General features: G+C 62.4%; 43 protein-coding genes (2 of these 43 cut by a window edge). 22 read left to right on the forward strand and 21 right to left on the reverse strand.

Going from position 1 to position 57,671, the window contains the following annotated elements; genetic code table 11:
* The 8 genes from J3P84_RS02445 to betI all read right to left on the reverse strand — a co-directional run.
* A protein-coding gene (locus J3P84_RS02445) for an NAD(P)/FAD-dependent oxidoreductase (RefSeq protein WP_434627491.1) crosses the window boundary here: on the reverse strand, positions 1-836 show its 5' portion. It extends 343 nt beyond the left edge of the window; the window shows 836 of its 1,179 coding nt (coding positions 1-836); it begins with the start codon at positions 834-836; the stop codon falls past the left edge of the window.
* A 150-nt stretch (positions 837-986) separates the two neighbouring features.
* Positions 987-2,324, reverse strand: a complete 1,338-nt coding sequence (dbpA, locus tag J3P84_RS02450; RefSeq protein ID WP_305501161.1) for an ATP-dependent RNA helicase DbpA — start codon at positions 2,322-2,324, stop codon at positions 987-989.
* A gap of 302 nt (positions 2,325-2,626) precedes the next feature.
* Entirely contained in the window at positions 2,627-4,054 is a 1,428-nt protein-coding gene (mdtD, locus tag J3P84_RS02455; RefSeq protein WP_434627494.1) for a multidrug transporter subunit MdtD, read from the reverse strand.
* A gap of 191 nt (positions 4,055-4,245) precedes the next feature.
* Positions 4,246-5,583, reverse strand: a complete 1,338-nt coding sequence (locus J3P84_RS02460) for a TldD/PmbA family protein (RefSeq protein ID WP_434627497.1) — start codon at positions 5,581-5,583, stop codon at positions 4,246-4,248.
* On the reverse strand, positions 5,583-7,025 hold the full coding sequence (locus J3P84_RS02465) for a TldD/PmbA family protein (RefSeq protein ID WP_434627500.1): 1,443 nt from the start codon (positions 7,023-7,025) through the stop codon (positions 5,583-5,585). The genes J3P84_RS02460 and J3P84_RS02465 overlap by 1 nt, the downstream gene beginning before the upstream one ends.
* Before the next feature lie 390 nt (positions 7,026-7,415).
* On the reverse strand, positions 7,416-9,119 hold the full coding sequence (gene betA / locus J3P84_RS02470) for a choline dehydrogenase (RefSeq protein ID WP_434627503.1): 1,704 nt from the start codon (positions 9,117-9,119) through the stop codon (positions 7,416-7,418).
* A 141-nt stretch (positions 9,120-9,260) separates the two neighbouring features.
* Positions 9,261-10,733, reverse strand: coding sequence for a betaine-aldehyde dehydrogenase (betB, locus tag J3P84_RS02475; protein ID WP_434627506.1), 1,473 nt, complete (start codon positions 10,731-10,733; stop codon positions 9,261-9,263).
* Positions 10,734-10,812: 79 nt separating this feature from the next.
* Entirely contained in the window at positions 10,813-11,433 is a 621-nt protein-coding gene (gene betI / locus J3P84_RS02480; RefSeq protein WP_305498277.1) for a transcriptional regulator BetI, read from the reverse strand.
* 366 nt (positions 11,434-11,799) lie between these two features.
* Between betI and J3P84_RS02485 the strand changes: the two genes are divergently transcribed.
* Positions 11,800-13,335, forward strand: a complete 1,536-nt coding sequence (locus tag J3P84_RS02485; RefSeq protein ID WP_434631138.1) for a BCCT family transporter — start codon at positions 11,800-11,802, stop codon at positions 13,333-13,335.
* Between the two features lie 233 nt (positions 13,336-13,568).
* Here J3P84_RS02485 and choV read toward each other — a convergent pair whose 3' ends face one another.
* From choV to J3P84_RS02500, 3 genes are all read right to left on the reverse strand, one after another.
* Positions 13,569-14,747: a choline ABC transporter ATP-binding protein gene (gene choV / locus J3P84_RS02490; RefSeq protein WP_434602082.1), complete on the reverse strand. Its 1,179-nt coding sequence runs from the start codon at positions 14,745-14,747 to the stop codon at positions 13,569-13,571.
* Complete coding sequence (gene choW, locus J3P84_RS02495; protein WP_434627510.1) at positions 14,744-15,589, reverse strand: choline ABC transporter permease subunit; 846 nt, start codon at positions 15,587-15,589, stop codon at positions 14,744-14,746. The genes choV and choW overlap by 4 nt, the downstream gene beginning before the upstream one ends.
* Positions 15,590-15,654: 65 nt before the next feature.
* Entirely contained in the window at positions 15,655-16,602 is a 948-nt protein-coding gene (locus J3P84_RS02500; protein WP_434627513.1) for a choline ABC transporter substrate-binding protein, read from the reverse strand.
* A 434-nt stretch (positions 16,603-17,036) separates the two neighbouring features.
* Between J3P84_RS02500 and J3P84_RS02505 the strand changes: the two genes are divergently transcribed.
* Positions 17,037-18,413 (forward strand): L-serine ammonia-lyase, encoded by a 1,377-nt coding sequence (locus J3P84_RS02505; protein WP_434571282.1) that lies wholly within the window; start codon positions 17,037-17,039, stop codon positions 18,411-18,413.
* Between the two features lie 573 nt (positions 18,414-18,986).
* On the forward strand, positions 18,987-20,090 hold the full coding sequence (locus tag J3P84_RS02510; RefSeq protein ID WP_003177576.1) for a GlxA family transcriptional regulator: 1,104 nt from the start codon (positions 18,987-18,989) through the stop codon (positions 20,088-20,090).
* A 94-nt stretch (positions 20,091-20,184) separates the two neighbouring features.
* Here J3P84_RS02510 and J3P84_RS02515 read toward each other — a convergent pair whose 3' ends face one another.
* From J3P84_RS02515 to J3P84_RS02540, 6 genes are all read right to left on the reverse strand, one after another.
* Positions 20,185-20,448 carry a hypothetical protein gene (locus tag J3P84_RS02515; RefSeq protein WP_434627516.1) on the reverse strand — a complete coding sequence of 88 codons (264 nt, stop codon included), beginning with the start codon at positions 20,446-20,448 and terminating at the stop codon, positions 20,185-20,187.
* A gap of 381 nt (positions 20,449-20,829) precedes the next feature.
* Complete coding sequence (locus J3P84_RS02520; RefSeq protein ID WP_434627519.1) at positions 20,830-21,993, reverse strand: gamma-butyrobetaine dioxygenase; 1,164 nt, start codon at positions 21,991-21,993, stop codon at positions 20,830-20,832.
* 20 nt (positions 21,994-22,013) lie between these two features.
* Positions 22,014-22,490 carry a thioesterase family protein gene (locus J3P84_RS02525; RefSeq protein WP_434627522.1) on the reverse strand — a complete coding sequence of 159 codons (477 nt, stop codon included), beginning with the start codon at positions 22,488-22,490 and terminating at the stop codon, positions 22,014-22,016.
* Positions 22,491-22,636: 146 nt separating this feature from the next.
* The gene (locus J3P84_RS02530) at positions 22,637-23,602 is read right to left on the reverse strand and encodes an L-carnitine dehydrogenase (protein ID WP_434627525.1); all 966 of its coding nucleotides are present in this window, start codon (positions 23,600-23,602) and stop codon (positions 22,637-22,639) included.
* 143 nt (positions 23,603-23,745) lie between these two features.
* Positions 23,746-24,633: a 3-keto-5-aminohexanoate cleavage protein gene (locus J3P84_RS02535; RefSeq protein WP_434627528.1), complete on the reverse strand. Its 888-nt coding sequence runs from the start codon at positions 24,631-24,633 to the stop codon at positions 23,746-23,748.
* A 71-nt stretch (positions 24,634-24,704) separates the two neighbouring features.
* Positions 24,705-25,649, reverse strand: a complete 945-nt coding sequence (locus tag J3P84_RS02540; protein ID WP_434627531.1) for a choline ABC transporter substrate-binding protein — start codon at positions 25,647-25,649, stop codon at positions 24,705-24,707.
* 193 nt (positions 25,650-25,842) lie between these two features.
* Between J3P84_RS02540 and J3P84_RS02545 the strand changes: the two genes are divergently transcribed.
* On the forward strand, positions 25,843-26,802 hold the full coding sequence (locus J3P84_RS02545; RefSeq protein ID WP_434627534.1) for a GlxA family transcriptional regulator: 960 nt from the start codon (positions 25,843-25,845) through the stop codon (positions 26,800-26,802).
* A gap of 183 nt (positions 26,803-26,985) precedes the next feature.
* Here the strand turns inward: J3P84_RS02545 and J3P84_RS02550 are convergent, their stop codons facing one another.
* Together J3P84_RS02550 and J3P84_RS02555 are read right to left on the reverse strand one after the other, a co-directional pair.
* Entirely contained in the window at positions 26,986-27,402 is a 417-nt protein-coding gene (locus J3P84_RS02550) for a DUF3010 family protein (RefSeq protein WP_434627537.1), read from the reverse strand.
* A 57-nt stretch (positions 27,403-27,459) separates the two neighbouring features.
* Positions 27,460-27,861, reverse strand: coding sequence for a lysozyme inhibitor LprI family protein (locus J3P84_RS02555; protein WP_434627540.1), 402 nt, complete (start codon positions 27,859-27,861; stop codon positions 27,460-27,462).
* A 232-nt stretch (positions 27,862-28,093) separates the two neighbouring features.
* Here J3P84_RS02555 and J3P84_RS02560 point away from each other — a divergent pair, with 232 nt between their 5' ends.
* The 9 genes from J3P84_RS02560 to J3P84_RS02600 all read left to right on the forward strand — a co-directional run bounded on the left by J3P84_RS02560 (position 28,094) and on the right by J3P84_RS02600 (position 43,768).
* Positions 28,094-29,071, forward strand: a complete 978-nt coding sequence (locus J3P84_RS02560; RefSeq protein WP_030139307.1) for a dipeptidase — start codon at positions 28,094-28,096, stop codon at positions 29,069-29,071.
* Positions 29,072-29,150: 79 nt separating this feature from the next.
* Positions 29,151-29,681 (forward strand): DUF5943 domain-containing protein, encoded by a 531-nt coding sequence (locus tag J3P84_RS02565; RefSeq protein ID WP_018612374.1) that lies wholly within the window; start codon positions 29,151-29,153, stop codon positions 29,679-29,681.
* Positions 29,682-29,696: 15 nt separating this feature from the next.
* Positions 29,697-31,757, forward strand: a complete 2,061-nt coding sequence (dgcA, locus tag J3P84_RS02570) for a dimethylglycine demethylation protein DgcA (RefSeq protein WP_434627543.1) — start codon at positions 29,697-29,699, stop codon at positions 31,755-31,757.
* 170 nt (positions 31,758-31,927) lie between these two features.
* Positions 31,928-33,877, forward strand: coding sequence for a dimethylglycine demethylation protein DgcB (dgcB, locus tag J3P84_RS02575; protein ID WP_434627546.1), 1,950 nt, complete (start codon positions 31,928-31,930; stop codon positions 33,875-33,877).
* Entirely contained in the window at positions 33,877-35,097 is a 1,221-nt protein-coding gene (locus tag J3P84_RS02580; RefSeq protein WP_434627549.1) for an electron transfer flavoprotein subunit alpha/FixB family protein, read from the forward strand. Before dgcB ends, J3P84_RS02580 begins: the two co-directional genes overlap by 1 nt.
* Positions 35,098-35,112: 15 nt before the next feature.
* A complete protein-coding gene (locus tag J3P84_RS02585) occupies positions 35,113-35,883 on the forward strand; it encodes an electron transfer flavoprotein subunit beta (protein ID WP_434627552.1) in 771 nt (256 codons plus the stop codon).
* A 1,137-nt stretch (positions 35,884-37,020) separates the two neighbouring features.
* Positions 37,021-40,473, forward strand: coding sequence for a GMC oxidoreductase (locus J3P84_RS02590; protein ID WP_434627555.1), 3,453 nt, complete (start codon positions 37,021-37,023; stop codon positions 40,471-40,473).
* A 154-nt stretch (positions 40,474-40,627) separates the two neighbouring features.
* Positions 40,628-42,496 (forward strand): hypothetical protein, encoded by a 1,869-nt coding sequence (locus J3P84_RS02595; RefSeq protein ID WP_434627558.1) that lies wholly within the window; start codon positions 40,628-40,630, stop codon positions 42,494-42,496.
* A gap of 27 nt (positions 42,497-42,523) precedes the next feature.
* Positions 42,524-43,768, forward strand: a complete 1,245-nt coding sequence (locus J3P84_RS02600; RefSeq protein WP_434627562.1) for a metallophosphoesterase — start codon at positions 42,524-42,526, stop codon at positions 43,766-43,768.
* Between the two features lie 106 nt (positions 43,769-43,874).
* Here J3P84_RS02600 and gbcA read toward each other — a convergent pair whose 3' ends face one another.
* Positions 43,875-45,170, reverse strand: coding sequence for a glycine-betaine demethylase subunit GbcA (gene gbcA, locus J3P84_RS02605; protein ID WP_434627565.1), 1,296 nt, complete (start codon positions 45,168-45,170; stop codon positions 43,875-43,877).
* Between the two features lie 281 nt (positions 45,171-45,451).
* Here gbcA and gbcB point away from each other — a divergent pair, with 281 nt between their 5' ends.
* Entirely contained in the window at positions 45,452-46,552 is a 1,101-nt protein-coding gene (gene gbcB, locus J3P84_RS02610; protein ID WP_305498306.1) for a glycine-betaine demethylase subunit GbcB, read from the forward strand.
* A 180-nt stretch (positions 46,553-46,732) separates the two neighbouring features.
* On the opposite strand, the gene J3P84_RS02615 is transcribed toward gbcB, so the two are convergent.
* Entirely contained in the window at positions 46,733-47,773 is a 1,041-nt protein-coding gene (locus tag J3P84_RS02615) for a threonine aldolase family protein (RefSeq protein ID WP_434627569.1), read from the reverse strand.
* Between the two features lie 194 nt (positions 47,774-47,967).
* On the opposite strand from J3P84_RS02615, the gene J3P84_RS02620 reads away from it, so the two are divergent.
* The 8 genes from J3P84_RS02620 to fdhA all read left to right on the forward strand — a co-directional run.
* On the forward strand, positions 47,968-48,672 hold the full coding sequence (locus J3P84_RS02620) for a TraX family protein (protein ID WP_434627572.1): 705 nt from the start codon (positions 47,968-47,970) through the stop codon (positions 48,670-48,672).
* Positions 48,673-48,981: 309 nt separating this feature from the next.
* Positions 48,982-50,235 (forward strand): serine hydroxymethyltransferase, encoded by a 1,254-nt coding sequence (glyA, locus tag J3P84_RS02625; RefSeq protein ID WP_030139294.1) that lies wholly within the window; start codon positions 48,982-48,984, stop codon positions 50,233-50,235.
* 21 nt (positions 50,236-50,256) lie between these two features.
* The gene (locus J3P84_RS02630; protein ID WP_305498311.1) at positions 50,257-51,507 is read left to right on the forward strand and encodes a sarcosine oxidase subunit beta; all 1,251 of its coding nucleotides are present in this window, start codon (positions 50,257-50,259) and stop codon (positions 51,505-51,507) included.
* 14 nt (positions 51,508-51,521) lie between these two features.
* Complete coding sequence (locus tag J3P84_RS02635) at positions 51,522-51,851, forward strand: sarcosine oxidase subunit delta (protein WP_434561923.1); 330 nt, start codon at positions 51,522-51,524, stop codon at positions 51,849-51,851.
* Positions 51,848-54,865, forward strand: coding sequence for a sarcosine oxidase subunit alpha (locus tag J3P84_RS02640; RefSeq protein ID WP_434627576.1), 3,018 nt, complete (start codon positions 51,848-51,850; stop codon positions 54,863-54,865). The genes J3P84_RS02635 and J3P84_RS02640 overlap by 4 nt, the downstream gene beginning before the upstream one ends.
* 165 nt (positions 54,866-55,030) lie before the next feature.
* A complete protein-coding gene (locus tag J3P84_RS02645) occupies positions 55,031-55,663 on the forward strand; it encodes a sarcosine oxidase subunit gamma (RefSeq protein ID WP_434627579.1) in 633 nt (210 codons plus the stop codon).
* A 206-nt stretch (positions 55,664-55,869) separates the two neighbouring features.
* Entirely contained in the window at positions 55,870-56,727 is an 858-nt protein-coding gene (gene purU / locus J3P84_RS02650; protein ID WP_434571318.1) for a formyltetrahydrofolate deformylase, read from the forward strand.
* Between the two features lie 205 nt (positions 56,728-56,932).
* Positions 56,933-57,671, forward strand: the 5' portion of a protein-coding gene (gene fdhA, locus J3P84_RS02655) for a formaldehyde dehydrogenase, glutathione-independent (protein WP_003177608.1). Its footprint extends 461 nt past the window's final position; 739 of the gene's 1,200 nt are visible here — the first part of the coding sequence; it begins with the start codon at positions 56,933-56,935; its stop codon lies off the right edge, out of view.

The following is a 57,671-nucleotide window of genomic DNA, read 5'->3' on the forward strand; positions in this document are numbered from 1 at the left end:
TTGAGTTCGCTGTTCGGGCGTTCGGCCTGTTGCTGTTGCAGCCACTGCGGCACGTCGTGGTCGGGCAGCAGGTTGATCTGCACCGTGTCGCCCGGCTCCCAGAACGACGAGATCTGCAAGATCGCCGGGCCGCTCAAGCCGCGATGGGTGAACAGGATGTTCTCGCGAAAACTCTGCTCGTTGCAGCTCACCAGACAGTCCACTGACGTGCCCGACAGTTCGGTGCACAGGCTCTTCAACTGATCGGTGATGGTGAACGGCACCAGCCCTGCCCGGGTCGGCAGCAGCTGGTGGCCGAATTGCCTGGCCACCTGATAGCCGAAGCCAGTCGCGCCCAGGGTCGGGATCGACAGCCCGCCCGTGGCGATCACCAGGGATTGGCAAGCGAGGGGCCCGAGGGTGGTTTGCAGCTGGTAGCCGTCGGCGGTCTTCTCGATCTGCTCGATCGAGGTGTCCAGGTGCAGGTCGACGCCGGCCTGGTCACACTCGTCCAGCAGCAGGCCGAGGATGTCGCTGGATTTGTTATCGCAGAACAACTGGCCGAGTTTTTTCTCGTGATAGGGCACGCCGTGCTTGGCCACCAACGCGATGAAATCCCATTGGGTATAGCGGGCCAGGGCCGACTTGCAGAAGTGCGGGTTCTGCGAGAGGAAGTTGCCCGGTTCGGTGTACATGTTGGTGAAGTTGCAGCGTCCACCGCCCGACATGAGGATTTTCTTGCCGGCCTTGTTGGCGTGGTCCAGCAACATCACCTGCCGCCCGCGCCCGGCGGCGGTCAGCGCGCACATCAACCCCGCGGCGCCAGCGCCAATGATCACGACTTCGGTAGAGCGCAAAACGGTGTCCTCTCAGCTTTCCACATACTGGAATGTGGGAGCGAGCTTGCTCGCGATAACGGTAGTCCAGTCAACATCCATATGACAGAACTGGCGCCATCGCGAGCAAGCTCGCTCCCACAGTTTGATCTTTGTTGGGGCGACGACCGTTTACAGGATCCGCACCCGCAACGAGCGTCCCTTGATCTTGCCATCGTTCAGGCGCTGCAAGGCCTGTTTGGCGATCCCGCGCTCCACTGCCACATAGGCCTGGAAATCGAAAATCGCGATCTTGCCCACCTGCGCGCCAGGGATGCCGGCCTCGCCGGTCAGGGCGCCGAGGATGTCGCCGGGGCGCACCTTGTCCTTGCGTCCGGCACCGATGCATAGGGTGCTCATGGCCGGCAGCAGCGGACCGCCGCCCTGGGGCTTGAGGTTGTCCAACTGGTCCCAGCTCAACGGCGACTTCTGCAGTTGCTCGATGGCCTGGGCGCGATGGGCTTCGGACGGCGCCACCAGGCTGATAGCGATGCCTTTCTCCCCGGCGCGCCCGGTGCGGCCGACGCGGTGGATATGAATCTCCGAGTCCCGGGCCAGCTCGACGTTGATCACCATGTCCAGCGCATCGATATCCAGGCCACGGGCCGCCACGTCGGTGGCGACCAATACCGAGGTGCTGCGGTTGGCGAACATCGCCAGGACCTGGTCGCGGTCGCGCTGCTCCAGGTCACCGTGCAGGCCGACGGCGGAGATGCCCTTGGACGTCAGGTGATCGACGGTTTCCTGGACCTGCTGCTTGGTGAAGCAGAACGCCACGCAGGAGGCCGGGCGGAAATGCGCCAGCACCTTGACCACCGCGTCCATGCGCTCCTCGGGAGAGATCTCGTAGAAGCGCTGCTCGATCTGGGCGTCGGAGTGCAGCGCCTCGGCCTTGACCTGCTGCGGATTGCGCATGAACTTCGACGACAGTTGCTTGATGCCCACCGGGTAGGTGGCCGAAAACAGCAGCGTCTGGCGGCGTTCCGGGGTCTGCTGGATGATGTCTTCGATGGCGTCATAGAAGCCCATGTCGAGCATGCGGTCGGCTTCGTCGAGGATCAGCGTGTTGAGGCCGTCGAGCACCAGCGAACCCTTGCGCAGGTGCTGCTGGATGCGTCCCGGCGTGCCGACGATGATGTGGGCACCGTGTTCGAGGGAGGCGATCTGCGGGCCGAAGGACACGCCGCCGCACAGGGTCAGGACCTTGATGTTGTCTTCGGCGCGGGCCAGCCGGCGGATTTCCTTGGCGACCTGGTCGGCCAGCTCACGGGTCGGGCACATCACCAGGGCCTGACAGCCAAAGAAGCGCGGGTTGATCGGGTTCAGCAGGCCGATGCCGAAGGCCGCGGTCTTGCCGCTGCCGGTCTTGGCCTGGGCGATCAGGTCCATGCCCTTGAGGATCACCGGCAAGCTTTGCGCCTGGATCGGCGTCATCTGGGCATAACCGAGTGATTCGAGGTTAGCCAGCATGGCGGCGGACAGCGGCAAAGTATTAAAAGCGGTGGCAATGGTGGTCACGGGACTGGCCTGCAAAACAAAATGTCGCGCAGTGTAGCAGCCTCGTGCCACTTTCTTCGAAAGTTCTGGACGAGCTGTGGAGGCCAAACCGCAGAACCTGTGGCGAGGGGATTTATCCCCGCTGGGTTGCGAAGCAGCCCTTTGAATGATCACCTCGGTGGATCAGGCAGATTGCATTCAGCCTTTTTTGGGTTGCTGCGCAACCCAGCGGGGATAAATCCCCTCGCCACAAAAGCTACCGACTTCAGTTGGGTCTAATGCTCGATATGCTCATCCGGCCGCTTCACCCGCCGTCCGTCCTGCTTGGACAGCTGGGAGAAAATCGTCGCCGCCAGCATCGCCATGATGCCCACGGTCACGAAGGTCAACTGGAACGCGCCCAGCACCGTGTCCACGCCATCATTGCCGACCTGGGCGGTAAAGCCGCCGAGGAGGGCGCCGGCGCAGGCCACGCCGAGGCTCAGGGACAGTTGCGCGACCACCGACAGCAAGCTGTTGCCGCTGCTGGCGCTGGCGTCGTCCAGGTCGATCAGGGTCACGGTGTTCATCGCGGTGAATTGCAGCGAATTGATCGCCCCCAGCACCGCCAGATGCGCCAGCAGCAGCCAGTACGGCGTGTGTTCGGTGACCAGGCCCATGCTCGCCAGCATCACGCCCAGGGCCAGGGTATTGGCGGTAAGGACGATGCGATAGCCGAAGCGTTCGATCAACGGCCGGGCGACCGATTTGGCGACCATCGCCGCCGCCGCCAGGGGCAGCATGCTCATGCCCGCCTGGGAAGGCGAATAGCCCAGCGCCACTTGCAGCAGCAACGGCACCAGGAACGGCAACGCGCCGCTGCCCAGGCGCGCGAACAGGTTGCCGAGGATGCCCACGGCAAAGGTCCGGGTCTTGAACAGCGACGGCGGGAACAGCGCATTCTCGACGTGCCCGGCCCGCAACCAATAGGCCGCGAGGCAGGCCATGCCGCCGAACAGCAGCAACATCACGCGCAGGTGCGGAAGATGCAGTTCACCCAGGCCTTCCATGGCGATGGTGATCAACACCATCGCCGCGCCAAACAGCAGGAACCCCAGCCCATCGAACCGCGTGCGCTCGCTGCCGCGCAGGTCCGGAATGAATTTCCAGACGGCATAGCAGCCGATTACCCCCACCGGCAGGTTGATGATGAAAATCCAGTGCCACGTCAGGTACTCGACCATCCAGCCACCCATGGTCGGGCCGATCAGCGGGCCGAGCAGGCCGGGGATGGTGATGAAACCCATGATCCGCACCAGCTCCGAACGCGGGTACGCCCGTAGAACTACCAGCCTGCCCACCGGCAGCATCAGCGCGCCACCCAGGCCCTGGACGACCCGGGCGCCGATCAGCATGCTCAACGAATTGGACAACGCGCACAGCAACGAGCCGAAGCTGAACAGCAGGATCGCGCCGAAGAAAATCTTTTTGGTGCCAAAGCGGTCGGCGATCCAGCCCGAGGCCGGGATCAGCAGGGCCACCGTGAGCATGTAGGCGATGATCACGCCTTGCATGCGCAGCGGGTTCTCCGCCAGGTCGCTGGCCATGGCAGGCAGGGCAGTGTTGAGGATGGTCCCGTCCAGGGACTGCATGAAGAAAGCGATTGCCACGACCCACGGAAGCCAGCGGGCGGTGACGGCGTCGAGCGGGGCGCGGTTGGGCATGGGACCTCTTGTGTGAAAAGTGAACAATTTCCTGTGGCGAAAACGCTTTTGTGGCGAGGGAGCTTGCTCCCGCTGGGGTGCGGAGCACCCCCAAGCCGGTGAACACGGTGTGCCTGAAATATCGCGCCGCCTGGGTTGCGACTGCTTCGCAGCCGAGCGGGAGCAAGCTCCCTCGCCACGGGATCTGCGAGTTATAGCGTCAGCGTGAGCCTCTTCACCAACGCCCCCGGCAGCAGCATCGAAGCCGTGGCCCGCTGGCTGTAGGTACTGGCCGAAAGCAGAAGTTCCCGCTCCCGCGTCAGGCCTTCGAGTTGCGAGCCGAGCAGGCTGTAGACGCTGTCGTCGAAACGCATGGTGCTCACCGGTGCCTGGATCTGGCCATCCTCGACCCAGAACGTGGCGAAACGGGTCATGCCGGTCAGGCGCGCCGCCGGTTGGTCCGAGTAGTTCAGGTACCAGAGGTTGCTGATGTACAAGCCGGTGCCGAGTTCTTCGAGAACGTGCCTTAGCGCCAGATGACCCTCTTTCATTTCCAGCGCGGTAGGGTATTCATAGCTGCTGGCGCCGTTGGCGGTAAGACCGTATTCGGCGGCGCTGCGGGAGTTGACCAGCCGTGCGTTGGCCGTGCCCTTGGCAATCAGCCCGAGGTCATCGCGAGGATAACCTTCGTCGGAAAATGCCGGGCTCAGGGAGCCGCTGACCTGCTCCGTCAACCACACGTTGGGGCTGAAGTGGGCTTCGCCGGCGTAGAACTTCTGCAGCGGGCTTTGCTTGCTGGCGATTGCACGGGCCGAGAACCCGCCCCAACTGAGCATGCCCATGATTTCTTCCAGCGCGGCTGGCGCCAGGTAGGCGCGGTATTCCCCGGGCGGCAGCGTGCGCAGCGGTCGGCCGAGAAATTGCAGTTGTTCGCGTGCCTGCTCGAAACGTTGGGCGAACCCTTCGCTGCTCCAGGCGTGGCCTGCATAGCTGGCCTTAACGGCCTGGCCGTTCTCATGGAACAAGCTGAAGTCGAAATTGAAACTGTTGGCCTGATGCCAGCCGAAGGCACCCGAGGAACTGGCGAAGCCCCGGCTGATCGGCCCGGCTGCATAGAACCCCACCAGGTCCAGGCCTTCTGCGGCGCGGGTGATTTCGCCGACCGCCTGCTCCGTCTCGGGCAATGGGTGATCCTGCACATTGTTGCTCTGCCAGTGGTTGTGGTTGAGCAGCAGGTAGGGATCGGCGGGCAGCAACGGCAACGTCTCGCGCAACTGTTGCAACCCTTCGCTCAGGCGTTGCAGATCGGTCTGGGTGTCGCCGGACAAGGTGATCTGCAAGTCGGCATGGCGGCCGTCGTTGATCAGTTTGAGGTTGATATTGGCCTGTTGGACCTGCCCGGCCTGGCGAACCTTGCCGTGGTTGTAGCGCACGAAAGCCGAAGACTCGGCGGCATAGCCGAGGGTGAACTGTTCGGGCTCACGCAAGGCATCGCGCAGCCAATCGACCAACGCCTTGAACGCCCCGGCCTCATTAGTGACGGTGCTCATCAGGCATCTCCCCCAAATACGTCAACGTTGCTGAACACGCAGGCCGGCGAAGCATGGCCGACGCGGATGACCTGGTTCGGTTCACCCTTGCCACAGTTCGGCGTGCCGAGGACCTGGGAAGTGCTGGCGTCGCCCACGGCCCTCAAGCTTTTCCAGAACTGCGCGGAAATGCCCCGGTAGTTCGGATTTTTCACCACGCCCTTGAGCTCGCCGTCTTCGATCAACTGGCCCCATTCGCAGCCAAACTGGAATTTGTTACGGGCGTCATCGATGGACCAGGAGCGGTTGGTGCGCATCAGCACGCCGTGCTCGATGCCTTGGATCAGTTGCTCCAGGGGTTGGTCGCCGGGCTCGATGTTCAGGTTTGCCATGCGGTCGATGGGCGGACGATTCCAACTGCAGGCGCGGCTGTTGGCGACCCCGTCGAGGCCGGCGCGGAACTGCGACAGCGCACCGCCCAGGGGGCGCAACAGCAAGCCTTCGCGGATCAGGAACTGTTTGCTGGCAGCGCTGCCGTCGTCGTCATGGCTGTAGCTGGCCAGTTCTTCCGGGATGTCCGGGTCGAACGTCACGTTCAGCAGGTTGGAGCCGTATTGCAGGTGTCCGAAATCGCTGGTCTTGACGAAACTGGTGCCGGCGTAATTGCGCTCGTCGCCGAGGATGCGGTCCAGTTCCAGCGGGTGACCGATGGATTCGTGGATCTGCAGCATCATCTGGTCTGGCATCAGCAACAGGTCGCATGGGCCTTGCGGGGTGTTTGGCGCCATCAGCAATTGCAGGGCCTGGTCGGCGATCTTCGGCCCGGCACCGATCAGGCCGCAGCGGTTGATCACATCGAAGCCGCCCTGCTGACCGAAGTTCTCGCGGCCCAGGGTGCGCGTCTGGCTGTCGTGCCCGTCGAAGGCGGTGACGTCCAGGGCCGGGTAGATGAAGCGCTGGGCCTGGCGCAGTTCGGCACCGGCGCTGTTGAGGTAGATCTGCTCGACCTGGGTCAGGCCGATGCTGGCCTGCCAGTTCACCAGGCGCTCGTCCGTCGGCACCGCTGCCGATTCGTCGCCGAGCAGTTGGTAACAATCGCTCAGTGGAGGGAACGCCTGGTCGAAATGCGGTGAGAAATAATCGGCGCGGTCGCTGGAGACCGGCTGCTCGCGCAAGTCGAGCAAAGCGTGGGGCTTGAGCCGGCGGGCCTGTTGCTCGGCGCGTTCGAGCGCCGCTTGCAGGCCGGCCTGGGACAAATCGTTGGTGGCCGCATAGGCTTCGACGCCATTGACCCGCACGGTGAGCATCGCACCTTCGTCGCGGCTCAGGCTGGGCGGCTCGGCGACATTCTTGCGCACCGACAGGTGCTGACCGGACTCTCGGACGTAACGCAGGGAAAAGAATTCAGCGCCCGTGCGCAATGCAGCAAACCGCTGCTTGAGCTGGGGATGGAAATCGAACATGAAACCTCCTTGTCTGGAGTGACGATGCAGCGAGGTGCGGCGCGTTGACGCGGGCGGCTCTAGAGTAGGCCTGGGGTGGGGGAGGGATCAAGGCAGATGGATATTTGCGTTGGCAGGTCGGACGCCATCGTCGGATCGCCGCCCGGAGCAAGCTCGCTCCCACATTGGGATCTTCAGTGGGCATAAAACCTGCGTCAACCGCCGGGCTCCTGTGGGAGCGAGCTTGCTCGCGATGACGGTGTGTCAGCCAGCCAGATGCTGGATGTGCTGGCCTCTTCGCGAGCAGGCTCGCTCCCACAGTGGGATCGTTGTGGATACAAAACCTGTGTCCGCCTTGGAACCGGTGTGGGAGCGAGCCTGCTCGCGAAGGCCGCGCCGCGGTTATGAGTCTTACTGTGCAGCCGTCGCCACTTCACGCAATGATTTGCCGCGCACCGGCGCATCACCGGCCACGTAGTACGGCGCGGTACTGCGCGGCAGGGGCTTGCGACCGCGGATCCTGTCGGCGATTTTCTCGGCCATCATGATCGTCGGCGCGTTCAGGTTGCCGGTGGTGATGATCGGCATGATCGAGGCATCGACTACCCGCAGGCCTTGCATGCCATGCACACGGCCTTCGTCATCGACCACCGCCATGTCGTCGGTGCCCATCTTGCACGAGCAGGACGGGTGGAACGCGGTTTCGGCGTGCTCGCGGATGAACTGGTCCAGTTGCTCGTCGGTTTGCACTTCGATGCCCGGGCTGATCTCGCGGCCGCGGAACGGGTCGAGCGCCGGCTGTTGCATGATCTCGCGCGTCAGGCGGATGCCATCGCGAAATTCTTGCCAGTCCTGTTCGGTGGCCATGTAGTTGAAGAGGATGCTCGGGTGCTGGCGCGGGTCCTTGGACTTGGCCTGGATACGGCCACGGCTCGGCGAACGCATGGAGCCCATGTGCGCCTGGAAGCCGTGTTCCTTCACGCCATTGCTGCCGTTGTAATTGATCGCCACCGGCAGGAAGTGGTACTGGATGTTCGGCCACTCGAAGTCCGGGCGGGTGCGGATGAAACCGCCGGCCTCGAACTGGTTGCTGGCGCCGATGCCGGTGCCGTTGAACAACCACTCGGCACCAATGGCCGGCTGGTTGTACCAGAGCAGCGACGGGTACAGCGAAACCGGCTGGGTGCAAGCGTATTGCAGGTACAGCTCCAGGTGGTCCTGGAGGTTTTCACCAACGCCCGGCAGGTCGTGGACCACCGGGATGTCGAGGCTTTCGAGCAGTTTTGCCGGACCGACGCCGGAGCGTTGCAGGATCTGCGGCGAAGCGATGGCGCCGGAGCACAGCAGCACTTCCTTGCGGGCTCGGGCCTCGACGCGCTCTTCGGCGGCGCCCACCAGGTAACGCACGCCGACCGCACGCTTGCCTTCGAACAGGATCTTGTCGGTCAGGGCATGGGTGACGATGGTCAGGGTGGAGCGCTTCTTGGCGATGTCCAGGTAACCGCGCGCGGTACTGGCGCGACGGCCATTGGGCGTCACGGTGCGATCCATCGGACCGAAGCCTTCCTGCTGGTAGCCGTTGAGGTCTTCGGTACGTGGATAACCGGCTTGCACGCCGGCTTCGACCATGGCGTGGAACAGCGGGTTGTTGCCGGGCTTGGGCGTGGTCACGCTGACCGGACCGTCGCTGCCGTGGTAGTCGTTCGGGCCGATGTCGCGGGTTTCGGCTTTACGGAAATACGGCAGGCAGTCGAGGTAGGTCCAGTCTTCCAGGCCTGGCAGCTTGGCCCAGTTGTCATAGTCCAGAGCGTTGCCGCGGATGTAGCACATGCCGTTGATCAGCGAAGATCCGCCCAGGCCCTTGCCGCGACCGCACTCCATGCGGCGGCCGTTCATGTGCGGCTCCGGGTCGGTTTCGTAGGCCCAGTTGTAGCGCCGGCCTTGCAGCGGGAACGCCAGGGCGGCGGGCATTTGCGTGCGGAAGTCCAGGCGATAGTCCGGGCCGCCGGCTTCGAGCAGCAGCACGGTGACGCCTTCGTCTTCGGTCAGGCGGGTGGCCAGGGTGTTACCGGCCGAGCCGGCACCGATGATGATGTAATCGAATTCTTGGGACATGAAATGCACCCTCTTTTGAATTGGGTTCAGGCCTGGCGAGTGCTTCGCACTCGATCGCGAGCAAGCTCGCTCCCACATTGGAATGGGAACTCCTGTGGGAGCGAGCTTGCTCGCGATGGCGGCCGCAGAGGCGACGCAGGTTTAGAACACCGACGTGTAATCGCCCATTTCGACCTGTACCGATTTGATGCGCGTGTAGTTGGTCAGCGAGCTGATGCCGTTCTCGCGGCCCACGCCCGATTGCTTGTAGCCACCGACCGGCATTTCCGCCGCCGATTCGCCCCAGGCGTTGATCCAGCAGATGCCTGCTTCGAGCTGATGGATCACGCGGTGGGCGCGGTTCAGGTCGCGGGTCACGACGCCGGCGGCCAGGCCGAAGTCAGTATCGTTGGCGCGGCGGATCACTTCTTCTTCGGTGTCGTAGGTGAGGATGCTCATCACCGGGCCGAAGATTTCTTCACGCACGATGGTCATGTCATCGGTGCAATCGGTGAATACGGTCGGTGCGACGAATGCGCCCTTGGCCAGATCGCCCTCGGTCAGGCGACCGCCGCCACACAACAGGCGCGCGCCCTCGGCCTTGCCCTTCTCGATGTAGCCCAGCACGCTTTCCATGTGGGCGAAGCTCACCAGCGGGCCGAAGTTGGTGTTTTCGTCTTCCGGATTGCCGATGCGGATGCGCGCCACGCGTTCGGCGATCTTGGCTTCGAACGCTGCCTTCAGATGGCTCGGCACGAACACGCGGGTGCCGTTGGTGCAGACCTGGCCGGAGCTGTAGAAGTTGGCCATCATCGCGGTGTCGGCGGCGCGATCCAGGTCGGCGTCGTCGAAGATGATCAGCGGCGACTTACCGCCCAGCTCCATGGTCACGTCCTTGAGCGAAGAACTCGAAGCGCTGGCCATGACTTTCTTGCCGGTGTCGGTGCCGCCGGTGAAGGAGATTTTCTCGATGCGCGGGTGCTCGGTCAGCCAGGTGCCGACTTCCCGGCCACTGCCGGTCAGCACGTTGAACACGCCCGCTGGAACACCGGCCTCGGTGTAGATCTCGGCCAGTTTCAGGGTGGTCAGCGAGGTCACTTCGCTGGGCTTGAAGATCATCGCGTTGCCGGCTGCCAGGGCCGGGGCGGACTTCCACAAGGCAATCTGGATCGGGTAGTTCCACGCGCCGATACCAGCGACCACGCCCAGGGGCTCGCGACGGGTATAGATGAACGAAGTGCTGCGCAGCGGAACCTGCTCGCCTTCGATGGCGGGCACCAGGCCGGCGTAATATTCCAGCACGTCGGCACCAGTGACGATGTCGACGTATTTGGTTTCGGAGAAGGATTTGCCGGTGTCCAGGGTTTCCAAGGCGGCCAGTTCATCGTTGCGTTCGCGCAGGATGTCGACGGCGCGGCGCAGGATGCGCGAGCGCTGCATGGCGGTCATCGCGGCCCAGATTTTCTGGCCCTTTTCGGCGCTGACCACGGCGCGCTCGACGTCCTCGAACGTCGCGCGCTGCACCAGGGCGAGTACTTCACCGTTGGCCGGGTTGATGGCTTCGAAAGTGGCGTCGCCGCTGGCATCGCTGTACGCGCCATCGATGTAGAGTTTTTGCAGTTCGAAACGGGCCATAAAGTCCTCGCAAGTGCATGAGTGGTTGGCTGGCCACCGAGCGTGTCGTTTATAGCTGACTACGCGCTGCGGTGACGGTTCAGGAGTCGAGCGGTTCTGTGTGCTCTGGCGCTCCTGCCTTGGCCAGTTGGAAATCCATGTATTCGTAAGCGATCTGGTGTGCCTGGGCGGTATCGAACGCGTCTCCCGACAGCGCCCCGCGCAGCCACAAACCGTCAATCAGAGCGGCCAGGCCCCGTGCCGCGCTGCGTGCCTGGTCAACGGGCAAGACGCGGCGGAACTGGCAACACAGGTTGGAATACAGACGGTGATCGTTGATCCGCTGCAACCTGTGCAATGACGGGTGATGCATGCTGGTGGCCCAGAAGGCCAGCCAGGTTTTCATTGCCGGCCCGTTGACCTGGCTGGCGTCGAAATTGCCTTCGATGATCACCTTCAGGTGAGCTCGCGGGCTTGGATCCGTCAGCGCTTGACGCCGCGCGGTGACGTTCTCGCTCAAGACACTCATCAGGTACTGGGCCGTGGCCGCGATCAGGCCATTCTTGTCCTGAAAGTAGTGACTGATGATGCCGTTCGAAACGCCGGCCAAACGGGCGATCAGCGCAATGCTGGCGTCCCCCATTCCGACTTGGTCGACAGCCTGCAAAGTGGCTTCGATCAACTGCTGGCGGCGGATGGGTTGCATACCGACCTTGGGCATCTGCACATCTCCTTAGGCCATCGGGCGGACGAGTCTTCGCCTGCCTTCATGAGGGCCAGTCTATTTTGTTTTGATTGAACGTTCAATCAACAAAGAATAAGCTCTGCGACAAATCGTCGCGATTTACGAAATTTCCTACGCGTAAACGGCGTAAATAAACGGACATCAAGGGCCCTCACACCCGCGCATCGCGGGGGCAAGGGCTTCCAGGGTGTCTTTATAACACCCGCCGGTCGGCTGCCAACTCATCGATCGGGCGGGTATTGCGTTGCCTAGTCCTTCTCTCGCACTGCCTGGAGCATCCGTGCAATGAGTTCTGCCTTGCTAATAAAGACCCCGCCGCAGAAGGTGACGGTCAACGGTTGGGTGTTCTACACCTCCACCGCGCTGATTCTGTTGTTGACGGCCACCCTGATCATCGCCCCGCAGGAGGCCGGCCGGTTGCTCGGCATTGCCCAGGCGTGGCTATCGCGCAGCTTCGGCTGGTACTACATGGTGGTCATCGCCGCTTACCTGGTCTTTGTGGTCGGCCTGGCGTTTTCTTCCTATGGCAAGCTCAAGCTGGGCAGCAAGGACGACACGCCGGACTTCAGTTATGGCGCCTGGGCCGGGATGCTGTTTTCCTCGGGCATCGGCATTTCGCTGTTGTACTTTGGCGCATCCGAGCCACTGGACCATTTTTTCAACCCGCCCGAAGGCGTCGCCGGTAGCAACCAGGCTGCGCGCCAGGCGGTGCAGCTGACGTTTTTGCATTGGGGTCTGCACGGCTGGGCGATCTACGCCCTTGTGGGCCTGGCCGTGGCCTATTTCGCCTACCGGCACAACCAGCCGCTGGCGCTGCGTTCGGCCTTGTATCCGCTGATGGGCGAACGCTGGGTCAAGGGCGCGGCCGGTCATGCGGTGGATGGCTTCGGCATGTTCGTGACGTTGCTGGGGCTGGTGACCAACCTGGGGATCGGTTCGCTGCAAGTCGCCTCCGGGCTGGAAAACCTGTTCGGCATGGAGCACAGCAACACCAACCTGCTGATCGTGATCATCGTGATGAGCAGCGTGGCGACCATCGCCGCCGTGTCCGGCGTGGAGAACGGCATCCGCCGGCTATCCAACCTGAACATCGTGCTGTTCAGCGGTTTGCTGATCTTCGTCTTGCTGTGCGGGCCCACGCTGCACTTGCTCAACGGCTTCGTGCAGAACATTGGTGACTACCTCAATGGCGTTGTGCTCAAGACGTTCGACCTGTACGTGTATGCGGACGACAACGCCAAGTCGGGCCGCTGGATGGGCCTGTGGACGCTGTTCTACTGGGCCTGGTGGATTTCCTGGGCGCCATTTGTCGGCATGTTCATCGCGCGGATTTCCCGTGGCCGCACCGTGCGCGAGCTGGTGGCCGGTGTGCTGCTGATTCCCCTGGGCTTCACGCTGGCCTGGCTGTCGATCTTCGGTAACTCGGCGCTGGATCTGGTGATGAACCACGGTGCGGTGGAGCTGGGCAAGACCGCACTGACGCAGCCGTCGATGTCGATCTATCAGCTGTTGGAATATTACCCGGCGTCGAAAGTGGTGATCGGCGTGTCGATCTTTGTCGGTTTTGTGCTGTTCCTGACTCCGGCGGACTCCGGCGCGGTGATGATGGCCAATCTCTCGTGCACGGGCGGCAATGTCGATGAAGATGCCCCCCACTGGTTGCGGATCTTCTGGTCGGTGGTGATCACGCTGGTGACCATCGGCCTGCTGTTCGCCGGTAACTTCGAAGCCATGCAAACCATGGTCGTGCTGGCCGGGCTGCCGTTCTCGGTGGTGCTGGTATTCTTCATGTTCGGCCTGCACAAGGCCATGCGCGAGGATGTGCGGGTTGAGCAGGAGCGGGCGGAGTTGGCGGGGGTGGGGCGGGTCTATAACTGACCCCGTTCGATAGTTGTAAACACTGTTGTGGCGAGGGGATTTATCCCCGCTGGGCTGCGAAGCGGCCCCAATAGCAGCGACTCAATCTGATTTGACACTCCGAGTTGCCTGGCTCTGGGAGTGCTTCGCACTCCAGCGGGGATAAATCCCCTCACCACAAGAGCGTTTCAATTCTTGTTCCTGCACAAACAAAAACGCCGCGATCATCTCGCGGCGTTTTTGTGTGCCCGGACTCAGCCCAGGTTCTTGCCTAGCAGCGCGTGGTACAGCTCGCTGTCGCCGAGGATCCCGACGACCTTCTGGTTATCGTGGAGCACCAGCTTGTTGCCGGTCTGGTAGCGGATCTGCAAGGCGTCGCGCATGCCGATGCTGGAGTCCACCAGAGTCGGACGGCGGCCGAGGCCCTCGACGGCCTGGCCCGGTGCCCAGTTTTGCAAGTCCAGCGCGGCGCCGTTCTGGCGGGCGCCCTTGATGGTGTTGCCTTCGGCCAGGTCGAGCCAGGAATCGCCGCCCGGGTCCAGGCACACGGAACCGTTGATGCGCTTGCAGTTGTCCAGGGTGCGCATCAGGCTGCGGCCGCAGAGCACGTTGAGCGGGTTGGTATGGGCGACAAAGGTGCGCACATAGTCATCCGCCGGGTTCAGCACGATCTGTTCCGGCTTGCTGTACTGGATGATGCGGCCGTCTTTCATGATCGCGATGCGGCTGCCCAGTTTCAGGGCCTCGTCGAGGTCATGGCTGACGAATACGATGGTCTTGCTCAGCTTGCGCTGCAGCTCCAGCAGTTCGTCCTGCAGGCCTTGGCGGATCAGCGGGTCGAGGGCCGAGAAGGGTTCGTCCATGAGCAGGATATCGGCGTCCATCGCCAGGGCGCGGGCCAGGCCGACCCGTTGTTGCATGCCGCCGGACAGCTCGTCGGGCTTCTTGTTGCGCCACTGGGTCAGGCCCACCAGCTCCAGCTTTTCATCCACCAGCTTCTTGCGTTCCTTCTCCGGGCGGCCCTGCATTTCCAGGCCGAAGCTGATGTTCTCGCGCACTGTCAGCCAGGGCATCAGGGCAAATTTCTGGAAGACCATGGCGATGCGCTTGGTGCGCATCATCTTCAACTCGGCGGGGGTGCAGGAGGCGATGTCGATCTGGCGGCCTTCGTGTTCGACGAACAATTTGCCGCGACTCACTGTGTTCAAGCCGTTGATGCAGCGCAGCAGGCTCGACTTGCCGGAGCCGGAGAGGCCCATCAGTACGCAGATCTCGCCTTTTTCGACATCCAGGCTGGCCTTTTCCACGCCGACGATCTGCCCGGTCTGCTTCAGGATTTCGTTGCGGGTCATGCCCTTGTCGAGCAGCTTGAGGGCTTCGCGTGGATCTTTGGAGAAGATCACGTCGACCTCTTCGAAGCGGATTATGCTCATGCGTCACCCCCTACTTTGGCGTCGGGTTGTTTGCAGATTCGGTCGAGCATGATCGCCAGCAATACGATCGCCAGGCCGGCTTCGAAGCCCAGGGCGATATCGGCGGTGTTCAGTGCGTTGACCACGGGTTTGCCCAGGCCGTCGGCACCGACCAGCGCCGCGATGACCACCATCGACAGCGACAGCATGATGCATTGGGTGATACCGGCGGCGATGCTCGGCATGGCATGGGGCAATTCAATGCGTGAGAGGAGTTGGCGACGAGAGCAGCCGAAGGCTTTGCCGGCGTCCATCAGTTCGTCGGGAACGTCGCGGATGCCCAGGTAGGTGAGGCGGATGGGCGCGGCAATCGCGAACACCACCGTGGAGATCAGGCCCGGGACCACACCCAGACCGAAGAGGGTCAGGGTAGGAATGAGGTAGACGAAGGTCGGTACGGTCTGCATCAGATCGAGCACCGGACGCATCATGGTGTAGAACATCGGCTTGTGCGCGGCAACAATGCCCAGCGGCACGCCGATCAGCACGCAGACCAGGGTCGCGAACAGCACCTGGGCGAGGGTTTCCATGGTTTCCTGCCAGTAACCCAGGTTGAGGATCAGCAGGAACGAGGCGATGACAAAAACGGTCAGGCCCCATTTGCGCTGGATAAAATGCGCCAGCAGGGCAATGAGGCCGATCAGGGCCAGGGGATTGAACCAGGTCAGCGCAAACGTCACACCGTGAATCATCGTTTCCAGAAACATCGCGATGGCATCGAAAGTGTTGGCGCCGTTTTGCGTCAACCATTCGACAAAGCCCGCGGTGTACTGGCCCAAGGGTATTTTCTGATCAATAAGCATGGTAGTGAACTTCCGCATGCAAGGAATAAACAGCCCGGGCGAGTGAACTCGCCCGGCATAAGCTTTTACTGCGCGAGCTTGGCTTTCACGGCCTCCAGGCCAGGTTTACCGTCAATGGTGGTGACGCCGGCGAGCCAGGTGTCGAGCACCTGTGGGTTTTTCTTCAGCCAGGCCTTGGCGGCGGCTTCAGGCTTCATCTTGTCGTCCAGCACGTTGCCCATCAGCGTGCTTTCCATGTCGAGGGTGAAGACCAGGTTTTTCAGCAGTTGGCCGACGTTGCCGCATTCCTGGGCATAGCCCTTGCGCGTGTTGGTGTAGATGGTCGCCTGGCCGAAGTTCGGACCGAAGAATTCATCGCCACCGGTGAGGTATTTCATCTTGAAGCGGGTGTTCATCGGGTGCGGTTCCCAGCCCAGGAACACCACGGCGGTGTTACGGCGCTGGGCGCGATCGACCTGCGACAGCATGCCGGCTTCGCTGGATTCGACCACCTTGAAGCCAGCGTCCTTGAGACCGAAGGCGTTCTTGTCGATCATGCTCTGGATCAAGCGGTTGCCGTCGTTGCCCGGTTCGATGCCGTAGATCTTGCCGTCCAGTTCCTTCTTGAACTTGGCGATGTCGGCGAAATCCTTCAGACCCTTTTCATACAGCTCTTCGGGGACGGCCAGGGTGTACTTGGCGTTCTCGAGGTTGGCGCGCAGGGTTTCCACGGTGCCGGCTTCGCGGTAGGCCTTGATGTCGTTTTCCATGGTCGGCATCCAGTTGCCAAGGAAAACGTCCATGTTCTTGCCGTCGGCCAGGGATTTGTAGGTCACTGGTACGGAGATCATGGTGGTCTTGGTCTTGTAGCCGAGGGCGTCGAGCACGACGCTGGTGGTAGCGGTGGTAACGGTGATGTCGGTCCAGCCGACATCGGAGAAGTTGACGGTGCTGCACTGAGCGGGCTCTGCAGCGTTGGCCAGCATCGGAAGACTCAGCATGGCGGCCAACAACAACGGCTTGGAACCTTTCATGGGTGGACTCCTGGTGTTTTATCGGCAGTGTCCGGTCGGGGACAACCGCGCTTTTTTGCTTTTTTAATGTTGCGGTTGGTGGCGCGTGGGCACCCTGGGTGACACGCGGCCTTGCAAACGAGCCGTAACCGATCATGTACCAGTGCAAATCCGACGCCTACAGGGTGCGTCGTATCCAGTACAGGGAGGGTCGCATCCAGTGTTGGTGACGTCGTTTACAGATTTTTTCCGCCCCCGGCTGGCTTCTGACACGCAAAAAAACGTCGTAAAACCTGGGCGACAAGGGCGCGGCGCTGCTGGGCATGATTGCGTCGGTGTCAGACGTCGAAAACCGATTCAAAAGCCGGATGATGCGGCCATCCCGGCGTTGAGCGTAGCAGCTCCGCCACCGGGCGCTCCTGCGCCCGGATGTGACCGTTCTGGAGATCCAAGGCATGGCAATCAGCGTGTTCGACCTGTTCAAGATCGGTATCGGCCCGTCCAGTTCCCATACCGTGGGCCCCATGCGCGCCGCGGCGCTGTTCGTTGAAGCACTGCGGGCGAAGGCGTTGCTGCACGATGTGCGCCGGGTCGAGGTGCAGTTGTACGGTTCGCTGTCGGCGACCGGCATCGGCCATGGCAGCGACAACGCCACGATCATGGGCCTGATGGGCGAATGGCCTGACGCGATCGACCCGTCGCAGATCGGCACGCGCATCGAGCTGCTGCGCGAAACCGGGACCTTATTGCTGGATGGGCGTCTGCCGGTGCCTTTTGTCTGGTCGCGCGACATGCGCCTGATCGACGAGAACCTGCCGTTCCACCCTAACGCGATGACCTTGATTGCCGAAGGCGCGAGCGGCGAATTGCACCGCGACACGTACTATTCCATCGGCGGAGGTTTTGTCGTTGACCAGGCCCAGGCTTCCAGCGGCGTGGTGGACCTGGACAGTACCGAACTGCCGTACGATTTTTCCAGCGCCGAAGAACTCCTGGCCCTGTGCCGCACCCACAACCTGCGGGTGGCCGAGTTGATGATGGCGAATGAAAAGGTCTGGCGCTCCGAGGAAGAGATCCGCAGCGGCCTGATGAAACTCTGGCGGGCCATGCAGGATTGTGTTGAGCAAGGCCTCAAGCACGAAGGCATCCTGCCCGGCGGCCTGAACGTGCGGCGGCGGGCGGCCAAGTTGCATCGCAGCCTGCAGGAACTGAACAAACCGAACGTGATCGGCTCGACCTTGAGTGCCATGGAATGGGTCAACCTGTTCGCCCTGGCGGTCAACGAGGAAAATGCCGCCGGCGGGCGCATGGTCACGGCGCCGACCAATGGCGCGGCGGGGATCATTCCGGCGGTGCTGCACTACTTCATGAAATTCAGCGAAGCGGTGACCGACGCCAACGTGGTGGACTATTTCCTCAGCGCAGCGGCGGTGGGGATTTTGTGCAAAAAGAACGCTTCGATCTCCGGCGCCGAAGTCGGCTGCCAGGGCGAAGTCGGCTCGGCCTGCGCCATGGCGGCGGCGGGCCTGGCGGAAATCCTCGGGGCCACGCCGGAGCAATTGTGCAACGCCGCGGAAATCGGCCTGGAGCACAACCTTGGCCTGACGTGCGACCCGGTCGGCGGCCTGGTCCAGGTGCCCTGCATCGAGCGCAACGCGATTGCCGCGGTGAAAGCCATTAACGCCGCGCAAATGGCCCTGCGCGGCGACGGTCAACACTTCATCTCCCTCGACCGGGTGATCCGCACCATGCGCGACACCGGCGCCGACATGCATGACAAATATAAAGAGACATCGCGGGGCGGGTTGGCGGTGAGTGCGGTGGAGTGTTGAACCCAAGCCTGCGCAAACTCATGTGGCGAGGGGATTTATCCCCGTTGGGCTGCGAAGCGGCCCCTGAATCGAGCTCCTCGATGCATCAGAAAAAACGCAGGGGGGCGTTTCGCGACCCAACGGGGATAAATCCCCTCGCCACAAAAGATTGTACAAACCGCTCGTAAAATGAACACCGCTGCAAAAACACGCCACGTTTTGGCGCGTCGCAAACAGACAAGACCTGACTTATCGGTCACGCCATTGTCCGCCGCGCTACCGTCCGTCCCCGCGCTTGCGGTGACATCCGCCGTGCAAGCGGCGCAGCCCAGTTACCACAAGTGCTACCGATCTGCTCACAGCCCACGGTGGCAGGTGCCTGGGGCCGTTGATGGCACTTTCAAACCAGCCCTGACAGGCCCCTTGAATAGACAGGTCGGCATGTCGTTTTCAGGATTTATTGAACGCGCATTCAAATTTAGGCATGGCAATTGCTCTGTCCTAATAAAGCCCCGTCTCACGCAAGAGAATGATGGGCAATAACAAGAGCCTCCGCCTGAGGCCATCACCCGCTTTGTGTGAGGAGATACCGCGATGACGACGTCCAACTCTGGGGCTCAACCCCAGAACCGTGCGCCTCAATCCATCGGCTTTTTGCTGCTGGACAATTTCACGCTGATTTCCCTGGCGTCCGCGGTGGAACCGCTACGCATGGCCAACCAGCTGTCCGGTCGCGAGTTGTATCGCTGGACCACCCTGACCGTCGATGGCGGGCAGGTCTGGGCCAGTGACGGTCTGCAGATCACGCCTGACGCCTCCATGCACAAAGCGCCGGCCCTCGACACCGTCATCGTCTGCGGCGGCATCGGCATCCAGCGCACCGTTACTCGTGAGCATGTCTCCTGGCTGCAAAGCCAGGCCCGGCAGTCCCGTCGCCTCGGCGCGGTCTGCACCGGCAGTTGGGCCCTGGCCTGTGCCGGCCTGCTGGACGGTTTCGATTGCAGCGTGCACTGGGAATGCCTGGCGGCCATGCAGGAAGCCTTCCCGCGGGTGTCGATGAGCACGCGCCTGTTCACCCTCGACCGCAATCGCTTCACCAGTTCCGGCGGCACCGCGCCGCTGGACATGATGCTGCACTTGATCAGCCGCGATCACGGTCGCGAACTATCGGCTGCGATCTCGGAAATGTTTGTCTATGAGCGCATCCGCAACGAGCAGGATCACCAGCGCGTGCCGCTCAAGCACATGCTCGGCACCAACCAGCCGAAGCTGCAGGAAATCGTCGCACTGATGGAGGCCAACCTCGAGGAGCCGATCGACCTGGACGAACTGGCGGTGTATGTCGCCGTGTCCCGACGTCAGCTTGAGCGGCTGTTCCAGAAATACCTGCACTGTTCGCCGTCGCGCTACTACCTCAAGCTGCGGCTGATCCGCGCGCGGCAGCTGCTCAAGCAGACGCCGATGTCGATCATCGAAGTGGCCTCGGTGTGCGGCTTCGTCTCCACCCCGCACTTCTCCAAGTGCTACCGCGAATACTTCGGCATTCCGCCGCGTGACGAACGCGTCGGTTCCAACACTACGCAGCAGGTAGCGATGATGCCGTTGCCGCAGGCCCTGGTGCTGTCGCCATTGTCCGGCCCGCTGTCGGCCTTGAGCCAGGCGCGCAATGAGTCGACGTTTGCCAGTGTGAGGCTCTAAGACCTCAGCGCTTTCATCGCGAGCAAGCTCGCTCCCACAGGATTTGTGAACGACACAGAACCTGTGGGAGCGAGCTTGCTCGCGATTGGTTTTGTCAGCCGCTATGGTTCTGCTGGTATTTCGTCAGCGCTGGCAGCAGTTGCTTGTCGATCGCCTGGCGCACCGCCGGCAGGATGGTCGCGCTGCTGGTGTACATGTCCTTGACCATGCGCCGCAGTTCATTGGCGCGCGCCCGGTCCAGGCCGCGCACCGCGCATTCACAGGCCTGCTCGGCGGTCGCACCGCTGGGTATCTGCAGCCCCAGGGCCTTGAGGTGGCCCAGCAGGTCTTCCTGGTCGATCAAATCGGCGTACATCATGACGCTTTTCCTTGTTCAGGGATTGGGGTCGTGACTGGATTCTGGTAGCCGTCCGAAGCGGCGGCAAGGGCAAATCGTCGATCTGGCCTGAATGACTATGAACGGGTCGTTTTCGGCTAACTCGCCCGCCTCGGGAGTGGGCACACTGGCCCCAAGCTGAATCACGATGGTTTGGTCACCCTCGCGCAACGGCTCCTCCAGTAACGCTCCTGCCCCGATCCTGTCACGGCTTGATCGGGGATTTTTTTGTCTGTGTGAATCAGCGGGAAATGAGTTGTCTGATCGGGTGCTTTCGCGAGCAGGCTCGCTCCCACATTAGATTTTGTGATCGACACAGAACCCTGTGGGAGCGAGCCTGCTCGCGAAGAACGATGACGCGGTTTATCTCTGCAACACCAGAATCCGCGACAGCAACTCATCCCGATCGACATAACACCCCTGCAAGTGTCGCGCCCCGGAGGCTGGGTCGAACGCATTGCGCGCGTGGAGGGTGCGACGGTTGTCGAAGCACCAGAGCTGGCCGGGTTCAAGCCTTTGTACCAGGCGAAACCGAGGCTCGCGGGTCAGGGCAATGAAGCGGCGATAGGCTTGATAGAGCCTGGGCATCTGCTCCACCGACGTATCGAACGGTCCGCGCAAGAAATTCGCCATGCGGATTTCCGAGACCTGCCCCAGCGTATCCAGGGCGATGATCGGCGCCAGGCAGCGGTAGTCGCTGTGGCGATCCTTGTTGCGAAATTCCACCGGGATCTGGCACAGCGCGTCGAAGGCTTCGGCGTCATCCCGGCGCAGCGCCTGGGCGATGGCGAAACCGTCGACGAAGATGCTCTCGCCACCGTCGGCGTCGTTCACCAGGCAATGCAGGAACTGCAAACCCGGCTGCAGTTCCCGTGTTGGCAGGTCGCTGTGCAGCGGCAGATTGAAGGCGGTATAGGCGTTGCTGTCGGCATCGGCCTTGGACTGCACGTTGAACAGCACGCCGAAATTGCTTTCGCGGATAAAGGAAATGCGCTGGGCAATCAGTTTCAGCGAGCCGGGTTCGGTGGGGACGCCCCGTACCTGGGTCAGGCCGATGTCGCGTACTGCCAGTAGCCATTTCAGCAAGGTGTCGGCGTCCTCCATCAGGGCCTGGTATTCGAACACTGGCAGTGACAGATCGTGCTGCCATAGTTGGCGTTGTGGTCTGCCCGCCAGTCGCTCGGCCCTGGATTGATCGTCATAGGCATGGGCGCGCAACCAACCCGGGTCGAAAAGGCTCTGATGGCCGTCCTGCCAAACCACGTGTAGGCAGCCCGCGCCGTCGATGTCGATTGCGCCGGGCGTCAGGTCTTCCGGGACGTCGACGATCTCCAGGACCTGCTCGCGGGTGACGCTGTAGACACACTGCGCGCAGGGGCAGTTGTCCCGCAGCCATTGATGGTGAAACGGGCTGATCCGGCCGTCGGCCCACGTGACGTGGACCCGGTCGCCCAAGGGTGTTACAGCGCTCAATGCCTGGACAAGAGGGTAGCGTCGGAAGTCGGCAATAGCGGCGGCGATGTTCATGGCGGTCTCCTGTTCGAGACTTATCGGGCGGGCGGCAGGGCGATGACACGGCCTATGTAGTTCGGGGCCGGCAGGTCGGATTGGCTGTCGATCAGGGCTTTGAGTCGGCCCAGGGTCTGCTCGGTGAAAGGCGCTGAGCGCGGGCCGGCCAGGTCGACGTGCAGCAGCATCTGCTCATTGCCGGCCAGCTCTTTGTCTCCGCCCACCAGGTGCAGGCTGTGGTAGAGGTGCAGGCGTTTGGCGTCGTGGCCGATGAGTTGTGTGTGCACCTCTACCTCGGCCCCGAGCTTCACTTCGTGGAGGTAGTTCAGGTGCAGTTCGAGGGTGAACAGAGAATGGCCGCTGGCTTCGCGGTTCTGGCTGTCCAGGCCGAGCTGGTCCATCAGCGCGTCGGTCGCGTAGCTGAAGATCAGCAGGTAGAAGGCATCGCGCAAGTGACCGTTGTAGTCGACCCATTCCGGGAGGATGGGGGTTTGGTAGGTGGTGAGAGCGGGCATGAGGGTGGGTTCCGATTGTTGTGGCGATTGGGAGGACGCCATCGCGAGCAAGCTCGCTCCCACAGGTTTTGTAAACGACACAGAGCCAATGTGGGAGCGAGCTTGCTCGCGATGGGGCCAGACCTGCTGGCCCAAAAAACCAAGGGTTACTCGGCGAAGGCCATTCCATGCTTTTCCTTGGTGGCCTTCACCGCCTCCAGCACCGCCATCAGGCAATCATCACGATAGCGCTCCAGCGCCGAAATGCTGTGGCGCCCCAGTTGCTCACTCGTCCCTTCCACCACATCGTCGATCAGTTTCTCGGTCAGCTCCGGCGCCGGCAGGTAGGTCCACGGCAATTGCAGCGCCGGGCCGAACTGGGCCATGAAATGGCGCATCCCGGCATCGCCGCCGGCCAGGGTGTAGGTCAGGAAAGTGCCCATGAACGACCAGCGCAGGCCGGCGCCAAAACGAATGGCATCGTCGATTTCGCCGGTGGTCGCCACGCCGTCGTTGACCAGGTGCAGGGCCTCGCGCCACAGCGCTTCGAGCAGGCGATCGGCGATGAAACCGGGGACTTCCTTGCGCACGTGCAGCGGGCGCATGCCAAGGGATTCGTAGACCTGCATCGCCGCTTGCACGGCTTCAGGCGCGGTGTGCTTGCCACCGACCACTTCCACCAGGGGCAGCAGGTAGACCGGGTTGAATGGATGCCCGACCACGCAGCGCTCCGGATGAGTGGAGTTTGCATAAAACTCGCTCGGCAAAAGCCCCGAGGTGCTCGAGCCGATCAGCGCATCCGGCTTGGCGGCGGCGCTGATCTGGGCGTGCAGCTCAAGCTTGAGCTCCAGCCGCTCGGGTGCGCTTTCCTGAATGAAATCGGCATCGCGCACGCATTCCTCGACGGTCGCAACAAAGCGCAAGCGATCCTGCGATGCGCCGGGGGCCAGGCCGTGTTTTTCCAAGGCACCCCAGGCGTTGGCGACGCGTTTGCGCAAGGCCGCTTCGGCACCCGGCGCCGGGTCCCAGGCGACCACGTCCAGGCCGTGGGCCAGGGCGCGGCTGATCCAACCGCTGCCGATGACGCCGCTGCCCAGGGCGGCGAAGGTTTTGATGTTGGTGATGAAGCTCATGGTGGTTTCCTGAAAAGAGTGAGGGTCACCTGTGGGAGCGAGCTTGCTCGCGATGGCGGCGGTGCATCTGACGCATCTTTGACGGTCGGACTATCGCTATCGCGAGCAAGCTCGCTCCCACAGGGAAGACGGTGGAGATTTGGTTAGCCGCGCTGGGTCAGGCCCATTTTCTTGCGGCCCTCAGCCGGCGTAAGCACGCGCGCGCCGAGGCGGCTGAGGATTTCGCCGGCACGCTCCACCAGTTGTCCATTGGTGGCGAGTACGCCTTTGTCCAGCCAGAGGTTGTCTTCCAGCCCGACCCGCACGTTGCCGCCCAGCAAAACGGCCTGTGCCGCCATCGGCATTTGCATGCGGCCGATACCGAAGCCGGCCCACACCGCATCGGCGGGCAGGTTGTCGACCATGGCCTTCATGGTGGTGGTATCCGCCGGCGCGCCCCACGGGATACCCAGGCAGAGCTGGAACAATGGGTTGTCCAACAGGCCTTCCTTGATCATCTGCTTGGCGAACCACAGGTGCCCGGTGTCGAAAATCTCCAGCTCGGCCTTGACCCCCAGCTCGGTGATGCGCTTGGCGCCGGCCCGCAGTTGCGCCGGGGTGGAGACGTAAATGGTGTCGCCGTCGCCGAAGTTCAGGGTGCCGCAATCCAGCGTGCAGATTTCCGGCAGCAGCTCCTCGACATGGGCCAGGCGGGTCAGCGGACCCACCAGGTCGGTGTTGGGGCCAAATTCCATTGGATTTTCCCCCGCACCGATTTCCAGGTCGCCGCCCATGCCGGCGGTGAGATTGACGATGATGTCGACGTCGGCCTCGCGGATGCGCTCCATCACTTCGCGGTACAGCGCCACGTCGCGGCTGAATTTGCCGGTCTGTGGGTCGCGCACATGGCAGTGGACCACGGTGGCGCCGGCCTTGGCCGCTTCGACGGCCGCAGCGGCGATCTGTTTCGGGGTGACCGGCACGTGCGGGCTCCTGGCGGTCGTGTCGCCAGCACCGGTGAGTGCGCAGGTGATGATGACGTCGTGGTTCATGGTGCGGATTCCTTCAGGCGTGGTGAGTCACCGCGCAGCCCTTTGGAGCTGCGCAGAGGGATAACGGTTGATCAGTTGCTGGTCAGTTTCAGGTTGTCGATGGCCGGCTTGCCGTCGAAAGTGGTCACGCCTTCGAGCCAGCGCTGCTTGTCTTGCGGGTGGTCCTTCAGCCATTGCCGGGCGGACTCCAGTGGGTCCTTGTGGTCGAGCAGCGGCTGCATCATCCGGCTCTCGTCTTCGGCGCTGAAGGTCAGGTTGCTCAGCAGGCGGCTGACGTTCGGGCATTGCTCGGCGTAGTTCGGCGCGGTGACGGTCCAGACGCTGGCCATGCCTTCATTCGGGCCGAGGGCGTCTTCGCTGCCGGTGAGATAGGTCATATGCACGTTGACGTTCATCGGGTGCGGCGCCCAGCCGAAGAACACCACGGCTTCCTTGCGCCGCACGGCGCGGTCCACCGCCGCGAGCATGCCGGCCTCGCTGGACTCGACCAGCTGGAACTTGCCCAGGCCAAACTGGTTCTTGGCGATCATCGCTTTGATCTGGGTGTTGGCACCGGAACCGGGCTCGATGCCGTAGATCTTGCCGCCCAGCTCTTTTTCGAATTTGGCGATATCAGCGAAGGTCTTCAGGCCCTTGTCGGCCAGGTAAGTGGGTACGGCCAGGGTGGCGCGGGCGTCCTTCAGGCTCGGCTGCTCCAGCACCTTGACCTGCTTCGCCTCGACGAACGGGGTGATGGTCTGGGTCATCAGCGGGTTCCAGTAGCCCAGGAACAGGTCCAGGCGCTGGTCGCGGATGCCGGCGAAAATGATCTGCTGGGAGGCGCTGGTCTGCTTGGTCTTGTAACCGAGGCCATCGAGCATCACTTGGGTCAAGGCGCTGGTGGCAATGACGTCGGTCCAGTTGACCACGCCCAGGCGCACGTTCTGGCAGGCAGCGGGTTCGGCTGCGAGGGCTGTCTGGTTCAGGAGAGACGTGGCGCTGATTGCAAGAACGCAGTAGCTGATCAGGTGTTTCATTGTCAGGTTCCTCGGCAGCTTGTTGTTATGGGTTCCGGCATCTGCGCGCCGGTGATGCCAAAGTACGCAGCCGGGCCCCGCGCAAAACGCACAGCGGCGACCTGCTCTTGCACTGCAGCGACCTGTGCGCTTGAAGGACGCTTGCAAGTGGCGTATCAAGGTCCGCACGCTGCCCGTCAACCGAGTGCGCTCCATGTCCCAGGATTTTTATTTCTTGTTGATGCCGGGTTTCTCGGCCATCGGTTTCATCTCGGCCATCGAGCCCTTGCGGGTCGCCAACCGTTTTCGCGGCGAGCTGTACCGCTGGCATGTACTGAGCGCCGATGGCGGTGCGGTGCTGGCGAGCAACGGCATGTCGGTCAACGCCGACGCCGCGCTGGAGCCGCTGAAGAAGGGTGCGACGCTGTGGGTCGTGGCGGGTTTCGAACCGTTGAAATTTGCCAGCCCGGCGTTGGAGCGCTGGTTGCATCGACTGGACAATGAAGGTGTCATCCTTGGCGGTATCGACACCGGCAGCGTGGTCCTGGCCGAGGCGGGGCTACTGGATGGCCACCGGGTGACGCTGCACTGGGAGGCGATCGAGGCGTTCAAGGAATCTTATCCACAGCTCGGCGTGACCCAGGAACTGTTCGAGATTGACCGCCGTCGCATCACTTGCGCCGGCGGCACCGCCTCCATCGACCTGATGCTCGACCTGATCGGCCAGGCCCACGGCCCGGAGCTGGCGATCCAGGTCAGCGAGCAATTCGTGCTCGGTCGCATCCGTCCGCGCAAGGATCACCAGCGCATGGAAATCGCCACGCGCTACGGCATCCGCAACAAGAAGCTGGTGCAGGTCATCGGCGAGATGGAGACCCATAGCGAACCGCCCTTGAGCACCCTGGCCCTGGCCGAGTCGATCAACGTGACGCGGCGTCAGCTGGAGCGCTTGTTCCGGCTGCACCTGAACGACACCCCGAGCAACTTCTACCTGCGCCTGCGCCTGGAAAAGGCCCGGCAACTGCTGCGTCAGACCGACATGAGCGTGCTGGAGGTGAGCATCGCCTGCGGGTTCGAGTCGCCGTCGTACTTCACCCGCAGCTATCGGGCACGGTTTGCCCGGTGTCCACGGGAGGATCGGCGACGGCAGGGGGATGAGCGGGAGGTGGTTTGACAGGTTTTCATAGTCTGGAAATACACCGTGGCGAGGGGGCTTGCTCCCGCTGGGCTGCGGAGCAGCCCCAATGTCATCGACTCAATCAACCTGACACACCAGGGTGCCGGGTTTCGGGGCCGCTGCGCAGCCCAGCGGGAGCAAGCTCCCTCGCCACGGGGTGCTGTGTTCGGCTGGGAGGGTCTATTTCTTCATCAGTGCCGAGCAGGCTGCCTTGTACGCCTCATGCTGATACTTGTTCAGCGTCGCCGGCAGGACGAAGTCGTGTTTCTTGCTCTGCGCGTTGATGGTCTGCGGCGACAGCAGCGTCACCTCGCAACCTTCCAGCAGCTGAAAGATACCCTCGATCTTGAACGTGGTCGGCCCGCCGGCGAATTCACCTTTCTTGCTGCGCTTCTTGATGGCGATGCGTTCGATGCCGTTGTCCGTCACGAACGCCCGAACCTGCGCGGCAAAGGCCTTGACGTTGGCGGCTTCGTCATCGTCGTCAAGGGCGATTTTCTTGGTGCTGAGCGCGACGTGGCTCAACGCCTGCTGGTCCAGCGAGGCAACGGCGATGATCGCTTCGCTGCCTTTGATTTCGATGCCGCAAGTTTTCATGTGAATCCCTTTACCGAAGATGCACACAGCTTACCGTGCTGAACGGCTTCTTATGCATCACTCCTGCCCAATCGACTCCAAAAACTCCGACCGGTCATCGCTCACCTGGGCCATGCAGTCGTTTTCGGCGATTTTGTAGGCGTCGCTGCCAGGTTTGGCCGGGAAGGCGGCGATCGCGCAGTCGGCTTCGCGCTGCTTTTGCCACAGTTGCTGGGCGGCCTTGATCTTGGCGCTGATGTCGTTGAGCTGGGCCTTGTCGCTGGCGTAGCGGGTTTGCAGGCGTTCGTTGAGGCTTTGCAGGTTTTCGTTGAGCAGTTGTTCGGCGGCGGCTTTGCCGTAGGCCGAACAGGCCAGGGTCTGGACGTCGTTTTCAACTTCGTCGCAGGGGTTGGGTTCGGTGTCTTCGGTCGCGTGGGCGACGGTGCTGATCAGTGCCAGGGCGAAGAAAATCGATTTCATCGGTTGTCGCTCGAGTCCGGTTGAATCCAGTGGTGCAGCGGATTCTGGCGCAAGCGTCGGGTAAAGAACAGATGGGCAGGGTGGGCCTGTCGCAGCCCATTGTCGCGGATTGACGCTTTCGGCAATTCCCCTGTCGTTTTTGCACCCGGTCGCGACGGCCCTCAGGCATATGCTGGCCCCAAAGCGCCGGCACACGATTCGGCGCATGAATCGCCAACAAGGGGACTGCCTGATGAGCCCAGCCGAATTGCACGCCGACAGCATCGTTATCGACGGGCTGATCATTGCCAAGTGGAACCGTGACCTGTTCGAAGACATGCGCAAGGGCGGCCTGACCGCAGCCAACTGCACCGTGTCGGTGTGGGAAGGTTTCCAGGCCACCATCAACAACATCGTCGCCAGCCAGAAACTGATCCGCGAAAACAGCGACCTGGTGATCCCGGTGAAGACCACCGCCGACATCCGTCGCGCCAAGGAGCAGGGCAAGACCGGCATCATCTTCGGCTTCCAGAACGCCCATGCCTTCGAGGACCAGCTCGGCTATGTCGAGATCTTCAAGCAGCTGGGCGTCGGCGTGGTGCAGATGTGCTACAACACCCAGAACCTGGTGGGCACCGGCTGCTACGAGCGCGACGGCGGCCTGTCGGGCTTCGGTCGTGAAATCGTCGCCGAGATGAACCGCGTCGGCATCATGTGCGACCTGTCCCACGTTGGTTCCAAGACTTCCGAAGAAGTCATTCTCGAATCGAAGAAGCCGGTCTGCTACTCCCACTGCCTGCCGTCCGGTCTGAAAGAGCACCCACGCAACAAGTCTGACGAGGAACTGAAGTTCATCGCCGACCACGGCGGTTTCGTCGGCGTGACCATGTTCGCGCCGTTCCTGGCCAAGGGCATCGATTCGACCATTGATGACTACGCCGAAGCCATCGAATACACCATGAACATCGTCGGCGAAGACGCCATCGGCATCGGCACTGACTTCACCCAGGGCCATGGCCAGGATTTCTTCGAGATGCTGACCCACGACAAGGGCTATGCCCGTCGTCTGACCAGCTTTGGCAAGATCATCAACCCCCTGGGCATCCGCACCGTGGGCGAGTTCCCGAACCTCACCGAGACGCTGCTCAAGCGCGGTCACCCGGAGCGGGTGGTGCGCAAGATCATGGGCGAGAACTGGGTCAACGTTCTCAAGGACGTCTGGGGCGAATAAACCCCGCTGCGTCACCGAATCCTTTACCTGCGGCCACTCGCGCCGCAGGCACATCACGAATTTCCGGAGTCACGTTTTCATGGCCAAGATCGCCCCGCAACTGCCTATCGAAGTCGACAGCGAAACCGGTGTCTGGACCTCCGACGCCCTGCCGATGCTATACGTGCCGCGGCACTTCTTCGTCAACAACCACATGGGTATCGAGGAAGTGCTGGGCGCCGATGCCTACGCCGAAATCCTCTACAAGGCCGGCTACAAATCCGCCTGGCACTGGTGCGAAAAAGAAGCCGAATGTCACGGCCTGGAAGGCGTCGCGGTGTTCGAGCATTACATGAAGCGCTTGTCCCAGCGTGGCTGGGGCCTGTTCAAGATCCAGGACATCGACCTGGATAAAGGCACCGCCAGCGTCAAGCTCGAGCATTCAGCGTTCGTCTACGTGTACGGCAAGGTCGGGCGCAAGGTCGACTATATGTTCACCGGCTGGTTCGCCGGCGCCATGGATCAGATTCTCGCCGCTCGCGGCAGCCAGATCCGCACCGTGGCCGAGCAGGTCTACGGCGGTTCCGAAGAAGGCCACGACGACGGCCTGTTCATCGTCAAGCCGTTGTAAGTCGAGGATCGCGCCATGGCTTTTGAAGCAATGTTCCAGCCGATCCAGATCGGCAAGCTGACCATCCGCAATCGCGTGCTCAGCACCGCGCACGCCGAGGTCTACGCCACCGACGGCGGCATGACCACCGACCGCTATGTGAAATATTACGAAGAGAAGGCCAAGGGCGGCATCGGCCTGGCAATCTGCGGCGGCTCGTCCGTGGTTGCCATCGACAGCCCGCAGGAATGGTGGAGTTCGGTGAACCTGTCCACCGACCGCATCATCCCGCACTTCCAGAACCTGGCCGACGCCATGCACAAGCATGGCGCCAAGATCATGATCCAGATTACCCATATGGGTCGTCGCTCGCGCTGGGACGGTTTCAACTGGCCGACCCTGATGTCGCCGTCCGGCGTGCGTGAGCCGGTGCATCGTGCGACCTGCAAGACCATCGAGCCGGAAGAAATCTGGCGGGTGATCGGCAACTACGCCCAGGCCGCGCGCCGGGCCAAGGCCGGTGGCCTGGACGGCGTAGAGCTGTCCGCCGTGCACCAGCACATGATCGACCAGTTCTGGAGCCCGCGGGTCAACAAGCGGACCGACGAGTGGGGCGGCACTTTTGAGGGGCGCATGAAGTTCGGCCTGGAAGTGTTGAAGGCCGTGCGCGCCGAAGTGGGTGACGATTTCTGCGTGGGCATGCGCCTGTGCGGCGACGAATTCCACCCGGACGGCTTGTCCCACGAGGACATGAAGCAGATCGCCAAGTACTACGACGACACCGGCATGCTCGATTTCATCGGTGTGGTGGGCTCGGGTTGCGACACCCACAACACCTTGGCCAACGTCATCCCGAACATGAGTTATCCACCGGAGCCGTTCCTGCACCTGGCCGCCGGTATCAAGGAGGTGGTCAAGGTTCCGGTGCTGCATGCGCAGAACATCAAGGACCCGAACCAGGCCACGCGGATCCTCGAGGGCGGCTACGTCGATATGGTCGGCATGACCCGCGCCCACATCGCCGACCCGCACCTGATCGCCAAGATCAAGATGGGCCAGATCGACCAGATCAAGCAGTGCGTCGGCGCCAACTACTGCATCGACCGCCAGTACCAGGGCCTGGACGTGTTGTGCATTCAGAACGCCGCGACCTCCCGTGAATACATGGGCGTGCCGCACATCATCGAGAAATCCACCGGGCCGAAACGCAAAGTCGTGGTGGTCGGTGCCGGCCCGGCCGGGATGGAAGCGGCGCGCGTGGCCGCCGAGCGTGGGCACGACGTGACGCTGTTCGAGAAGAAGGAATTCATCGGCGGGCAGATCACCACCGCCTCGAAAGCCCCGCAACGGGACCAGATCGCCGGTATCACCCGCTGGTTCCAGCTGGAGCTGGCGCGGCTGAAAGTCGACCTGCGCCTGGGCGTGGCGGCGGATGCGCCAACCATCATGGACTTGCGTCCGGACGTGGTGGTGCTGGCCGTCGGCGGCCACCCGAACGTCGAGCAGAACGAACACTGGGGCGCCGCCGAAGGGCTGGTGGTCAGCAGTTGGGACGTGCTCGACGGCAAGGTTGCACCGGGCAAGAACGTGCTGGTCTACGACACCATCTGCGAGTTCACCGGCATGTCGGTGGCGGACTTCCTCGCCGACAAGGGCAGCCAGGTCGAGATCGTCACCGACGATATCAAGCCAGGCGTGGCCATTGGCGGGACGTCGTTCCCGACCTATTACCGCAGCATGTACCCCAAGGAAGTGATCATGACCGGGGACATGATGCTGGAGAAGGTCTACCGCGAAGGCGACAAACTGGTGGCGGTGCTGGAGAACGAATACACCGGCGCCAAGGAAGAACGCGTGGTGGACCAGGTGGTGGTGGAGAACGGCGTGCGGCCGGACGAAGAAATCTACTACGCGCTGAAGGAGGGTTCGCGCAACAAGGGCCAGATCGACGTCGAAGCCCTGTTCGCGATCAAGCCGCAGCCGTGCCTTGAGCAGAGTGGCGATGGCTACCTGCTGTTCCGCATCGGCGACTGCGTGGCCCAGCGTAATACCCACGCGGCCATCTACGACGCCCTGCGGCTGTGCAAGGATTTCTAACGGCTTGTGGATAACCCCGTGGGAGCGAGCCTGCTCGCGAATTCATTTTGTCAGTCACTGTTGGATTGACTGATCCAGCGCTTTCGCGAGCAGGCTCGCTCCCACAGGAATCGGGCAAGGCATCCACGCAGTTTGGCCTGCAAGACCCTGGGTCTTTGGGAGCAACACCTATGTTGAACACCCTTCTTCCAATCCTGCTGTTCGCAGCCCTCGGCCTCGCGGCCCTGGGTGCCTTGCGGCGGGTGAACATGTGGCGCCGGGGCCGACCGTCGAAAGTCGACCTGATCGGTGGCCTCTTCGCCATGCCCAAGCGCTACATGGTGGATTTGCACCACGTGGTGGCGCGGGACAAATACATCGCCAATACCCACGTCGCCACGGCGGGCGGGTTTGTCCTGGCGGCGGTGCTGGCGATCCTGGTACACGGTTTCGGCCTGCAGAACCGTATCCTCGGCTATGCCTTGCTGTTCGCCACGATGCTGATGTTCAGCGGCGCGATCTTCATCGCCCTGCGCCGTCGCAACCCGCCCTCGCGGCTATCCAAGGGCCCTTGGATGCGCCTGCCGAAAAGCCTGTTCGCGTTTTCCATCAGCTTCTTCCTGGTGACCTTGCCGGTGGCCGGGATTCTGCCGGCGGACTTCGGTGGCTGGTTGCTGGTGGCGCTGTTGGGGCTGGGCGTGCTCTGGGGCGTCTCGGAGATGTTCTTCGGCATGACCTGGGGCGGGCCGATGAAGCACGCCTTCGCCGGTGCCCTGCACCTGGCCTGGCACCGCCGTGCAGAACGTTTTGGTGGCGGCCGTTCCACCGGCCTCAAGCCGCTGGACCTGAACGACCCCGCCGCACCGCTGGGTGTGGAGAAACCCAAGGATTTCACCTGGAACCAGTTGCTCGGCTTCGACGCCTGCGTACAGTGCGGCAAGTGCGAAGCGGCCTGCCCGGCGTTCGCCGCCGGCCAGCCGCTGAACCCGAAAAAGCTCATCCAGGACATGGTCGTCGGCCTGGCCGGCGGCACCGATGCGAAGTTCGCCGGCAGTCCTTACCCAGGCAAACCCGTTGGCGAGCACGGCGGTAATCCACACCAGCCGATCGTCAACGGTCTGGTGGACGCCGAGACCCTGTGGTCCTGCACCACTTGCCGGGCGTGTGTCGAGGAGTGCCCGATGATGATCGAGCACGTCGACGCCATCGTCGACATGCGCCGGCACCTGACCCTGGAAAAAGGCGCCACGCCGAACAAGGGCGCCGAGGTACTGGAAAACCTCATCGCCACCGACAACCCTGGCGGCTTCGCCCCGGGCGGGCGGATGAACTGGGCGGCGGACTTGAACCTTAATCTGCTCAGCGAGAAGAAATCCACCGACGTGCTGTTCTGGGTCGGTGACGGTGCCTTCGACATGCGCAACCAGCGCACCTTGCGCGCCTTCGTCAAAGTCCTCAAGGCGGCGAAGATCGACTTCGCCGTGCTCGGCCTCGAAGAACGCGACAGCGGCGACGTGGCCCGGCGCCTCGGTGATGAAGCGACGTTCCAGCTGTTGGCCAAGCGCAACATCCAGACCCTGGCCAAATACCGCTTCAACCGCATCGTCACCTGCGACCCCCACAGCTTCCACGTGCTGAAAAACGAGTACGGCGCCTTCGATGGCAACTACCTGGTGCAGCACCACAGCACCTATCTGGCGGAAATCATCGACGCCGGCGCGCTGAACCTCGGCCAGCACAAGGGCGACAGCGTGACTTATCACGACCCCTGCTACCTGGGCCGCTACAACGGCGAATACGAGGCACCGCGCCAGGTGCTGCGTGCGCTGGGCATCGAGGTCAAGGAGATGCAGCGCTCCGGTTTCCGTTCCCGTTGCTGCGGCGGCGGTGGCGGTGCGCCGATCACCGACATTCCGGGCAAGCAGCGTATTCCTGACATGCGCATGGAAGACATCCGCGAAACCGGCGCCGAACTGGTGGCCGTGGGTTGTCCACAGTGCACCGCGATGCTGGAAGGCGTGGTCGAACCACGACCAATGATCAAGGACATTGCCGAACTGGTGGCCGATGCGCTGCTCGAGGATACGACCCCGAGCAAGCCCGTGGCTCCGGCCAAACGTGAACCTGCGGAGGTGCATTGATGAGCGACATCATCCGCCGCGACCCTCGCGCCGAGTGGATCGCCCGTAACCGGCTGCACCCGCTGCACGCGGCCATGCAACCGGTGCAGCACAGCTGGATGGGCCCTAACGGCGTCATTCGCAAGAACGTCCATGGGGTCGGCTTCATCGGCCCCAGCGGCATCAAGCGCATCGACCGCAGCGGCGCCCAGCAGGGCGGCGTGACCAAGCGCACTGCGACCACTGAAGTGCAACTGCCGCTGCATCAGGTGCCGCAACCGGCGTTTTACATCAGTGTGGTCCCGGACATGGTCGGTGGCCGTCTCAGCAGTCACGACCGCGACCTGTTGGGCCTCGCCCATCAATTGGCGGGCGCGGACGGCGCGGTCCTGGCGGTGGTGTTCGGCGAGCATAAAGAGAATGCCTTCGCCACGGCGGGCGTGGACCGCTTGCTGGTGCTTGAGGGCGAGGAATTCAGCGGTTATGCACCGGAACAACGGGTCCAAGGCCTGCGGGCTGTGGATAACCAGTTCAGCCCACGCCATTGGCTATTGCCTGACAGCCGCAGCGGCGGCGGTGAACTGGGTCGGCGCTTCGCCGCGGCCCTGGGCGAACGCCCGGCCACTCGTGTCTGGCAGGTCAAGGGTGAAGAGTGCATCGGCCGGGCCGGTGCTGGCCTGCAAGACCTGGCCCGACCATTGGCGCGACTGATCCTGGCAGCGGCCGAGTGCGCCGAGCCAGTTAGCGAGACCCGCCACGAGGCCTTGCCGGTGGAGTTATCCACAAGCGTGGCGCGCAGCTTGTCGCGGATCGAGGATCTTGGTGCGGTGGCGGTGGATCCGGGCGCGATCCCGATGGCCGAGGCCGAATTCATTTTCTCCGGCGGCAACGGCGTCAAGGATTGGGCGCTTTTCCACAGAACCGCGGCGGCCTTGGGCGCGACCGAAGGCGCCTCGCGGGTGGCGGTGGACGACGGTTTCATGGCCCGCGATCGCCAGGTTGGCGCCAGCGGCACCTGGGTCACCGCACGGGTCTACGTGGCCGTGGGGATTTCCGGGGCGATCCAGCACCTGCAAGGCATCGGTGCCTGCGACAAGGTGGTGGCGATCAACCTTGATCCGGGCTGCGACATGATCAAGCGCGCGGACTTGTCGGTGATCGGCGACAGCGCGGCGATTCTCCAGGCCCTGATCGCGGCGGTAGAGGCTTACCGCAACGAAGCCAGGCGTGATGCGGCTTAAGCTAAGGAAACGTTCATGAGTACCCAAGTGATCAGCCTCGTCTCCATCGGCGCCCACCCGACCTCTGGTCGGCCCCGGCGCGCCGAACAGGATGCCCGCGCCGTGGAGCTGGGCCTGCAACTGGCCGGCAATGAACTGCAAGTGCTGCATGCCGGCGACGTGGCCGAACCGGCACTGCGCGCCTACCTGGGCATGGGCCTGGATGAGCTTCACGTGTTGGATAATCCAGAGGGCGCCGATGCGTTGCCGGCGTTGACCGAATATCTGAGAGACGCTGGCGCCCAAGTGGTGCTCACCGGCAGCCAGGCGGAAACCGGTGAAGGCTCGGGCATGCTGCCGTTTCTGTTGGCGGAAAACCTCGGTTGGCCGTTGGTGGTGGGATTGGCCCAGGTCGAATCCATCGACAACGGCGTGGCCCTGGTGCTGCAAGCCTTGCCCCGCGGCCAGCGCCGTCGGCTCAAGGTGCGCCTGCCGTTTCTGGCCACTGTGGATAACGCCGCGCCCAAACCACGGCAGAGCGCCTATGGCCCGGCGCGGCGTGGAGCGTTGCAGGCGGAAGAAGTCGAAGTGGTCGACGACAGCCTGCTGGCGGTGGCAACCCTGCAACCGGCCAAGCCACGGCCCAAGCGCCTGAAGGTCATCAAGGCCAAGAGCGGCGCCGACCGCATGAAAGCCGCCACGGCCAAGGCCAGCGGCGGAGGTGGGCAGGTGCTCAAGGGTGTCACTCCGGAGGCGGGGGCCGAGGCGATTTTGAAGCTGCTGGTGGAGGAAGGGGTAGTTCGCTAGATCCAGAACCACCGAAACCCTGTGGGAGCGAGCCTGCTCGCGAATGCATTTCGTCAGTCACCGTTGCATGGCAGTTCCACCGCATTCGCGAGCAGGCTCGCTCCCACAGGGGATTGGTGGAGCCCCGCTATCTCCTGCCTAGCCCGGTGTTGTGGGAAGGTTACCCACAAACCCTGTGTGTCCGGCTGTGGATAACCTGTTCGCCCATCGCTGCACCCCACGAAAATCAGGCTCTGCGGGCTGGTGCTCAAAAAACAACCAGCGTAACTTGCGGTTTTTATTAGCTTTTGTCTGCGAGCAACGCAGCATTCCAAGCCAGACTTGCCCCCAGTCTCTGTTGGCGCTTCTGTGGATAAGATGTTCGCTCAACGCTGCAACCTATGCCGTACGGGGCTTCCAGCGAGTTGATCGATTAATGATCAATCATGGACTTCAAGTAGAAAAACCACCGCAATAACACCGGGTTGGTGGCTGCTCAGCCCGTTTTCCACAAAATCGTCAAATTACCCCCAAACGCTGTTGGCGCTTCTGTGGATAACATGTTCGCTCTGTCCTCCAGGCCACGCTGTGTGGGGCTTACGGCATATTGATCAAAAACTGGTCAATCAGCCATGAAACGACTGTTTGCGAATAAGTCACGGATTTTATTCACATTATCCCTTACAAAATTCAGATCACCTCGACACTTGTCCCCATAAGCTGTGGGTTGTCATGTGGATAACTTGTTCGTCGAACGCTACAGGTCACGGCGGACTTAGCGCGGAATGCGATAGATCAAATTTCATACAGTTCTAAGGAACCGCCTTGACGTATGGGTGTCGCCTGTCTTCACTCATGGCACAAGGACAGCGCGACTTTATCCATGCCGGTTCAGGGAGAACGCATGATGGATAGCAAGCCCCCCAATTTGTATCCCGCTTCAGCCCCGACCTGCATGCCCACCCCTATGACCTCGTTACCCCGGCGCAACGGTCGGCGTGCCGCCAATCAGCGTGCACGCCTATAGCGCCTGAGGTTCCCTCCCATCAACACCGTTGACTGCCGCTCCAACCCATACGGGATAGCGGCCAGGCGTTCGTGCGCCTTGAAACTACAGGCAACCGCAGAGTTGCCCCTTCTGCCTGAGAGGACTTGAACATGACACGGATATCGACCCCCATCAGTGAAATCAAGGAACACTACGACGTGATCGTCATCGGTTCCGGCTACGGCGGCGGCATTGCTGCGTCGCGCCTGTCCCGGGCCGGGCGCAAGGTCTGCCTGCTGGAACGTGGCCGGGAAATCCAGCCGGGCGAATACCCCAATACATTGCTCGCTGCCACCGAGGAGTTGCAGGTGCACGACCCCGACGGCCACATCGGTTCGCGCACCGGGCTGTTCGACCTGCACGTCAACGCCCAGCAGAACGTGGTGGTCGGGTGTGGCCTGGGCGGCACGTCACTGATCAACGCCAACGTCGCCCTGGAAGCCGAGCCCGGCGTGTTCGAGGATCCGCGCTGGCCGCTGGCGATGCGTGAGCACAGCGACACGCTGCTCCAGGACGGCTACGCGCGGGCTCGGGAAATGCTCAAGCCCAACCCGTATCCGGCGTCCTCGCCGAACCTGCCCAAGCTCGACGCTCATAAGAAATCCGCTGATTACCTCAAGCAGGGCGCGCATTTCTACAAGCCGCCGATCAACGTGACTTTCGACAAGTTGCCGAACAACCTCAACCACGTCGGCGTCGAGCAGTTGCCATGCAATGGCTGTGGCGACTGCGTCTCGGGCTGTAACAACAAGGCCAAGAACACCACGCTGATGAATTATCTGCCGGACGCCTGGAACCATGGCACGGAGATTTTCTGCCAGGCTGAGGTGCGGCACCTGGAGCGCGATGGCGACGGCTGGATCGTGCATTTCCAGTATCTGGACAGTGGTCGCGAAATGTTCTCGGCGCCAACGCTGTTCGTGCGCGCCGATATCGTGGTGGTGTCCGCCGGCACCCTGGGCTCCACCGAGATCATGTTGCGCTCGCGGGACAAGGGCCTGTCGATGTCTGCCCAGTTGGGCGAGAACATGAGCGGCAACGGTGACATCCTCGGCTTCGGCCACAACTGCGACCAGGTCATCAACGGCATCGGTTTTGGCGCTCATTCGGCCAAGGAGCTGGAGCCGGTGGGGCCGTGCATCACCTCGGTGATCGACATGCGCACCGAAGGCGACTGGCGCAGCCGCATGGTTATCGAAGAAGGCTCGATCCCCGGCGCCCTCGGCCGGGCCATGGTGCCGAGCATGGCGGCGTTCGCCGAGATGATCGGCGTGCCCACCGACACCGGCTTTGGTGCCGCCCTCAGGTACAAGGGGCGCGAAGCCGAAAGCTTCCTGCGCGGACCGTACTACGGCGCGCTGCATAACATGCAGACCTACCTGATCATGAGTCATGACAACGGCAAGGGCCGCATGGTCCTCGATAACAAGGACCAGCTGCGCATCGACTGGTCCGGTGTCGGCGAGCAGGAAAACGTCACCCTCGGCAACGAGCGTCTGCACCAGAGCACCAAGGCCTTGGGCGGGATCTGGGTCGAAAACCCGATCTGGACCAAGCTGCTCAAGCACAGCATTGTCTCGGTCCATCCCCTGGGCGGTTGCGTGATGGGCGAGGACGCCGCCCAGGGCGTGGTCAATCACAAGGGGCAGGTGTTCAGTGGCGCCAGCGGCACCGACGTCTACCCAGGCCTGTACGTGACGGACGGCTCGGTGATCCCGACGTCCCTGGCGGTCAATCCGCTGCTGACCATTTCAGCGGTGAGTGAACGCAACATGGGCCTGCTGGCCGCCGATCGCGGTTGGCTGATCGACTACACGCTGCCGTCGGCCCCGCGCAAACCGGTGGCGGCGCCGACCCTCGGCGTGCAGTTCACCGAAACCATGAAGGGCTATTTCTCCAGCGCCTTCACCCAACCCCAGGGCACCGACCTGCCGCTTTACGAGGAAGCTGCCAAGCGCGGCAAGGCTGACAACTCGCCCATCGAATTCACGCTGACCATCACTGCTGCCGACCTTGATCGTTTGATCAAGGAGCCGGAGCACGCTGCGACCCTGGTGGGTACCCTCGACGCCCCCCTGCTGTCGGCGAAGCCGTTGGTCGCCAGCAACGGCGTGTTCAACCTGTTCGAGCAGTATCAGGATCAGGTCGGCGTGCGGCACATGAACTACGACATGAAACTGACCGCCGAAGACGGCAGCGACTATTTCTTCAGTGCGTTCAAGACTGTGCCGGAGGACAACGGCGTGCTGAACATCTGGCACGACACCAGCACCCTCTACGTCACGCTCTATCGCGGGCCGGACAAGAGCGGCGCGGTGCTCGGCGCGGGGGTGATGCACATCCTGCCGGCGGATTTCGCCAAGCAGATGACCACCATGAAAGTGCTCAACGCTCGCAACGAGCGTGAGCGGGTGGAGGCGCTTGCGCGATTCGGCAAGTTTTTCGCCGGCATCCTGTGGGAGAGCTACGGCGGGGTGTTCGCCGGCGATGTCTACTTCAATCCGGACGCGCCGTCGCGCTTGAAACGGCCGCTGGATGCACCGGCCCCGGTGGTGCATTTCTTCCAGACCGAAGATCACGTCGAGCTGCGCCTGACGCGCTACCAGGCAGGCATCAAGGGCCCGGTGATGCTGGTCCATGGCCTGGGCGTGGGCTCGAATATCTTTTCCACCGACACCATCCATACCAACCTGTTGGAGTACCTGTGCAAGCACGAGTACGACGTCTGGCTGCTGGATTTGCGGGTGAGTATCCTGCTGCCGGCCAGCAAAAACGAATGGAACGGCGATCAGGTGGCCCAATACGACTTCAAGGCCGCTATCGGGCAGATCCAGCAGGCGACCTCGGCTCGTGACGTGCAATGCGTAGTGCATTGCTACGGCGCGACGACGTTCTTCATGTCGATGCTGGCGGGCTTGCAGGGCGTGCGCTCGGTGGTCTGCTCGCAGATCGCCGCCGACACGGTGGTCGCCACCGCCACCGGATTGAAGGCCGGTTTGCATTTGCCGGGGATGCTCGATGCCATCGGCATCAAGTCCATGACGGCCTATGCCGACACCAAGGAAAGCTGGTTCAACAAACTCTACGACAAGGCCCTCAACGGCTACGCCCGGATCGAGGCCCAGGGCTACTGCACCAATCCGGTCTGCCACCGCATCACGTTCATGTATGCGTCGCTGTACCGCCACGACACCCTCAATGAAACCCTGCACGACAATCTGCATGAATTGTTCGGCGAGTCGAACATCCAGACCTTCGAGCACCTGGCGCTGATCGTGCGCAAGGGGCACCTGGTGGACTTCAAGGGCAACGACGTCTACATGCCGCATTTCGATCGGTTGAAGTTGCCGATCTGCTTCATCAGCGGCGCCGACAACCAGTGCTACTTGCCGCAGAGCACCCTCAAGACCTACGAACGGTTATGCGAGATGCACGGTCCGCAGTTGTTCAGCCGTCATGAGGTCCCCGGCTACGGCCACATCGACTGCATGTTCGGCAAGGACGCGGTGGTGGATGTGTATCCGATCATCCTCGGGCACCTGGAGAAGACGGCGCTTGGTTGAAGTATGACTATTCCGTGGCGAGGGAGCTTGCTCCCGCTCGGCTGCGAAGCAGTCGTCGCTTTTGAAGTCTTGGGGGCCGCTACGCGGCCCAGCGGGAGCAAGCTCCCTCGCCACATGGGTTTTGTGGTGAGTCAGGAATAAGGAAAAGGATGCCATGAACACTTGTATCCGCTGGTTCCAACGCATCATCTGGATCGGAATCGTCATGAACATGGTCTTCGCGATCCCGGCGTTGTTCGCGTCGGCGTTGCTGACCTCCATACTTGGCCTGCCGCCGGTGCTGTCCGATCCCTGGCTGGAAAACGCCGGCATGTTGCTGGTGGGGATCAGCCTGTTCTACATGCCCTCGGGGTTCAACGCGCCGCGTTTCGTGGTGCATTCGTGGTTATGCGTGCTGTCGCGTCTGGTGGCGGTGGTGTTCTGGATCTACCTGATCAACACCAACAACCAGGGCCAACTGTTCGTGCCGATGTTGATGGGCGACCTGAGCATGTTCCTGATCCTGGGCGTGCTGTTGTATTTAGGCAGCCCGGCGGCCAATCGTCCGCTGGCCTTGCTCCGGGCCGGCTGGCGCGAATGGCTTCAAGGCTGGGCACATCGCTGGCAAAGCCATGGCTTCAAGGTTGGCGCGCTGATTGTGCTGCTGGTGCTTGGCTTCATCGGCTACCAGACCTGGTATCAGATGATCCGCGAGGTGCCGCAGCCGGACTTCGCCTCCGACGAAGATCATTACAAATACGCCGCCATCGGCCTGGGCATCGAAGCGCGGATTCCCTACTACCTGTTCGCCGTGCTGCCACAGATGTGCCCGGAAAAACTGCCCAAGCCAGGCGGTTATGAGGTGTTCGGCTTTCTCTATGAAAACGGCAACGATCTGCCCATCGGCATGGCCAAGCGGCAGCTCGGTTACCCCACGGTGGAGCCCAACTGCGCGCTGTGCCACACCGGTTCATACCGGGCCAATGCCACTGACGTAGCGGTGCCGGTCGCCGCCGCGCCGGCCAATACCCTGCAATTGCAAGCCTTCCAGTGGTTCGCCTACGAGTGTGCCAGCGATCCGAAATTCACCCCGGACGCGGTGATGGCGGCGATCAACGGCAAGTTCCAGCTGGGCTTCTTCGAAAAGCTCTATAACCGCTACCTGATCATTCCGATGGCCAAGAGTGCGCTGCTCAAGCAGAAACAGGCGTACGCCTGGCAGAAGCTGCGTCCGGCCCAGGGACCGGGGCGGACCGACACGTTCAACCCGACCAAGATGGTGGTCTTCGGCTTCCCGGATGACTCGACCATCGGCACCGTGGACTTGCCGCAGGTGTGGAACCAGAAACCCCGCGAGTCCATGTACCTGCACTGGGACGGCAATAACAACAAGATCCACGAACGCAACTACGCCGCCGCCATGGCCGTGGGCGCGACGCCGGAATCGGTGCTGCCGCCGAGCTTCAACCGGGTGACCAACTGGTTGCTGGGCCACAAGCCACCGGCCTGGCCGTTCGCCCTGGATCAGGCGAAAGTCGCCCAGGGCAAACCGATCTGGGAGCAGAACTGTGCCGGTTGCCACGACTTCGGCCGCAGCGACACCGGCCAGGTCACCACCAACATCGACCAGTTGGGCACCGATCCCCATCGGCTGAATTCCTTCACCACCGGGCTGGTGGCGGCGTTCCATGGTTTCAAGAAACCGCCGTTCGACTTTGGCGCCTACCGCAAGACCCAGAGCTACAGCAACACGCCCACCGACGGCATCTGGCTGCGCGCGCCGTACCTGCATAACGGTTCGGTGCCGACCTTGTGGGATCTGCTGCAAACACCCGAGCAGCGCCCGCAGGTGTTCTACACCGGCTCCGACATCTACGACCCGCAGAAGGTTGGTTTCATCACCAGCGGCGCGCAGATGAAGGCGTCGGCGGATTTCAAATACGACACGCGGCTCGAAGGCAACCACAACGGCGGCCACCTGTACGGCACGCAGCTGTCGGACGTCGACAAACGGGCTTTGATCGAATTCATGAAGACCCTGTAGTCCGGGGCAAAACGAAGGAGCGTTCACATGTCATTACTGCACCATTGGGAACATGAGTTCGACAAGGTCAAGGTCCGCTTGCACGGGTTGGTCACGCGGCTGGAAATGTCCTGGAAAAAACTCGTCAACGACCTGGAGCCTGAGGAGTTCCAGGCCATCGTCAAGCTGCTCGAGCGTGGCCACGCTCAAGCCCGGCATGTCATTGATCATGGTGATTTGCCCGACGATGAACCGGCCGTGCCGTGGGAACTGGCCCACGGCCTGTCGATTCTGAAAATCGGCAACGCCACGCCTTTGCCGCAAAAGGAAGAGGAACTGCCAACCCGAGTGCTCAAGGATGGCACCTTGCTCGGTTGCCGAAAATGGGAGCTGCTGGACCTGTTGTGGAGCGAGGCGCTGCTCAAGTGGATCGAGAACCTGCGTCACCACGCACCGTTCGCGACCACCCCGGCGCTGGTGAAAATGGATAATGACGTGGTGCTGGCCATTGCCGGCGACTGGGGCACCGGCCCGTTCGACAGTCACGCACCCGCCGTGGCCGTCGCCAACCAGATGCAACTGGCCCAGGCCGATTTCACCATTCACCTGGGGGATGTCTACTACGCCGGCACCCACTCCCAGGAAGACGTCGACATGGCCGGCTGGCCGCAGGGCAGGCACGGCTCGTTCACGCTCAATTCCAATCACGAGATGTACAGCGGCGCCCACGGTTATTTCAAGGAATTGGCCAAGCGCTTTCCGGTGCAGCAAGGCACCAGCTATTTCGCCCTGTACAACGATGACTGGCTGGTGGTTGGCCTGGACAGCGCCTACGCCTCGGACGCGATGAACCTGTACATGGACGGCACCCTCAACACCCAGCAGATCGAGTGGATGAAAAGCCTGCCCAAGGGAAAGAAGCTGATGGTGCTCAGTCATCACCAGGGTTTTGATATTTCCGGACACCACAAGACCGCGCTCTACCAACCGGTGTGCGACGCCTTGGGGCGTGAGCCGGATTACTGGTATTGGGGCCATCTGCACAACGGCATCTGCTACGCGCCGCAAGGCGGGCTGCAGGCGCGTTGCGTCGGGCATGGAGCGATTCCCTACGGCACCACCAGCGAGTTGAACGGGCATCCTCGGGTGTTGTGGTCGGAAACACAATTGGCGGGGGACGAGGCGTATCCGGAGCGGGTGTTGAACGGGTATGTGAAGGTGCGGCTGGCGGGGGAGGAGATTGTCGAGACGTTTTATGGGGAGGATGGGTCGGTGCGTTGGTCTTCAAGATAATCGGGTAAATATAGAGCCGCCTTCGCGAGCAGGCTCGCTCCCACATTTGACCTTCGGTGCGCCAAAGAACCTTGTGGGAGCGAGCCTGCTCGCGAAGATTTGGATTTTAGCCCTGGACCGGAACACCCTTGAGGTACGGCGCCGGCTCGGCCCCGAGGTTGTTCAGCATGCGCTCGCTGTACCAGTCGACGAAGTTCACCACGCCGAATTCGTAGGTTTTCGAGTACGGGCCCGGCTGGTAGGCGGTGGAGTTGATGCCGCGCTGGTTTTCTTCGGCCAGGCGACGGTCCTGGTCGTTGGTGGCGTCCCAGACCTGGCGCATGCGCTCTACGTCATAGTCCACGCCTTCGACCGCGTCCTTGTGCACCAGCCATTTGGTGGTGACCATGGTTTCCTGGGCGCTGATCGGCCACACCGTGAAGACGATGATGTGGTCGCCCATGCAGTGGTTCCATGAGTGCGGCAGATGAAGGATGCGCATCGAGCCCAGGTCAGGGTTCTTGATGCGGCCCATCAGTTTGGCGCAGCCCTGCTTGCCGTCCATCGTCATCGACACGGTGCCCTTGAGCAGCGGCATGCGCACGATGCGGTTGCGCAGGCCGAAGCTGGCGTGGGCGTAAGGGATCTTCTCGGCATCCCAGGCGGCGGCGGAAGCGGCCACGTGGTCCTTGAACGCCTGGTCGGCTCGCGGATCGGTGACGTCGTCCCATTCCAGCAGGGTCTTGAGCAGTTCGGGGTGCGAGGCGTTGCAGTGGTAGCACTCGCGGTTGTTTTCCAGCACCAGTTTCCAGTTGGCCTTTTCCATCAAGGTGGTTTGCACCGCCACCTTGGTGTTTTCCATGTCGTAGGGTTCCATGTAGTGGTTCAGGGTCGACAGGAAATCATCGATGGCCGGCGGGTTCTCGGCCAGGCTGATGAAGATGTAGCCGCCGGCGGTCTTCACGTTCACCGGCTTGAGGCCGTACTGCTTCATGTCGAAGTCGGCGCCCATCTCGGTGCCGGCGAACAGCAGGCGACCGTCCAGTTCGTAGGTCCATTGGTGGTAATGGCAGACCAGCTTGGCGACCTTGCCCTTGTCGCTGGTGCACAACCGCGAGCCACGGTGGCGGCAGACGTTATGGAACGCATGCACCACGCCTTCGGCGCCGCGAATCACGATGATCGGGTTCTTGCCGACCTGCATCGTCAGGTAGTTGCCCTTGGCCGGGATTTCGCAGGTCATGCCGGCGATCAACCATTCTTTCTGAAAGATTTCCTGCATGTCGATATCAAACAGGCGCTCATCGGAGTAGAACGGCTGCGGCAGCGAAAAGGTCCGCTCGCGCTCTTGCAGCATTTGCGCGGTGGCCTTGCGTGCGGGTTCCAGCGGATCGCCCAGGCTCAGGGTAGTGGTGACGTCCATCGTTTTATCCTCATGGCCATCTCTGTGGCCGGCGAAAGTGGCTAATCAAGGGTGCTACGCAAGGCAGAAATATTGTTTATCCGTTGGGGCGAGTGTGGGGCCGCGCAGGGGCGCAACCTTATCCATGGGCGACATGGCCCAATCTGTTCCCGACGCGCGAGCCCCGGTAGTTGGGGGCTGGTCGCGATAAGTATGTGAATGTCGCAGATAGGTAAATGGCGGTGCAGGCGCCTGCGCACAATCGCCATCATGAAGGCCGACAGTCGGCCGTGGAGATCAGCATGTCCAACAATTTCCTGAACCCGGTCACCACCCAGACCTGGGCCAATGGCCGACATATCGTTCGTTGCGTCAAAGTCATCCAGGAAACCTGGGATGTGCGCACCTTTTGCTTCATGGCCGACCAGCCGATCATGTTCTTTTTCAAGCCCGGGCAGTTCGTCACCCTGGAGTTGGAAATCGAAGGCCAGCCGATCATGCGCTCCTACACGATCTCCAGTTCGCCGTCGGTGCCCTACAGCTTCTCGGTGACCATCAAGCGCGTGCCGGGGGGCAAGGTTTCCAACTGGCTGCACGACACGCTGCACGAAGGCCAGGAACTGGCGGTGCACGGGCCGGTGGGGTTGTTCAATGCCATGGATTTCCCGAGCCCGAAGGTCCTGTACCTCAGCGGTGGCGTCGGAATCACGCCATGCATGTCCATGGCCCGCTGGTTCTACGACACCAACGCCAACGTCGACATGACCTTCGTCCACAGCGCCCGCTCGCCCAAGGACATCATCTACCACCGCGAGCTGGAGCACATGGCGTCGCGGATCGATAACTTCAGCTTGCACCTGATTTGCGAAAAGCATGGTTTGGGCGAGCCGTGGGCCGGGTATCGTGGCTACCTGAATCACAAGATGCTGGAACTGATGGTGCCGGATTTCCTTGAGCGCGAAGTGTTCTGCTGCGGCCCGACGCCGTACATGAGCGCGGTCAAGCGTCTGCTGGAAGCGGCCGGCTACGACATGAAGCGCTACCACGAGGAATCCTTCGGCGCCACGCCACCGGAAGCTCGCGCCGATGCGGTGGAGCAGGCCGAACAGGCGGCGGATGCGCCTGAAGTCGACCAGGCGGACCTGCATCAGGTGGAATTCGTCGCGTCGGGCAAGAGCATCGGCGTAGCACCGGGCGAAACCGTCCACGCGGCAGCAGCCAAGCTCGGCCTGATGATTCCCAAGGCCTGCGGCATGGGCATCTGCGGCACTTGCAAAGTCATGAAGCTGGGCGGCGAAGTGGAGATGGAACACAACGGCGGCATCACCGAGGACGACGAGGCCGAGGGTTACATCCTGTCGTGCTGCAGCGTGCCGAAGGGGGATGTGCGGATCGAGTTTTAACCCGTTCTCTCAGGCGCGCGATGAGCTCTTGTGGCGAGGGGATTTATCCCCGTTGGGCTGCGAAGCAGCCCTAAGGCAATCAACTCGATCAATCTGATACATCGCGTCCGCAGATTTCAGGGCCGCTTCGCGGCCCAGCGGGGATAAATCCCCTCGCCACAGGTGAACCTGCAATATTTCCTAGCCCGCCATCACTTCCCGAATATCCGCCGCCAACTCCCGCACTCGCGCTTCTTCGGTATCCCACGAGCACATGAACCGTGCGCCGCCTTTGCCGATGAAGGTGTAGAAGCGCCAGCCCCGGGCGGTCAGCGCGGCGATGGCCGGTTCCGAGAGTTGCAGGAACACGCCGTTGGCCTGGACCGGGAACATCAGCTCGACGCCGGGAATGTCACTGACCAGTTGCGCCAGCAATTGCGCGCAACGGTTGGCGTGGCGGGCATGCTTGAGCCAGGCGTCGTTCTGCAGCAGGCCGACCCAGGGGGCGGAGAGGAAGCGCATCTTCGAGGCCAACTGGCCGGCCTGTTTGCAGCGATAGTCGAAATCTTCCGCCAGGTCGTGGTTGAAGAAGAGGATCGCTTCGCCCACCGCCATGCCGTTTTTCGTGCCGCCGAAGCACAGCACGTCGACGCCGGCCTTCCAGGTCAGGTCGGCCGGGGTGCAGCCGAGGAAGGCGCAGGCGTTGGAGAAGCGCGCGCCGTCCATGTGCAGGTTCAAACCAAGTTCCTTGCAGGTAACGCTGATGGCGCGGATCTCTTGCGGTGTATAGACGCTGCCGACTTCCGTGGCCTGGGTCAGGGTCACCACGCGCGGCTTGGGATAATGGATGTCCTGGCGCTTGAGGGCGATCTCGCGGATCGACTCGGGGGTCAGCTTGCCGTTTTCGGTGCGCGCCACCAAGAGCTTGGAGCCGTTGGAGAAGAACTCCGGCGCGCCGCATTCGTCGGTTTCGACGTGGGCGGTTTCCGAGCAGATCACGCTGTGGTAACTCTGGCACAGCGACGACAGGGCCAGGGAGTTGGCCGCAGTGCCGTTGAACGCGAAGAACACTTCGCAGTCGGTTTCGAACAGGGCACGGAAATCATCCGCCGCGCGGTGGGTCCATTCATCGTCGCCATAGGCGCGCTGGTGGCCCTGGTTGGCTTCTTCCATGGCCGCCCAGGCTTCGGGGCAAATGCCGGAATAGTTGTCGCTGGCGAATTGTTGGCTCTTGTCGGTCATGGCCTTGCTCCTTGAATAGAGAGTCCTGGGTAAGAGATCCCTGGTGGAACTCCCGGGTGAGGGGTTCCATGGTTCGGCGTGTTTGGGTCCACAGCGCCGTGGTCGATAGTGGTGCGCACTTTACCCAAGATTAGCGAGGGAGCACACGGGATGTTTAGGTCAGAAAATCACAAAATCAGCGGGCCGCAGTACGCATGAGTCAGCGCGACGCTGCGCTGGACCTGCTCAAGTGGCTGGCACTGTTGTCGATGGTCCTCGATCATCTGCGATATGTCGGTTTTTCCGCCGATTGGCTTTATGTGCCGGGGCGCTTGGCGTTTCCCTGGTTCTGCCTGGCGATGGCGGCCAACCTCTCACGCAACGGCGCCAGCTCGCTTCCGTGGCGTTACCTGGGCTGGCTGTTGCTGTTCAGCGCCATCAGTGAAATCCCCTACCGCTTGTTCGTTCCCAACCCCACGACATTGAACGTGATGCCGACGCTGGTGCTGGGATTGTTGCTGGCGCGCTGTTGGCAAACCCCCACCTTGCAGGCGCGATGCCTGGCGGTGGCGGCGCTGCTGCTGGCGGCGCTGTGTTCGTCACAGTTGATGTTCGGGTTCTACGGCGTGCTGCTGCCGTTGGCGATGTTGCTGGTGCATCGCCGGCCTTGGTATTTCGCGTTGCTACCTGGAATGGTCTGCGTGGCGGCCAATCAATGGCGGGTGTTGTATGGCGCGGCATGGCTGGGCGACACGGTGGCGCTCTGGGGGCTGGTGGCTTGTCTGATCGCGCCATGGCTTGGGCTGATGCTGTTGCGCCACGCGGGCTCTTTCCGTCCACCGGCAATGCGGCGCTGGGCATACACGCTGTACCCCGCGCATTTTTTAGCGCTGCTCGCGGTTCGCCAGATCGCCGCATAGCAGTTGTGGCGAGGGAGCTTGCTCCCGCTGGGCTACGAAGTGGCCCCAAGACCAGGCGCCTCGGTGCGTCAGGTAAATCCAGGGTGGTCCTTTTGGGAGGGCTTCGCCCTCCAGCGGGAGCAAGCTCCCTCGCCACAGGGGCCACTGTTCGACTCCATTCGATCCTATGTCGTAAACGCACCTTTGCGTGGCGTCCATAGGCATTTGACCTGCCTGCGCCGGCCATACCATCGCATCCAAAGGGCACGACCGAAACGGTCCGTGCCTCACCGAGACGAAAGGCGCACCGCCGCCGCTGGGAGAGACGCGATGTTCAGCAAGCAAGACCAGATCCAGGGTTACGACGATGCACTGCTGGCGGCGATGAATGCCGAGGAGCAACGCCAGGAAGATCACATCGAACTGATCGCGTCGGAGAACTATACCAGCAAGCGCGTGATGCAGGCCCAGGGCAGCGGCCTGACCAACAAGTACGCCGAAGGTTACCCGGGCAAGCGCTACTACGGTGGCTGCGAGCACGTCGACAAGGTCGAAGCCCTGGCCATCGAGCGCGCCAAACAACTGTTCGGCGCCGATTACGCCAACGTCCAGCCGCATTCCGGTTCGTCGGCCAACAGCGCCGTGTACCTGGCCTTGCTGCAAGCCGGCGACACCATCCTGGGCATGAGCCTGGCCCACGGCGGTCACCTGACCCACGGCGCCAAGGTGTCGTCCTCGGGCAAGCTGTACAACGCGGTGCAATACGGCATCGACACCACCACAGGCCTGATCGACTACGACGAAGTCGAGCGCCTGGCGGTCGAGTGCAAGCCGAAGATGATCGTGGCCGGTTTTTCTGCCTATTCCAAGACCCTGGATTTCCCCCGCTTCCGCCAGATCGCCGACAAGGTCGGTGCGCTGCTGTTCGTCGACATGGCCCACGTCGCCGGCCTGGTTGCCGCCGGCCTGTACCCGAACCCGCTGCCGTACGCCGACGTGGTCACCACCACTACCCACAAGACCCTGCGCGGCCCACGCGGCGGCCTGATCCTGGCCAAGGCCAACGAAGAGATCGAGAAAAAGCTCAACGCCGCCGTATTCCCCGGCGCCCAGGGCGGCCCGCTGATGCACGTCATCGCTGGCAAGGCGGTGTGCTTCAAGGAAGCGGCGGAGCCGGGCTTCAAGGCTTACCAGCAGCAAGTGATCGACAACGCCCAGGCCATGGCGGGCGTGTTCATCAAGCGCGGCTACGATGTAGTGTCCGGCGGCACCGACAACCACCTGTTCCTGGTCAGCCTGATCCGCCAGGGCCTGACCGGCAAGGATGCGGACGCCGCCCTGGGCCGCGCCCACATCACCGTGAACAAGAACGCCGTGCCGAACGACCCGCAATCGCCGTTCGTGACCTCGGGCCTGCGCATCGGTACGCCGGCAGTAACCACCCGCGGCTTCAAGGTGACCCAGTGCGTCACGCTGGCCGGCTGGATCTGCGACATTCTCGACAACCTCGGCGACGCCGATGTCGAGGCCAATGTCGCGCAGCAAGTGGCGGCCTTGTGCGCGGACTTCCCGGTTTATCGCTGAGTCGGTTCTGGAGTAATGACTATGCAACGCTATTCGGGCTTCGGCCTCTTCAAACACTCACTCAGCCATCATGAAAACTGGCAGCGGATGTGGCGCACGCCGACCCCGAAAAAGGTCTACGACGTGGTCATAGTCGGCGGCGGCGGGCATGGTCTGGCGACCGCCTACTACCTGGCCAAGGAGCACGGCATCACCAACGTGGCCGTGGTCGAAAAGGGCTGGCTGGGCGGCGGTAACACCGCGCGCAATACCACCATCGTGCGCTCCAACTACCTGTGGGACGAATCGGCCCACCTGTACGAACACGCGATGAAACTCTGGGAAGGTCTGTCCCAGGACCTGAACTACAACGTGATGTTCTCCCAGCGTGGCGTCTACAACCTGTGCCACACCTTGCAGGACATCCGTGATTCCGAGCGCCGCGTCAGCGCCAACCGCCTCAACGGCGTGGACGGCGAGCTGCTCGATGCCAAGCAAGTGGCTGACGAGATTCCGTACCTGGATTGCTCGAAGAACACCCGTTATCCGGTGATGGGCGCCACCGTCCAGCGTCGCGGCGGCGTGGCCCGTCACGATGCCGTGGCCTGGGGCTTTGCCCGGGCGGCGGACGCCTTGGGCGTGGACCTGATCCAGCAGACCGAAGTGATCGGTTTCCGCAAGGAAAACGGCGTGTGCATCGGCGTGGAGACCAACAAAGGCTTCATCGGCGCCAAGCGCGTCGGCGTGGTGACCGCAGGTAATTCCGGGCACATGGCCAAGCTTGCCGGTTTCCGCCTGCCGGTCGAATCCCATCCGCTGCAAGCGCTGGTGTCCGAGCCGATCAAGCCGATTATCGACAGCGTGATCATGTCCAACGCCGTGCACGGCTACATCAGCCAGTCCGACAAGGGCGACCTGGTGATCGGCGCCGGTATCGACGGCTACAACGGCTACGGCCAGCGTGGCTCGTACCCGGTGATCGAGCACACCATCCAGGCCATCGTCGAGATGTTCCCGGTGCTCTCGCGGGTGCGCATGAACCGCCAGTGGGGCGGCATCGTCGACACCACGCCGGACGCCTGCCCGATCATCTCCAAGACGCCAGTGCCGAACATGTTCTTCAACTGCGGTTGGGGCACCGGCGGCTTCAAGGCGACACCTGGCTCGGGCAACGTGTTTGCCGCGAGCCTGGCCAAGGGTGAAATGCACCCATTGGCCGCCCCTTTCTCCATCGACCGTTTCCACAACGGTGCGTTGATCGATGAACACGGCGCTGCTGCGGTTGCCCACTAACAGGAGAAATCCCCATGTTGCATATCTTCTGTCCTCACTGCGGCGAACTGCGCTCCGAAGAGGAATTCCATGCATCCGGCCAGGCGCACATCCCGCGTCCGCTGGATCCGAACGCCTGCACCGACGAGGAGTGGGGCGACTACATGTTCTTTCGCGACAACCCTCGCGGCCTGCACCACGAGTTGTGGATCCATGCCGCCGGTTGCCGCCAGTACTTCAACGCGACCCGTGACACCGTGACCTACGAGATCCTCGAAACCTACAAGATCGGTCAAAAGCCGCAATTCACCGACAAGGCTGACAGTCCGAAAGCGGCCGCGCAGGCTCTGGGAGAGAAGGTATGAGCCAGATCAATCGCCTGTCCAACGGCGGACGGATCGACCGCAACAAAGTGCTGACATTCACCTTCAACGGCCAGAGCTACAAAGGCTTCGAAGGCGATTCCCTGGCCGCTGCGCTGCTGGCCAACGGTGTCGACATCATCGGCCGCAGCTTCAAGTATTCTCGTCCGCGCGGAATCTTCGCCGCCGGTGCGGAAGAGCCGAACGCGGTGCTGCAGATCGGCGCCACCGAAGCCACGCAGATCCCGAACGTGCGCGCCACGCAACAGGCGCTGTACCAGGGACTGGTCGCCACCAGCACCAACGGCTGGCCGAACGTCAACAACGACATGATGGGGATTCTCGGCAAGGTCGGCGGCAAGCTGATGCCGCCGGGCTTCTACTACAAAACCTTCATGTACCCGCAATCGTTCTGGATGACTTACGAGAAGTACATCCGCAAGGCCGCAGGGTTGGGTCGCTCGCCGACCGAGAACGATCCGGACACCTACGACTACATGAATCGTCACTGCGACGTGCTGATCGTCGGCGCTGGCGCTGCTGGCCTGGCCGCAGCACTGGCCGCGGCCCGCAGCGGTGCGCGAGTGATCCTGGCCGATGAGCAGGAAGAATTCGGCGGCAGCCTGCTCGACTCCCGCGAAAGCCTGGACGGCAAGCCGGCGACCGAGTGGGTCGCGGCGGCGGTGGCTGAACTGCGCTCGATGCCCGAGGTGGTGTTGCTGCCTCGCGCCACGGTGAACGGTTACCACGACCACAACTTCCTGACCATCCACGAGCGCCTCACCGATCACCTCGGTGACCGCGCACCGATCGGCCAGGTGCGCCAGCGCATCAACCGGGTACGCGCCAAGCGCGTGGTGCTGGCGACTGGTGCTTGCGAACGCCCGCTGGTCTACGGCAACAACGACGTGCCGGGCAACATGCTGGCGGGTGCGGTTTCTACCTACATCCGCCGCTACGGCGTGGCACCGGGCAAGAAACTGCTGCTGAGCACCAACAACGACCACGCCTATCGCGTCGCCCTGGACTGGTTCGACGCCGGCCTGCAAGTGGTGGCCGTCGCCGATGCGCGCAGCAATCCACGTGGCGCGCTGGTGGAAGAAGCCCGCGCCAAGGGCATCCGCATCCTCACCGGAAGCGCCGTGATCGAGGCCCGTGGCAGCAAGCGCGTCACCGGGGCTCGTGTTGCCGCGATCGACGTCCGCGCCCACAAGGTCACCAGCCCTGGCGAATGGCTGGACTGCGACCTGGTGGCCAGTTCCGGCGGCTACAGCCCGGTGGTCCACCTGGCTTCGCACCTGGGCGGCAAGCCGATCTGGCGTGAAGACATCCTCGGTTTTGTGCCGGGCGAAGCGCCGCAGAAACGCGTGTGCGTCGGCGGTGTGAATGGCGTCTACGGTCTCGGCGATTCCTTGGCCGACGGTTTTGAAGGCGGCGTGCGCGCGGCCAGCGAAGCCGGTTTCAAGGCTGTGGAGGGCGTGTTGCCCAAGGCCCTGAGCCGTCATGAAGAACCGACCCTGGCGTTGTTCCAGGTGCCGCATGAAAAAACCACCGCACGTGCGCCGAAGCAATTCGTCGACCTGCAGAACGACGTCACCGCCGCCGCCATCGAACTCGCCACCCGCGAAGGCTTCGAGTCGGTGGAACACGTCAAGCGCTACACCGCACTGGGCTTCGGCACCGACCAGGGCAAGCTGGGCAACGTCAACGGCCTGGCCATCGCGGCCCGCTCGCTGAACGTGAGCATCCCGCAGATGGGCACCACCATGTTCCGTCCGAACTACACGCCGGTGACCTTCGGCGCGGTGGCCGGTCGGCACTGCGGGCATATCTTCGAACCGGTGCGCTTCACCGCGCTGCATGCCTGGCATGTGAAAAACGGCGCCGAGTTCGAAGACGTCGGCCAGTGGAAACGGCCTTGGTACTTCCCGAAGAACGGCGAAGACCTGCATGCCGCGGTCAAGCGCGAGTGCAAGGCCGTGCGCGACAGCGTCGGTCTGCTTGACGCCTCGACCCTCGGCAAGATCGACATCCAGGGCACGGATGCCCGTGAGTTCCTCAATCGCATCTACACCAATGCCTGGACCAAGCTCGACGTGGGCAAGGCCCGCTACGGCCTGATGTGCAAGGAAGACGGCATGGTCTTCGACGACGGCGTGACTGCCTGTCTGGCCGACAACCACTTCCTGATGACCACCACCACTGGCGGTGCGGCCCGTGTACTGCAATGGCTGGAGATCTACCAGCAGACCGAATGGCCGGACCTGAAGGTGTATTTCACCTCGGTTACCGACCACTGGGCGACCATGACCCTGTCGGGGCCCAACAGCCGCAAGCTGCTGAGCGAAGTCACCGACATCGACCTGGACAAGGACGGCTTCCCGTTCATGACCTGGAAGGAAGGCCTGGTAGGCGGCGTGCCGGCGCGGGTGTTCCGCATCTCGTTCACCGGTGAGCTGTCGTACGAAATCAACGTGCAGGCCGACTACGCCATGGGCGTGCTCGAACAGATCGTCGAGGCCGGCAAGAAGTACAACCTGACCCCGTATGGCACCGAGACCATGCACGTGTTGCGGGCCGAGAAGGGCTTCATCATCGTCGGCCAGGACACCGACGGCTCGATGACCCCGGACGACCTGAACATGGGCTGGTGCGTCGGCCGGACCAAGCCGTTCTCGTGGATCGGCTGGCGTGGGATGAATCGCGAAGATTGCGTGCGTGAAGAGCGCAAGCAACTGGTGGGCCTCAAGCCGATCGACCCGAATGTCTGGCTGCCGGAAGGCGCGCAGCTGGTGTTCAACCCCAAGCAGGCGATCCCGATGTCGATGGTCGGCCACGTGACATCCAGCTATGCGCATAACTCCCTGGGTTATTCGTTTGCGATGGGCGTGGTCAAGGGCGGCTTGAAGCGCCTCGGCGAGCGAGTCTTCGCACCGCTGGCGGATGGTCGGGTGATCGAGGCAGAGATCGTTTCTTCGGTGTTCTTCGATCCGAAGGGGGATCGGCAGAACGTTTAATGGCTTGAGGTCCTGTGGGAGAACGGCGATACCGCGTCAGCTTCATCGCGAGCAAGCTCGCTCCCACAGTTGATCGCGTAACCCTGTGGGAGCGAGCTTGCTCGCGATGACGGCCTGACAGCCACCACAGGGTTTGACCCAACAGCATTCAGACAGGTGCTCCATATGACCGCAGTCAACGTGTACCAACAACGCCCCACCACCGGGGCCAAGGCCGAGTCGTCGCTGCACCATGCCGACCTCGCCAGCCTGGCGGGCAAGGGCCGCAAGAACGCCGGCGTGACCGTGCGCGAGAAAAAACTCCTCGGCCACCTGACCATTCGTGGCGATGGCCACGATCCGGCGTTCGCCGCGGGCGTGCACAAGGCCCTGGGCCTGGAGTTGCCGGGTGCGCTGGCTGTCATCGTCAAGGGCGAAACCAGCCTGCAATGGCTGGGCCCGGATGAATGGCTGCTGGTGGTGCCTTCTGGCGAAGAATTCGTCGCCGAAAAGAACCTGCGCGAAGCGCTGGGCGAACTGCACATCCAGATCGTCAACGTCAGCGGCGGCCAGCAGATCCTTGAACTGTCGGGCCCTAACGTGCGCGACGTGCTGATGAAATCCACCAGCTACGATGTACACCCAAGCAACTTCCCGGTGGGCAAGGCCGTTGGCACGGTGTTCGCCAAGTCGCAACTGGTGATCCGCCACACCGCTGAAGACACTTGGGAACTGGTGATCCGCCGCAGCTTTTCCGATTACTGGTGGCTGTGGTTGCAGGATGCGGCGGCTGAGTATGGGTTGAGCGTGCAGGCGTAAGGACTAAAGCCGACACGGCTTTTTTGTGGCGAGGGGATTTATCCCCGCTGGGCTGCGCAGCAGCCCCAAAAGCTTGATGTCATCAACCTGACACTCTGAAGTTGCAGGTCTAGGGGCTGCTTCGCAGCCCAGCGGGGATGAATCCCCTCGCCACAGGGTTCTGTGCTTAGCGGGGGATTTGTCCATAACAAACAGGAGTCACCGCAATGAGCCGCGCCCCAGATACATGGATACTGACTGCCGACTGCCCCAGCGTGCTCGGCACGGTGGATGCGGTGACCCGCTTTCTGTTCGAGCAGGGCTGCTACGTCACCGAGCACCATTCCTTCGACGACCGGCTCTCGGCGCGCTTCTTCATTCGCGTGGAGTTTCGCCAGCCTGACGGTTTCGACGAGCAGAGCTTCCGCGCCGGCCTGGCCGAGCGGGCGCAAGCCTTCGGCATGGTCTTCGAACTGACCCCGCCGAACTACCGGCCGAAAGTGGTGATCATGGTCTCCAAGGCCGATCACTGTCTCAACGACTTGCTCTACCGCCAGCGCATCGGCCAGTTGTCGATGGACGTGGTGGCCGTGGTCTCCAATCACCCAGACCTCAAGCCGCTCGCCGACTGGCACCAGATTCCCTACTACCATTTCCCCCTGGATCCGAACGACAAGCCGGCCCAGGAGCGGCAGGTGTGGCAGGTGATCGAGGAGACCGGCGCCGAGCTGGTGATTCTTGCCCGCTACATGCAAGTGCTGTCGCCGGAACTGTGCCGCAAGCTCGACGGCAAGGCCATCAACATCCATCACTCATTGCTGCCGGGCTTCAAGGGCGCCAAGCCGTATCACCAGGCCTATAACAAAGGCGTGAAACTGGTGGGCGCCACGGCGCATTACATCAACAACGACCTGGACGAAGGTCCGATCATCGCCCAGGGCGTGGAAGTGGTGGACCACAGCCACTATCCCGAAGACCTGATCGCCAAGGGACGCGACATTGAAGGGCTCACCTTGGCCCGCGCGGTGGGGTATCACATTGAGCGAAGGGTGTTCCTGAACGCCAATCGCACGGTCGTTCTCTAGACCGTCATCGCGAGCAAGCTCGCTCCCACAGGATTTGTGCCGGTATACAAATTTAGTTACACCCAAAATCCTTGTGGGAGCGAGCTTGCTCGCGATGAGGCCCTCACAGACAACAGAAGAAACAAGACACAAGCACTACCCGAGCAATCAACGCGCTGCCTGCCTGGGCAACGCAGTTCCACAAAAACAATAGCGAGGTGAAAGCATGTCTGGTAATCGTGGTGTCGTGTATCTCGGCAACGGCAAGGTCGAAGTACAGAAAATCGACTATCCCAAAATGCAGGACCCGCGCGGCAGGAAGATCGAGCACGGCGTCATCCTGCGCGTAGTCTCCACCAACATCTGCGGCTCCGACCAACACATGGTGCGCGGCCGTACCACTGCCCAGACCGGCCTGGTCCTGGGTCACGAGATCACCGGTGAAGTGATCGAAAAGGGCAGCGACGTCGAAAACCTGAAAATCGGTGACCTGGTCTCGGTGCCATTCAACGTTGCGTGCGGGCGCTGCCGTTCCTGCAAGGAGCAACACACCGGTGTCTGCCTGACGGTCAACCCGGCCCGTGCCGGCGGTGCCTACGGTTATGTCGACATGGGCGACTGGACCGGCGGCCAGGCCGAATACGTGCTGGTGCCGTACGCCGACTTCAACCTGCTGAAACTGCCGGACCGCGACAAGGCCATGGAGAAAATCCGCGACCTGACCTGCCTGTCCGACATCCTGCCGACCGGCTACCACGGCGCAGTCACCGCTGGCGTCGGCCCTGGCAGCACCGTCTACATCGCCGGCGCCGGCCCGGTTGGCCTCGCGGCTGCCGCTTCCGCCCGCCTGCTGGGTGCTGCGGTAGTGATCATCGGCGACGTCAACTCCATCCGCCTGGCTCACGCCAAGGCCCAAGGCTTTGAAATCGTCGACCTGTCCACAGACACCCCGCTGCACGAACAAA

The sequence above is a fragment of the Pseudomonas sp. Z1-29 genome (genome assembly GCF_051131995.1).
Lineage (GTDB): Bacteria > Pseudomonadota > Gammaproteobacteria > Pseudomonadales > Pseudomonadaceae > Aquipseudomonas.

Excerpts from the sequence above, each read along its gene's own strand:
- J3P84_RS02560 (WP_030139307.1), top strand. The coding sequence starts at position 28,094 with ATGAGCCCAGCCGAATTGCACGCCGACAGCATCGTTATCGACGGGCTG.
- J3P84_RS02460 (WP_434627497.1), bottom strand. The coding sequence starts at position 5,583 with ATGAGCACCGTCACTAATGAGGCCGGGGCGTTCAAGGCGTTGGTCGAT.
- J3P84_RS02580 (WP_434627549.1), top strand. The coding sequence starts at position 33,877 with ATGAGCGACATCATCCGCCGCGACCCTCGCGCCGAGTGGATCGCCCGT.
- J3P84_RS02630 (WP_305498311.1), top strand. The coding sequence starts at position 50,257 with ATGCAACGCTATTCGGGCTTCGGCCTCTTCAAACACTCACTCAGCCAT.
- J3P84_RS02540 (WP_434627531.1), bottom strand. The coding sequence starts at position 25,649 with ATGAAACACCTGATCAGCTACTGCGTTCTTGCAATCAGCGCCACGTCT.
- J3P84_RS02515 (WP_434627516.1), bottom strand. The coding sequence starts at position 20,448 with ATGATGTACGCCGATTTGATCGACCAGGAAGACCTGCTGGGCCACCTC.
- betI (WP_305498277.1), bottom strand. The coding sequence starts at position 11,433 with ATGCCCAAGGTCGGTATGCAACCCATCCGCCGCCAGCAGTTGATCGAA.
- J3P84_RS02525 (WP_434627522.1), bottom strand. The coding sequence starts at position 22,490 with ATGCCCGCTCTCACCACCTACCAAACCCCCATCCTCCCGGAATGGGTC.
- J3P84_RS02530 (WP_434627525.1), bottom strand. The coding sequence starts at position 23,602 with ATGAGCTTCATCACCAACATCAAAACCTTCGCCGCCCTGGGCAGCGGC.
- dgcB (WP_434627546.1), top strand. The coding sequence starts at position 31,928 with ATGTTGAACACCCTTCTTCCAATCCTGCTGTTCGCAGCCCTCGGCCTC.
- choW (WP_434627510.1), bottom strand. The coding sequence starts at position 15,589 with ATGCTTATTGATCAGAAAATACCCTTGGGCCAGTACACCGCGGGCTTT.
- J3P84_RS02510 (WP_003177576.1), top strand. The coding sequence starts at position 18,987 with ATGACGACGTCCAACTCTGGGGCTCAACCCCAGAACCGTGCGCCTCAA.
- J3P84_RS02545 (WP_434627534.1), top strand. The coding sequence starts at position 25,843 with ATGTCCCAGGATTTTTATTTCTTGTTGATGCCGGGTTTCTCGGCCATC.
- J3P84_RS02550 (WP_434627537.1), bottom strand. The coding sequence starts at position 27,402 with ATGAAAACTTGCGGCATCGAAATCAAAGGCAGCGAAGCGATCATCGCC.
- gbcB (WP_305498306.1), top strand. The coding sequence starts at position 45,452 with ATGTCCAACAATTTCCTGAACCCGGTCACCACCCAGACCTGGGCCAAT.
- J3P84_RS02640 (WP_434627576.1), top strand. The coding sequence starts at position 51,848 with ATGAGCCAGATCAATCGCCTGTCCAACGGCGGACGGATCGACCGCAAC.
- J3P84_RS02565 (WP_018612374.1), top strand. The coding sequence starts at position 29,151 with ATGGCCAAGATCGCCCCGCAACTGCCTATCGAAGTCGACAGCGAAACC.
- betB (WP_434627506.1), bottom strand. The coding sequence starts at position 10,733 with ATGGCCCGTTTCGAACTGCAAAAACTCTACATCGATGGCGCGTACAGC.
- J3P84_RS02595 (WP_434627558.1), top strand. The coding sequence starts at position 40,628 with ATGAACACTTGTATCCGCTGGTTCCAACGCATCATCTGGATCGGAATC.
- gbcA (WP_434627565.1), bottom strand. The coding sequence starts at position 45,170 with ATGGACGTCACCACTACCCTGAGCCTGGGCGATCCGCTGGAACCCGCA.
- betA (WP_434627503.1), bottom strand. The coding sequence starts at position 9,119 with ATGTCCCAAGAATTCGATTACATCATCATCGGTGCCGGCTCGGCCGGT.
- J3P84_RS02465 (WP_434627500.1), bottom strand. The coding sequence starts at position 7,025 with ATGTTCGATTTCCATCCCCAGCTCAAGCAGCGGTTTGCTGCATTGCGC.
- J3P84_RS02620 (WP_434627572.1), top strand. The coding sequence starts at position 47,968 with ATGAGTCAGCGCGACGCTGCGCTGGACCTGCTCAAGTGGCTGGCACTG.
- mdtD (WP_434627494.1), bottom strand. The coding sequence starts at position 4,054 with ATGCCCAACCGCGCCCCGCTCGACGCCGTCACCGCCCGCTGGCTTCCG.
- J3P84_RS02520 (WP_434627519.1), bottom strand. The coding sequence starts at position 21,993 with ATGAACATCGCCGCCGCTATTGCCGACTTCCGACGCTACCCTCTTGTC.
- J3P84_RS02505 (WP_434571282.1), top strand. The coding sequence starts at position 17,037 with ATGGCAATCAGCGTGTTCGACCTGTTCAAGATCGGTATCGGCCCGTCC.
- choV (WP_434602082.1), bottom strand. The coding sequence starts at position 14,747 with ATGAGCATAATCCGCTTCGAAGAGGTCGACGTGATCTTCTCCAAAGAT.
- J3P84_RS02590 (WP_434627555.1), top strand. The coding sequence starts at position 37,021 with ATGACACGGATATCGACCCCCATCAGTGAAATCAAGGAACACTACGAC.
- J3P84_RS02645 (WP_434627579.1), top strand. The coding sequence starts at position 55,031 with ATGACCGCAGTCAACGTGTACCAACAACGCCCCACCACCGGGGCCAAG.
- J3P84_RS02635 (WP_434561923.1), top strand. The coding sequence starts at position 51,522 with ATGTTGCATATCTTCTGTCCTCACTGCGGCGAACTGCGCTCCGAAGAG.
- J3P84_RS02555 (WP_434627540.1), bottom strand. The coding sequence starts at position 27,861 with ATGAAATCGATTTTCTTCGCCCTGGCACTGATCAGCACCGTCGCCCAC.
- J3P84_RS02600 (WP_434627562.1), top strand. The coding sequence starts at position 42,524 with ATGTCATTACTGCACCATTGGGAACATGAGTTCGACAAGGTCAAGGTC.
- dgcA (WP_434627543.1), top strand. The coding sequence starts at position 29,697 with ATGGCTTTTGAAGCAATGTTCCAGCCGATCCAGATCGGCAAGCTGACC.
- J3P84_RS02500 (WP_434627513.1), bottom strand. The coding sequence starts at position 16,602 with ATGAAAGGTTCCAAGCCGTTGTTGTTGGCCGCCATGCTGAGTCTTCCG.
- J3P84_RS02615 (WP_434627569.1), bottom strand. The coding sequence starts at position 47,773 with ATGACCGACAAGAGCCAACAATTCGCCAGCGACAACTATTCCGGCATT.
- J3P84_RS02535 (WP_434627528.1), bottom strand. The coding sequence starts at position 24,633 with ATGAACCACGACGTCATCATCACCTGCGCACTCACCGGTGCTGGCGAC.
- dbpA (WP_305501161.1), bottom strand. The coding sequence starts at position 2,324 with ATGCTGGCTAACCTCGAATCACTCGGTTATGCCCAGATGACGCCGATC.
- J3P84_RS02585 (WP_434627552.1), top strand. The coding sequence starts at position 35,113 with ATGAGTACCCAAGTGATCAGCCTCGTCTCCATCGGCGCCCACCCGACC.
- purU (WP_434571318.1), top strand. The coding sequence starts at position 55,870 with ATGAGCCGCGCCCCAGATACATGGATACTGACTGCCGACTGCCCCAGC.
- glyA (WP_030139294.1), top strand. The coding sequence starts at position 48,982 with ATGTTCAGCAAGCAAGACCAGATCCAGGGTTACGACGATGCACTGCTG.